We start from the raw sequence: 57671 nt of genomic DNA, 5'->3' as shown, positions 1-57671 counted from the left end.
CGGCCACATCTTCCAGCTCGGCCGCAAGTACGCCGACGCGCTCAAGCTCGACGTCCTCGGCCAGAACGGCAAGCCCGTCCGCGTCACCATGGGCTCGTACGGCGTCGGCGTCTCGCGTGCCGTCGCCGCGCTCGCCGAGCAGACCGCCGACGAGAAGGGCCTGTGCTGGTCTGCCGAGGTCGCCCCGGCCGACGTCCACGTCGTCGCCGCCGGCAAGGCGCTCCAGACCGAGCTGGCCCTGGAGGTCTCCGACAAGCTGGCCGCCGCCGGTCTGCGCGTCCTGGTCGACGACCGAGCCGGTGTCTCCCCGGGCGTCAAGTTCACCGACTCCGAGCTGATCGGCGTCCCGAAGATCCTCGTCGCCGGCCGCCGCGCGGGCGAGGGCGTCGTCGAGCTGAAGGACCGCCGCACGGGCGAGCGCGAGGAGCTGACGGTCGACGAGGCGATCGCCCGCCTGTCCGCCTGACCGAAGCCGAGCCGAAGCCGAAGCCGAGCCGAAGCGGTAGCCGGTAGAGCCGGTAGTACGGCGAAGGGGTGCGGGTTCCAAGACGGAACCCGCACCCCTTCGCCGTACGCGCCCCTCCTGGGCCCCGGTCTACCCCCGGCTCTTCCCCCGCTCCTCCTCGTCGCGTGGGGCCGGCTCCACCGACGAGCCCGTCAGGTCCTCGATGGCCTCCGCTGCGGCCGCGTGGCCCGCGAGATACGCCTCGGTCGGGAGAATCGGGGGCACCGGCGGCGGGCCCGGGGACGCGTGCGGGGCCGTGGCGGCCTTGTCGGTGGACGACGGCTCCGAGCCGCCGCGCTCCAGGAAGCGCAGCAGCTCCACCGGGATGGGCAGCACCAGCGTCGAGTTCTTCTCCGCCGACACGGCCATCACGGTCTGCAACAGCCGCAGCTGGAGCGCGGACGGGGTGTCCTCCATCTGCCGTGCGGCCTCCGCCAGCTTCTTCGATGCCTGGAGTTCCGCGTCCGCGTTGATCAGCCGCGCCCGCCGCTCACGGTCGGCCTCCGCCTGCCGGGCCATCGACCGTTTCATCGTCTCCGGCAGCGATACGTCCTTGATCTCGACCCGGTCGATCTGCACGCCCCAGCCGATCGCGGGCGAGTCCAGCATCAGCTCCAGGCCCTGGTTGAGCTGCTCCCGGTTCGACAGCAGATCGTCCAGGTCGCTCTTGCCGATGATCGACCGCAACGAGGTCTGCGCCATCTGCGAGACGGCGAACTTGTAGTCCTCCACGCGCACCAGCGCCTCGGCCGCGTCGACGACCTTGAAGTAGACCACCGCGTCCACCCGTACGGTCACGTTGTCGCGGGTGATGCCCTCCTGGGCCGGCACCGGCATCGTCACGATCTGCATGTTCACTTTGTGTATGCGGTCGACGCCCGGAAGGATCATCGTGATGCCGGGCTGGCGCACCTCGTCGACCAGCCGGCCGAAGCGGAACACCACGCCCCGCTCGTACTGCTTCACCACGCGCGCCGCCGCTCCCGCGTAGACCACGATCACGGCTCCGGCCGCGGCGGCCGCCGTCAACAGCTCCTGGATCATCACGGCCCCCTGGGGAAGGGTTACAGCAAGGGTATTCCCCTCAGGGCGCGGGATTCACAGCCAGCTCGCGAACTCCAGCAGCAACTCGGCGTCCGTCCGCCGTCCGGCCGTACGCGCGCGGGTCGCGGATTCCACCGCGCGGAACAGGGTCCAGCCGCGCAGCCGCTCCCGGTCCACCTCCAGCGAGTCGGCCAGCTTGTTCACTCGTCGGCGGGCCGCCGAGGCCCCGGCGGACGCGCCCACGAGGTCCTCCACCCGGTCGCGTACCAGCCGGGCGAGGTCGTAGGCGCGCTCGCCGACCAGCGGCTCGGGGCCGACCGCGAGCCAGGGGGAACGGTCGCCGGCCAGGACCTTGCCCTGGCGGAAGGCGCCGTGCAGCAGAAACGTCTCGCCGGAGCCGGAGCCGGAGCCGGAGCCGGAGCCGGAGCCGGAGCCGGAGCCGGAGCCGGAGCCGGTGCCTACCTCCGCCTCCGAGCCCGCCCCAGCGTCCACCGCCGCGTCCGCTCCCGTGCCGTCCGCTCCCGTGCCGTCCGCTCCCGTGCCGTCCGCTCCCGTGCCGTCCGCTCCCGTGCCGGCACTCTCCGCGACCAGCTCCGCGCGGGCGGCGAGGGCCGCCGTCACCAGCGCGCCCGCCTCCGCGTCCGCCCGAGAGGAGGCCATGGACTCCGCCTGCCGCTCCGTGCGCGCGGCGACCGTCTCGAAACCGTGCTCGGCGGGCGGGGTCACCCACAGCTTGCGGATGGTGTCGGCGGCCTCCAGGAGGGCCTTCGCCTCCGGCAGCGAGCGCAGCGACATCTCGGGGTGCAGCCGCTCCAGGAGCAGCCCGCCCTCCCCGGCCTCGCCGAGCAGCTTGACCGTGCCCCAGCCGTTCCAGTGCGCGAGCGCGTCCCGCTCCAGGTCGGGCCGGGCGGCGGCGGGCGCCAGCTTCAGGGCGGCGCCGGGCACGAGCACGACCAGGCTGGAGCGTCCGCCGGGGGCCACGACCCGCTCGGCGGTCAGCCCGGCCTGTGCCAGGGCGTCCGGGACCAGCTCCGGGAGCCGGTCGAGCCACCCGGCCGCGGCGGCCTGCCCGTACGTCTCGCCGAGAGCACGCACCAGTCGCTGCGGTGGTTCGAAACCCATGGGTGCGTGCTTCCTTCGATGTCCGGGGCGGGGTCCAAGGCGGTGTCCGGGCCGATGTCCGAGGGAGACCCCGGGAGCCACGGGAAGCTCCGGCGAGCTGCGGGGGAGCCCCGGGTCGCTCCGGGTGGTTCCAGGCGGGGCGCCGGAAACCGGGCCGTCAGGCCCGTTCGGCGAGCCCAGGAAAGGTTACGCCGCCACCGCGCCAGCGGGCGGCGCGGACCGCCGCCTCGCGCAGGGCCGCCGCCGCGTCGTGGCGCAGCGCGCCTTCGGCGGAGCGGACGAGATCGGCGTACACGCCCGCGACCCGGTCCTCCAGGACGGCGGCGAGCCGGACGGCCGAGGCCGGGTCCGGCACCGCGAACGGCAGCTCGTAGCCGGGCGCCGCGGCGACCGGCTCGCCACCGAGGTCCCGTACGGTGCGGCGCAGCGCGTCGCGGCGGGCGCGGTGGGCGGTGTGGGCGGCGGTGGCCTCGGTGCGCCGGGCCTCGCCGAGCCGGCCGCCGACGACCCCGTAGCCGTACAGGGCGGCGTGTTCGGCGGCGAGCGCGGCCTGGGCGGCGGCAAGGGCGGTCATCCGCGGTCCCCTTCGGTCTCGGTGGTGAGCAGGAAGGTCTGGGCGGCGCCCGCGGCGGCGACGGAGGCCAGCAGCCGGGCGTATTCGGGAGGCGCGGTGTCGAGTGCGGCCGTATGGATGTCGGCGGTCGCCCGGACGGCGGCGGCCAGCTCCCGCAGCGCCGCGTCCGGATCGGCCGGTACGGCGGGGCCGGTGGCAGTGGCGGTAGCCGTGGCCGTGGACTTCGCGGGGGCGGAGCCCGTCGGGGCATGCCCGGGTGAGCCCGAGGAGCCCGAGGAGCCCGGGGCGGCCGGGGGCGCCGAGGAGGGCAGGGGCGGCGCCGGGGTGGTGCCGCCCTCGCCGAGCGCCGTCGCGTGCGCCGCGACCGCCGCGCGCAGGGGTGCGAGTCGGCCGGTGAGCGCGGGATGCGCGGCGAGTACCGCGTCGTACCGGGCGAGGAGGGCCCGGCCGGCCGCCGCCGAGCGGGTGCGCAGGGCCGCCTCCGCGCGCGCCGCGCGTTCGGCGGGGCCCGGCTTCCCCGGTTCCCGCCCCCCGCCTGCGGCGCAGCCGGCCAGGGTCGCCGCCGCGCCGGCCGTGCCCGCCGCTCCCGCGGCCAGGAGCACGCGTCTGTTCACCGTCGTCACGCCCACTTCCTCACCGGCCGCCACCGCGGCGTGCCAGGGTTCGCCTGGGGAGGGTCCCGCCCGCCGGATGGTCGGATTGTCTGTGTAGTCAGCCTGGATCGCCGCAGGCGAGCGTACCCGCGGGCGAGCGGCCTGGTGGGCGGCAACACCCTCCGGAACCGGATACCCTTTGATCTGACACGCGACGAACCCACAACAGCACACGCGGCCGAGGAGTCACCCGGATGAGCACCACCCAGAACGAACGGCTGCGCGGTCTTCTGGAGCCGCTCGTGCACGCGAAGGATCTGGATCTCGAGGAGATCGAGGTGTCCCGGGCCGGCCGCCGCGGATTGCTGAGGGTCGTCGTCGACTCGGACGAGGGCGTCGAGCTGGACGTCTGCGCGGAGCTGAGCCGCGACATCTCGGAGAAGCTCGACGAGACCGACGTGATGGGCGAGGGCGAGTACGTCCTCGAAGTCAGCTCCCCGGGCGCGGACCGCCCGCTCACCGAGCACCGCCACTACGTACGTGCCACCGGCCGCCTGGTCAAGCTGCGGCTGAAGGAGGGCGGCGACCTGGTCACCCGCATCCTCGCCGTGGACGACGACGGCCTCGACACCGAGGTGCCGGGCGTCAAGGGCCGCAAGGCGACCGCCCGCCGGGTGGAGTTCGCGGACATCGACAAGGCGCGTGTCGAGATCGAGTTCAACCGCAAGGACAAGAAGGAAGAGGAGGCGTAGCCGTGGACATCGACGTGAAGCTCCTGAAGGGCTTGGCACAGGAGAAGGACATTTCCTTCGAGATGCTGGTCGAGGCGATCGAGTCGGCCCTCCTCATCGCCTACCACCACACCCCCTCCGCCCGCCGCCACGCGCGCGTGGAGGTGAACCGGGCGACCGGTCACGTGACGGTGTGGGCGAAGGAAGACCCCGCCGACCTGGAAGAGGGTCAGCAGCCCAAGGAGTTCGCGGACACCCCGTCGGACTTCGGCCGGATCGCGGCGAGCACCGCCCGTCAGGTCATCCAGCAGCGGCTGCGGGACGCGGAGAACGACGTCACGTTCGGCGAGTACGCTCGCCGTGAGGGCGACATCGTCGCGGGCCAGGTGCAGCAGGGCAAGGACCCCAAGAACGTCCTGGTCAAGCTGGACGACAAGCTCGAGGCCATCCTGCCGGTGCAGGAGCAGGTGCCGGGCGAGGAGTACACGCACGGTCTGCGGATTCGTACGTACGTCGTACGGGTGGCCAAGGGTGTGCGCGGTCCGTCCGTCACCCTGTCCCGTACGCACCCCAATCTGGTGAAGAAGCTCTTCGCTCTCGAGGTGCCGGAGATCGCCGACGGCTCGGTCGAGATCGCGGCGATCGCCCGCGAGGCCGGCCACCGCACCAAGATCGCGGTCCGTTCGACGCGTTCCGGTCTGAACGCCAAGGGCGCCTGCATCGGCCCCATGGGCAGCCGTGTCCGCAATGTGATGGCCGAGCTGCTCGGCGAGAAGATCGACATCGTCGACTGGTCGGACGACCCGGCCGAGATGGTGGCGAACGCGCTCTCCCCGGCCCGGGTGTCGAAGGTCGAGATCGTCGATCTGGCCGCCCGTTCGGCCCGGGTGACCGTGCCCGACTACCAGCTGTCGCTGGCGATCGGCAAGGAGGGGCAGAACGCCCGTCTGGCCGCTCGTCTGACCGGCTGGCGGATCGACATCCGTCCGGACACGGAGCCGTCCGGCGACGAGCGCTGAAGCATCTCCGCCACCCGGCGGAGATCGTTTTTAGCCAACGACTGTTCGATTTCTACCCCGAACGGGTGAGGTCGGAACGGGGAGGTAGACTTAAGCGTGTCTGGCCGGACGCATGCCCGCGTGTGCCCTGAGCGAACCTGTGTGGGATGCCGGGAGCGAGCGGCCAAGAGCGACCTGCTGCGGATCGTGATGAATAAGGACGAGTGCGTCCCCGATCATCGCGGTACGCTGCCCGGCCGGGGTGCCTACGTGCACCCCGCCTCGCACTGTCTCGACCTGGCGGTCCGCCGCCGGGCGTTCCCGAGGGCCTTCAAGGTCCAGGGACCGCTCGACACGGAGGCGCTGCGCCTCCAAGTCGAGCGGACGACACCGCGGTGAAGCAACCGCGGTGAATGCAGAACGGCACGGAATCCCGTGCGGTCAGGTACCTCGCGAGTCGGAAGTAGGTCGAGATTGCGATGAGCACTCGATGAGTACGCGATGAGTACGCCCATGAAGTAGCGACGGTCCGGCGGTAACCGGACCTAAAAGGAGCGATGTGGCTAAGGTCCGGGTATACGAACTCGCCAAGGAGTTCGGTGTAGAGAGCAAGGTCGTCATGGCCAAGCTCCAGGAACTCGGTGAATTCGTCCGTTCGGCGTCCTCGACGATCGAGGCGCCGGTCGTGCGCAAGCTGACTGACGCTTTGCAGGGACCCGGCTCCGCCGGCAAGTCCGCTGCCAAGCCTGGTGCGCCCCGCAAGGCGGCGCCCGCCCCCAAGCCGGGAGGCCCCGCGCCGTCTCCGGCGCAGGCCGCTCGTCCGGCCGCCCCGAAGCCCGGCGCCCCCGCGCCGTCTCCGGCGCAGGCCGCCCGTCCGGCAGCCCCCAAGCCCGCCGCCGAGAAGCCTTCGGCTCCGGCGCAGGGTTCCCGTCCGACCCCGGGTCCGAAGCCCGCGGCTCCCGCGCCCAAGCCGGCGCCCGCCGCCCCGGCTCCGACCACCCCGGAGTTCACCGCGCCTCCGTCGGCCCCGGCCGCCGGTCCGCGTCCCGGTGCGACCCCCGGCCCGCGCCCGGCCCGTCCGGGCCAGCAGACCCCGCGTGCGCAGGGTCAGGGTGGCCAGCAGGGTGGCCGTCCCGGCCAGCAGGGTCCCCGTCCGGGCGGTCGTCCGGCCGGCCCGCGTCCGGGCAACAACCCCTTCACCTCCGGTGGCTCCACCGGCATGGCGCGCCCGCAGGCGCCCCGTCCGCAGGGTGGCGCTCCGCGTCCCGGCGGCGCCCCCGGCGCCCCGCGTCCGCAGGGTCCGGGCGGCGCCCCGGGTACCCCGCGTCCGCAGGGTCAGGGCGGTGCCCGTCCGACCCCCGGTTCCATGCCGCGTCCGCAGGCGCCGCGTCCCGGTGGCGCGCCCGGTGGTAACCGTCCGAACCCGGGCATGATGCCGCAGCGTCCCGCTGCCGGCCCGCGTCCGGGCCCCGGCGGCCGTGGCCCGGGTGGCCCCGGCGGTCGTCCCGGTGGCGGCGGCGGCGGTCGTCCCGGATTCACCGGTCGTCCGGCCGGTCCCGGCGGCGGTGGCGGCGGCTTCGCCGGCCGTCCCGGTGGTCCGGGTGGCGGCGGCGGTCGTCCGGGCGGTCCCGGCGGTGGCGGCGGCTTCGGCGGTCGTCCCGGTTTCGGTGGCCGTCCCGGTGGCCCCGGTGGCCGTGGTGGCACGCAGGGCGCCTTCGGTCGTCCCGGCGGTCCCGCGCGTCGTGGTCGCAAGTCGAAGCGTCAGAGGCGCCAGGAGTACGAGGCCATGCAGGCCCCGTCCGTGGGCGGCGTGATGCTTCCCCGCGGTGGCGGCGAGGTCATTCGTCTGTCGCGCGGTGCGTCCCTCACCGACTTCGCCGAGAAGATCGGCGCCAACCCGGCGTCGCTCGTCGCGGTGATGATGAACCTCGGCGAGATGGTCACGGCGACGCAGTCCGTCTCCGACGACACGCTCGTCATGCTGGCCGAAGAGATGAACTACGTCGTTCAGATCGTCAGCCCCGAGGAGGAGGACCGCGAGCTGCTGGAGTCCTTCGACATCGAGTTCGGCGAGGACGAGGGCGGCGAAGAGGCCCTGGTCTCCCGTCCGCCGGTCGTGACCGTCATGGGTCACGTCGACCACGGTAAGACCCGACTCCTCGACGCGATCCGCAAGACCAACGTGGTCGCGGGCGAGGCCGGTGGCATCACCCAGCACATCGGTGCCTACCAGGTCTCCACCGAGGTCAACGGCGAAGAGCGCCGCATCACCTTCATCGACACCCCGGGTCACGAGGCGTTCACCGCCATGCGTGCCCGTGGTGCGAAGTCGACCGACATCGCGATCCTCGTGGTCGCGGCCAACGACGGTGTCATGCCGCAGACGGTCGAGGCGCTCAACCACGCCAAGGCCGCCGGTGTCCCGATCGTCGTCGCGGTCAACAAGATCGACGTCGAGGGTGCCGACCCGGTCAAGGTCCGCGGCCAGCTGACCGAGTTCGGTCTGGTGGCCGAGGAGTACGGCGGCGACACGATGTTCGTCGACATCTCCGCCAAGCAGGGTCTGCACATCGACTCCCTGCTGGAGGCCGTGGTCCTGACCGCGGACGCCTCGCTCGACCTGCGGGCCAACCCCGACCAGGACGCGCAGGGCATCGCGATCGAGTCCCACCTCGACCGTGGTCGCGGTGCGGTCTCGACGGTCCTGGTCCAGCGCGGAACGCTGCGCATCGGCGACACGATGGTCGTCGGCGACGCGTACGGCCGTGTCCGGGCCATGCTCGACGACAAGGGCAACAACGTCGAGGAGGCGACTCCGTCGACTCCCGTCCTCGTCCTGGGTCTCACCAACGTCCCGGGTGCCGGCGACAACTTCCTGGTCGTCGACGAGGACCGTACGGCCCGTCAGATCGCCGAGAAGCGCGCGGCGCGTGAGCGCAACGCGGCCTTCGCCAAGCGTGTCCGCCGGGTGTCCATCGAGGACCTCGACAAGGTGCTCAAGGCCGGCGAGATCCAGCAGCTCAACCTCATCATCAAGGGCGACGCGTCCGGTGCGGTCGAGGCTCTCGAGTCCTCGCTGCTCCAGCTCGACGTCGGCGAAGAGGTCGACATCCGTATCCTCCACCGCGGTGTCGGTGAGGTCACGGAGTCGGACATCAACCTGGCGATGGGCTCCGACGCGATCGTCATCGGCTACAACGTCCGCGCGGCCGGCCGCGCGGCGCAGATGGCCGAGCGCGAGGGTGTCGAGGTCCGTTACTACTCGGTCATCTACCAGGCGATCGAGGAGATCGAGGCGGCCCTGAAGGGCCTGCTGAAGCCGGAGTACGAAGAGGTCGAGCTGGGTACGGCGGAGATCCGCGAGGTCTTCCGCTCGTCCAAGCTGGGCAACATCGCCGGTGTCCTGGTCCGCTCGGGCGAGGTCAAGCGCAACAGCAAGGCGCGCCTCATCCGCGACGGCAAGGTCGTCTCGGAGAACCTCACCATCTCGGGTCTGCGTCGCTTCAAGGACGACGTCACCGAGATCCGCGAGGGCTTCGAGGGCGGTATCAACCTCGGCAACTACAACGACATCAAGATCGACGATGTCATCGCCACTTACGAGATGCGCGAGAAGCCGCGGGCGTAACCACGCACGACGTGTCCGGGGCCGGTCGGCGGGAGTATTTCCGTCGATCGGCCCCGGCCGTTGCGTGTACCGTTTTGATGTTCCCGCCGAGCGATGGCACGGCGGGCCGTCGAACCCGAACCGGCGGGACATCCGGCACCACATGTACGTGGGGACACTGTCCTTCGATCTGCTCCTCGGCGACGTCCACTCGCTGAAGGAGAAACGCTCCGTCGTCCGGCCCATCGTGGCCGAGCTCCAGCGCAAGTTCTCCGTGAGCGCCGCGGAGGTGGGCGACCAGGACCTCCATCGAAGGGCCCAGGTCGGGGTCGCGCTGGTGGCCGGGGACGCGGGGTACCTGTCGGACGTGCTGGACCGCTGCGAGCGGCTGGTGGCGGCCCGGCCCGAGGTGGAGCTGCTCTCGGTGCGACGCAGGCTCCACACTGATGAAGACTGAATGAGCAAGGCAAAGAAGGAGAAGGACCAGTGGCCGACAACGCGCGGGCGAAGAAACTGGCGGACCTCATCCGGGAGGTGGTCGCCGAGAAGCTGCAGCGCGGCATCAAGGACCCGCGCCTGGGCACGCATGTGACCATCACGGACACCCGCGTCACCGGCGACCTGCGGGAGGCCACGGTCTTCTACACGGTCTACGGCGACGAGGAGGAGCGCGCGAGCGCCGCCGCCGGCCTGGAGAGCGCCAAGGGCATCCTGCGCTCGTCGGTCGGCAAGGCCGCGGGCACCAAGTTCACCCCGACGCTGACCTTCGTGGCCGACGCCCTCCCGGAGACCGCGAAGAACATCGAGGACCTCCTGGACCAGGCGCGTGCCTCGGACGCCAAGGTGCGCGAGACGTCCTCGGGCGCCGAGTTCGCCGGCGGGGCCGACCCCTACAAGAAGCCGGGCGAGGACGAAGCCGCCGAATGAGTACCGGAAACACTCCCGACGGGCTTGTCATCGTCGACAAGCCGTCGGGCTTCACCTCGCACGACGTCGTGGCCAAGATGCGCGGGATCGCCAAGACCCGCCGGGTCGGCCACGCGGGCACGCTCGACCCCATGGCCACGGGCGTGCTCGTCCTCGGCGTGGAGCGGGCGACCAAGCTGCTCGGTCACCTCGCGCTGACCGAGAAGGAGTACCTGGGCACCATCCGCCTCGGTCAGACCACCATCACCGATGACGCCGAGGGCGAGATCACGGCGTCGGTCGACGCTTCGAAGGTCACCCGCGAGCGGATCGACGCGGGGGTGGCCGAGCTGACCGGCGCGATCATGCAGGTGCCGTCGAAGGTCTCGGCCATCAAGATCGACGGCAAGCGGTCCTACGCGCGCGTGCGCGGCGGCGAGGAGTTCGAGATCCCGGCCCGGCCGGTCACCGTCTCCTCCTTCCAGGTGTACGACGTGCGCGAGGCGACGGCCGAGGACGGCACTCCGGTCGTCGATCTGGTCGTCTCCGTCGTCTGCTCCTCCGGTACGTACATCCGGGCGCTCGCCCGGGACCTCGGCGCCGGGCTCGGGGTGGGCGGTCATCTGACCGCACTGCGCCGCACCCGCGTCGGCCCGTACAAGCTGGACCGCGCCCGCACCCTGGACCAGCTCCAGGAGGAGCTGACGGTCATGCCGGTCGCCGACGCGGCCGCGGCGGCGTTCCCGCGCTGGGACGTCGACGAGAAGCGGGCCGGGCTGCTCCTCAACGGCGTACGCCTGGAGATGCCGGAGTACCCCGCGGGCCCGGTCGGGGTCTACGGGCCGGACGGGCGGCTGCTCGCGCTGGTCGAGGCCCAGCGGGGCAAGGCCAAGAGCCTGGCCGTCTTCGGCTGAGCACCTCGTCCGCGGATCTCCGCCGGACGGTTCGATGGGGCGAGCACGTATGTGCTCGCCCCATCGGTGTTTTCCCGTGGAATTCACCCCATCGTGCAGGCGCTCGGGGCGAAAACGGAGGTGAGAGGGGGCGCGTTCGGCTTTCCCGCTTTATCCGGAGATCATCACCGGCTTACCTTCTGATCATGGGGAGCAGGACTCGGACCGCACTGGTCAGGATCGAGGATCCGGCCGGGCGGCCGCTCGGCACGGGATTTCTCGCCGACCACCACGGAACCCTGCTCACCGGCCACGAGGTCGTCGCCGGGCAGGACACCCTGTGTCTGCGTACCTTCGGCGGGCAGACCTGGCGGGCGGGCCTCACCGACATCACCCTGTTCCCGGGCTGCGGCCTCGCCCTCGTCCGCACCGTGGGTCTGACCTGCCCGCCGCTGCCGCTCGCCCGCCGGACGGAGATCGAGCCCGGCACCTACGTACGGATCGCCGCGTACGGCTGGCGCGAGGCGCGGGTGCTCGGTGCCGTCGACGGAGCGGGGCCCGGCCTCCCGCTCGCCATCGGCACGGAGGGCGCCGAAGCCCTCCTGGAGAGCGGCCCGACCACCGGCGGCCCCGTCCTCGACCCCGCCACCGGCGCGGTCCTCGCCATCCTCGGCGCCGTCCGACGAGGCGGCCGGCCCGCCGAGCCGTGCGCCCTGCCCATCCCGCCGCTCGGCCCGCTCGCCGTCCTGCTGCGCCGCAACGCCGCCACCGTGCCCGCCTACGGCCGCGACCTCAATACGGCCGGGGTGCTCGAACTCGCCGCCACCACCACGGGCCGCTCCGGCGAGACCGGGACCTGGGGCGAACGGGTCCGCGACCCCGGCGACCGGCTCGTCCTGCTGGTCGTCGGCGCCCCCGGCACCGGCCGCAGCACCGCCCTCGCCGGTCTCGCCGCCCGCCGCGCCCACGGCCCGGCGCCCGCCCCCACCGTCCGGCTACGCGGCGCGGACCTGCTGGCCGGCGACGCCTCGGTGGCCGACGCCGTCGGCCGCGTCCTGCGGCGCGCCGGGCGGATCGTCGCCGCCGGCGGCGCGCTGGGCGACCCGGCCGCCGTCACCCCGGAGCGGGCCGCCGCGCGCGGCCCGCTGCTGATCCTCCTCGACTCGCCCGAGGAGATGCCGCCGCTGCTCGCGCCCCGCCTCGGGCCCTGGGTGGCCGCCACCGAGGAGTGGCTGACCGCGCACGGCGCCCGCATGATCGTCGCGTGCCGCCCCGAGCACGCGGAGCTGACCCTCCCGCTGTACGCGTGCGCGCCGGGCGTCATCGCACTCGGCGACCTGACCGAACACGAGGCGGCCGAGGCCCGGCGGCGGCACGGGGTCCCCGACGGGGCCATCGCCGATGCGGACGCCCGGCACCCGCTCGCGCTGCGGCTCCTCGGCGAGCTGCGCACCGCCGCCCGAGGGGAGCTGCCGGGCCGGCCGGGCCGCGAGGAGATCTTCGCCGCGCATCTCGACCTGATGTGTCTGCGGGTCGCCGTACGGATCGCCGCCACCCGGCGCCCGGTCCCGCGCGGCGCGGCCGTCCGCCGGCTCGCGGCGCGGGTCGCCGGCAGCGTCCACGAAGCCGCCCGCCGATGCCTCGGCCCCGGCCAGGGCGAACTCGACCGGGCGTCCTTCGAGGAGCTGTTCCCGTGGCGTACGGGCTGGGCCTCGGCCGTGCTCACGGAAGCCCTGCTCGTCCCGGCGGGCGGCGGCTACCGCTTCGCCCACGAGGAGGTCGCCGACTGGCTTCAGGGTGCCCACCTCGACCTGGACCGCGCCCTGGAGACCCTGGTCCACCACCCGGCCGCCCTCCCGGTGCCCCGCCACCGCATCGGCCCGGTCCTCCAAGCGCTGCGCCGGCTCCACCGCGACCACGGCGCCGACGGGCTCGGGCCCCGGCTCCGCCGGCTCGCCGACACCCTCGCGGACTGCGCCGACCTCGCCGACGCCACGGGCAGCGCCGCGGAGGCGGGGCCGTGGACGCCCGGGGCGGGCGGCGCGGAAGGCGTCTGGTGGGCGTCGAGGCTGCTCGCCGGCGTGCTGGCCCCGCTGACCGACGCGCGGCCCCGGCTGCCGGTGCTGCGCCGCCTCGCGGACCACATCGGGCGCCGGCCGGAGGCCCGGGAGACCTTCGCCGGATACGCGGTCTTCGGCCCGGAGTTCTGGGCGGGGCTCGCCGTCCCGGAGGGCGAGCGGCTGGATCTGCTGCGGCGTCTCGTGGTCGCCGACCCGCCGCCCGGCCCCGTCGGCCCGGGCAGCCCGGCCAGGTTCCTGGATGTCGTGGCCACGCGTCTGAACGCCGACCCGCGCGGGGTGCAGCCGCTGCTGTGCCGCTGGTTCGCCGACGACCGCGAGCTCGCCGGGGCGCCCGGCGCCACCGTCGGCGACGCGGCGCAGGCCCTGCTGCACACCCACCGGGGCCTGGCCGTCGACGATCTGTGCGAGGCCCTCGTCGCCACCGTCCACCCGCTCGCCGAAGGGCTGCTCGCCGCGCTCGCCGAGGACGAGCCGACGGCCCTCGCCCGGGCCGTGGAACGGTGGGCGCACGACGACGGCCGCCCCGCACGGCGCCAGGCAGCCGTCACGTACGGCCGCATGGTCGCCCCGTACGCGACGGGCGAGGCCGAGCGGGCCACCCTGCGCTACGCGGCCCTCGCCCTGCTCGCCCGGCCCGGCGACCGCGCGCTGCACGGTCCCGCGCTCGGCCTGCTCGTCCAGGACCCCGGCTGCCGCGACCGGTATCTGCCGCGCGCGCTCGCCCACCCCGGCGTTCCCGCCGACGCCCTCGCGGCGGCGCTCGCCACCCACCCGGAGCCCGGGCCCGTCCTCGACGCGCTCCGCGTCCGGCTGGAGGGCCCCGATCCCGGGGCCGTGCTGCGGGCCCTCGCCGCCGTGGACACGCCCAGGATCGCCCGGCAGGCCGCCGCTCTGGTCGCCGGGTACGCCGAGCGGCATCCCGAGGGGGCGGAGCTGGTCGCCGCCTTCGTCGACCGGCGGCTGGAGGCGGGGCCGGAGGCGCGCTGCGTCCTGCACCCCCTGGTCGTCGGTCTGCTGGCGCTGCCCGCTCCGCGCGCCGCCCTCGCGCCGGTTCTCGACGCTCCTGGCACCGGGGCCTCCCGCTTTCTGCGCCTGGAACTGCGAGCCGTCAGGGATGCGGGGGACGGCGGAGGTCCGGACACCGGTCCGGTGCCGGGGCCGGGTACGGGTACGGGCGCGAGGACGGGTACGGGGAGGCACAGCCGTCCGGTCGGCGGCTCGGATCCGGCCGCCGGCAGCGGTCCCGATTCCGGCGCGGACACCGGCGTTGGAGCCGGCCGGGAGACGCGTGCGGACACCGGGCGGCGCCAGGAGGGGCCGGACGACCCGCCCCCGCGGGCCGTACCGCCCTCGCCCCGCCGCGCCCCGAGACGTACGGAACACCATGCCGATGCCGACGCGGCCGCATGCTCATGGCAGTCTTAGACCTGCGCCGGGCAGGCGCGACATGGGCAGACGCGGACGAGGAGCGGTCACAGTGCAGCGCTGGCGAGGCTTGGAGGACATCCCCCAGGACTGGGGGCGCAGCGTCGTCACCATCGGCTCCTACGACGGGGTGCACCGCGGACACCAGCTGATCATCGGACGGGCCGTCGAGAGCGCCCGTGAGCTGGGCATTCCCTCCGTCGTCGTCACCTTCGACCCGCACCCCTCCGAGGTCGTCCGGCCCGGCAGCCACCCGCCGCTGCTCGCCCCGCACCACCGGCGCGCCGAGCTGATGGCCGAGCTGGGCGTGGACGCGGTCCTCGTCCTGCCCTTCACCGCCGAGTTCTCGCAGCTGTCCCCGGCCGAGTTCATCGTGAAGGTGCTCGTCGACAAGCTGCACGCGCGGCGGGTCATCGAGGGCCCCAACTTCCGCTTCGGCCACAAGGCCGCCGGGAACGTCGCCTACCTCACCGAGCTGGGCGCCACCTACGACTACGACGTCGAGGTCATCGACCTGCGGGTGAGCGGCGAGGCCGGCGGCGGCGAGCCGTTCTCCTCCACCCTGACCCGGCGGCTGGTGGCCGCCGGTGACATGGCGGGCGCCGCCGAGATCCTGGGCCGCCCGCACCGCGTCGAGGGCATCGTGGTGCGCGGCGCGCAGCGCGGCCGCGAGCTGGGCTTCCCGACGGCCAACGTCGAGACCCTGCCGCATACCGCGATCCCGGCCGACGGCGTCTACGCGGGCTGGCTGACGGCGGACGGGGAGCGGATGCCGGCGGCGATCTCGGTGGGCACCAACCCGCAGTTCGACGCCACCGAGCGGACCGTCGAGGCGTACGCGATCGACCGCGAGGGCCTGGACCTGTACGGCCTCCACGTGACCGTGGACTTCCTCGCGTACGTTCGCGGGATGCTGAAGTTCGAGACCCTCGACGATCTGCTCGTGGCGATGGCCGACGACGTCGAGCGGTGCCGTGAGCTGACCGGGACGTACGACAGCGCGCACGCCGTGTGACCTCCCGCGCGACGTTCCCGGGGACCGGTCGCCGGATTCCCCGGTGACGGTCCATGGCGCCGGTGGCACCGGGGTACGCGCCGCCCGCACGTTCTGCCTCCCCGGGTGACGTACAGCTCCCTGGGTCCCCGAAGCAGGCCCTTGGACGGCAACGGCACGTCCTCGGGGCGGCCCGCGCGACGCGACGCGGCCCCGGGCAGCGGGTGAACAGGGGCCGAGAGCGTCGCCCCGGACCCCATCCGGGTCAGCGTCGCGCCCGGGTGGTGGTGCGGCCCGTGGCCCCCGAAGCCCACATGCGCGGTCTCCGCGCGGGCGCAGTCGACCGTGCGCGGGTCGGCGAAGACCGCCGGATCGCGGGTGGCGGCCGAATGGGACGCGTACACCGACTCCCCGGCCCAAACGTCCGCGTACCGGGTGACCAGCCAGGCCGCGTGCTCCGCGCCGATCGGGAGGCTGCTCCGGGCCGACAGTCCCCCGTTCGGAGTAATCATCGCTTTTCGAGGACGCAACGCGCGTCACCCGGGGTGGCAGAAGGGCCGCGCTCGCGGTTGCGGGCCGCCGGTGACCGGGTGAATCTGAAGGACAGTTCAACGCGAACGAGACAAAGGAGCGCGCGTCGTGGCGACTCTGTGCAAGCCCGCGGTGTCCGTGCCCGAATACGTGATCACGATGGAGGAGACCCTCGACCTCGCCCGCGAACGCCATGCCGATCACCCCCAGCTCGGCCTCGCGCTGCGACTGATCGGCAACACCGGAGTCACCCGCCGGCACATCGTGCAACCCATCGAGGAGACCCTCAAGCACCCGGGCTTCCAGCAGCGCAACGAGCTCTACGAGGCCGAGGCGAAGGCCCGTGTCCCCGCCGTCGTCGACGAGGCCCTGGCCCACGCGGGACTGCGCCCCGCCGACATCGACATGATCATCTATGTGTCCTGCACGGGCTTCATGATGCCTTCGCTCACCGCCTGGCTGATCAACACCATGGGCTTTCCCGGGCACACCCGGCAGGTCCCGATCGCACAGCTCGGCTGCGCCGCGGGCGGCGCCGCCGTGAACCGCGCGCACGACTTCTGCACCGCCTACCCGGACGCCAACGTCCTCATCGTCGCCTGCGAATTCTGCTCGCTGTGCTACCAGCCCACCGACCTCGGCGTCGGATCCCTGCTCTCCAACGGTCTGTTCGGCGACGCGGTGGCCGCCGCCGTGGTCCGCGGCCACGGCGGCACCGGCATCGCCCTGGAGCGCAACAGCGCCTATCTGGTGCCCGACACCGAGGACTGGATCGCGTACAGCGTGCGCGCCACCGGCTTCCACTTCCTCCTCGACAAGCGGGTGCCCGGGACGATGGAGCCCCTCGCGCCCGCGCTGCGCGAACTCGCGGGCGACCACGGCTGGGACGCCGGGAAGCTGGACTTCTACATCATTCACGCGGGCGGCCCGCGCATCCTCGACGACCTCAGCCACTTCCTCGAAGTCCCGCCGGAGGACTTCCGGTTCAGCCGGGCCACCCTCACGGAGTACGGCAACATCGCCAGCGCCGTCGTGCTCGACGCGGTCCGCCGGCTCTTCGAGGAGGGCGGGCTCGAAGAAGGCGCCCGGGGCATCGTGGCCGGCTTCGGGCCCGGCATCACCGCCGAGATGTGCCTGGGCCGCTGGACGACCGACGCGAACGAGGACCCCCGCGAGCTGGGCGGCGACCGCCGGGCCGTCGGCTACACGCCCCGGCAGGCCGCGCGGGCCGGTACCGGCGCCGCCTGAGCGGCGCCGGATCCGGGTACCGCGGCCCGGTGCTCGTACCGGCGGGCCCCGGCCCTCTCCCTTCTCCCGCGTGGAGGGTCCGGCGTCCGCTTTCCGGGCTCAGCCCTGCCGCACCCAGTGGCAGGCCGCCTCGGCCCGTCCCCTGCCGCCGAGGACCGGCAGGTCCTCGGTGCGGCAGCGGTCCGCCACCGTGTCCGCCGCCCCCGAGGCCAGCACCTGGCAGCGGACGTGGAAACGGCATCCCGAGGGGATCCGCGCCGGGTCCGGCGGCTCACCGGACAGCACGACCGGATCACCCTCCGATTCCGGCAGCACCGACAACAGGGCCTTGGTGTAAGGGTGTCGCGGATTCGTCAGTACGGACTCGACCGTCCCTGTCTCCACGATCCGGCCCAGATACATCACCGCCACCCGGTCCGCGATGTTCCACGCGAGCCCGAGGTCGTGCGTCACCACCAGCGCCGACAGGCCCAGTTCGTCGCGCAGACGCAGCAGCAGCGCGAGAATCTCGCCGCGCACCGAGGCGTCGAGCGAGGCCACCGGCTCGTCAGCGACGATGAGTTCGGGCTGAAGGACCAGCGCGCCCGCGATCACCACCCGCTGCCGCTGTCCGCCGGACAGCTCGTGCGGATACCGCAGGAAGAACCGCTCCGGCGGACGCAGTCCGGCCCGCGACAGCGCCTCGGCGACCGCCGCGCGCTCGTCCCCCGCGTACCCGTGGATCCGCAGCCCCTCGGCCACCGCGTCGTACACCGTGTGCCGGGGGTTCAGCGAACCGCTCGGGTCCTGGAGCACCAGCTGGGCGCGCTTGCGGTATGCCTTGAGCGCCTTGCCCGTGTACGCCAGCGGCGCGCCCGCGAAGCGCACCGTGCCCCCGGTCGGCCGGACCAGGCCGAGCAGCGAGCGGGCCAGCGTCGTCTTGCCGCAGCCGGACTCGCCGACCAGGGCGACGATCTCGCCCGCGCCGACGTCCAGGTCGACCCCGTCCACCGCCCGCGCCGGCGGCGCGCCGCGCCGCCCCGGGAACACCACCCGCAGCCCCTCGGCGGACAGCAGCGGTCCCGGCTCCGATCCTGGCCCCGGATCCCGCGCGGACCCGGTCGAAGCCGAATCCGCCGCGGACCGCGCGGTGGACTTCGCGATGGATCGGGCCGCGGACTTAGGGGAGGTCCCAGGGGACGTCTCCGGGCTCATGCCGTGCTCCCTACGTGTACGCAGGCCGCCCGGCGCCCCGCGCCCGCGTCCCGCAGCTCCTGGTCCTCCCCGGCACACCGCTCCACCGCCACCGGACAGCGCGGATGGAACGCGCAGCCGCCCGGCAGCGCCGCCGGGTCCGGCGGATCGCCCGGCAGCCCGCGCGGGGCCCGCCGCGACGCGGGGTCGCCGATCCGCGGGAACGCCGAGGACAGCGCCCGCCCGTAGGGGTGCGCGGCGGACTCGTACACCGCCTTCGCCGGCCCCTCCTCGACCACCCGCCCCGCGTACATCACGGCCAGCCGGTCACAGGTGTCGGCGAGTACCGCGAGGTCGTGGCTGATCATCAGCAGCCCGATGTCCTGCTCGGCCACCAGGCGTTCGATCAGCCGGAGGATCTGCGCCTGGATCATCACGTCGAGCGCGGTCGTCGGCTCGTCCGCCACGATCAGCCGCGGATCACAGGCCAGTGCCATGGCGATCATCACCCGCTGCCGCTGTCCGCCGGACAGTTCGTGCGGGTAGGCCGCCGCCCGCGCGGCCGGCAGCCCCACGTGTTCGAGCAGCTCACCCACCCGGGTCCGGGCCGCCGCCGGGGTGGCCCGGCCATGTACGAGCAGCGGCTCCGCGATCTGGTCGCCGATCCGCCGCACCGCGTTCAGCGAGTGCATCGCGCCCTGGAAGACGATCGACGCCCCCGCCCAGCGCACCGCCCGCAGCCGGCCCCACTTCATGGCGAGCACGTCCTCGCCGTCCAGCCGGATCTCGCCGGTCAGCCGCGCCGAGGGAGGCAGCAGCCGCAGCAGCGCGAGCGCCATCGTCGACTTCCCGCAGCCGGACTCGCCCGCGACGCCGAGCTTCTGCCCGGCGGGCAGGGTGAGGTCCACTCCGCGTACGGCGGGGACGGCGCTCGCCCCGGAGCCGTACGTCACGCTCAGATTCCGTATCTCAAGGAGCGCTTCCATGCTCAACGCCCCACCCCCAGCTTCGGGTTGAGGACGGACTCGACGGCCCGCCCGCACAGGGTGAAGGCGAGCGCGACCAGCGCGATCGCGACCCCGGGCGGGGCCAGGTACCACCAGTGCCCGGAGGAGACCGCGCCCGCCTCGCGCGCGTCCTGGAGCATGCCGCCCCAGGAGACCACGGTCGGGTCGCCGAGCCCCAGGAAGGCCAGGGTCGCCTCGGTGAGGATGGCCGAGGAGATGCCGAGCGTGGTCTGGGCGAGCACCAGCGGCAGGACGTTCGGCAGCACGTGCCGGGTCATGACGTGCGCGTCGCCGCCGCCGAGCGCGGTGGCCCGCTCGATGTACGGCCGGGACTCGACCGCGATGGTCTGCGCCCGCACCAGCCGGGCCGTGGTCGGCCAGGTCGTCACGCCGATCGCCAGGATCACCGTCCACACGGAGCGGGACATGACGGTGGCGAGCACGATGGCCAGGACGAGGGTCGGCATCACCAGGAACCAGTCGGTGATCCGCATGACGACGGTGGCGAACCAGCCGCCGTAGTGCCCGGCGACGATGCCCACCAGGGTGCCGATCGCGACCGACAGCACCGCCGCGAGCAGCCCCACGAGCAGCGAGATCCGCGATCCCCAGATCAGCAGACCGAGGAGCGAGCGGCCGAACTGGTCGGTGCCGAGCCAGAACGCGGCGCTCGGCGGTTCCAGGGCGGTGCCGGGCGCGTTCGTCACGGACTGCACCCCGGAGCCGACCAGGAGCGGCGCGGCGAGTGCCACGACCGCGATCAGGGCGAGTCCGGCCAGGCCCCACAGGCCGGCCCGCCGGCTCCGGTACTGCTGCCAGAAGCGGCCGAGGCTGTCGCGGCGCCGCTGCCAGGCCAGTGCGGAGGCGGAGGGGGCCGCTGCGGCGGAGGGTGTCGTGGAGGGGGAAGGCGTCGTGGAAGGAGAGGGAGAGGGAGAGGTCATCGGCCCACCCGGGGGTCGAGCAGCGGATAGAGCAGATCGGCGATCAGGTTCATCACGATCATCGCTCCGGCGAAGGCCACGAACAGGCCCTGTACCAGCGGCAGATCGGGCACGCTGAGCGCCTGGTAGAACAGCCCGCCCAGACCCGGCCAGGAGAACACCGTCTCCACCAGGATCGAACCGGCCGCCACATGGCCGAGGTTGATGAAGACCATCGTCACCGTCGGCAGCAGCGCGTTCGGAACGGCGTGCCGGCGGCGCACCATGTCGTCGCGCAGCCCCTTGGCCCGCGCCGTGGTCAGGTAGTCGCCGCCCATCTCGTCGAGCAGCGAGGACCGCATGACGAGCAGCGTCTGCGCGTACCCGACCGCGATCAGCGTGAGCACCGGCAGCACCATGTGGTGCGCCACGTCGAGCACGTACCCGAATCCGGTCTCGCCGGTGCCGGACTCCATGCCACCGGTCGGGAACAGCCCGGGAATCGGGCCGATGCCGACCGAGAACACGATGATCAGCAGCAGCCCGAGCCAGAACGACGGCACCGACCACAGCGTCAGCGCCACCCCGGTGTTCAGCCGGTCGCCGAGGCTGCCGTGCCGCCACGCGGAGCGGGTGCCCAGCCACAGACCGAGCGCCGAGTACAGGACCACGGCGGTGCCGGTCAGCAGCAGCGTCGCCGGCACCTTCTGCGCGATCAACTCGCCGACCGGGGCGTGGAACTGGAAGGAGGTGCCGAGGTCGCCGTGGAGCGCCTGGCCGCAATAGTCGGCGAACTGCTGCCACATCGGCTTGTCGAGCCCGAACTGATGGCGCAAGGTGGCCAGTTGCTCGGGTGTCGTCGCCTTGCCGCGGGTCATCGTCCGTACCGGGTCGCCCGGCAGGATCCGGAACAGGAAGAAGCTGGTGACGAGGACGGCGAGCAGCGACACGGCCGCACCGGCCAGCTTGCCCGCCGCGTGGCGGGCATAGCCGAGCGTCGCGCCGGAGCGCGCCCCGGAGCGTGGTGCGCCGCCCTCGGCGGCGCGGGCCAAAGAGGTGCCAGGGGTGGCACCGTCGTCCGGCCGCGCCGCCGGGGCGGGCGTGGATGCGCTGGTCACGGGCTACTCGCGGTCTTCGGCGGTGGTGCGGCGGCGCATGCCGAGGGCGATGCCGATACCGACGACGACCACGGCGGCCGCGCCGATCCCGATGATCACGCCGGTGTTCGACCCGCCGTCCGCGTCGTCGCCGGCCGCCTGTCCGGCGGGCACCGCCGACCACCAGCTCCAGTAGCCGTCCTGGCCGTAGATGTTGCCGGCCGCCTCGGGCATCGTCTTGATCGAGGCGATCTGGTCGGTGCGGTACGCCTCCAGGGCGTTGGGGTACGCGAGGACGTTCATGTACCCGGTGTCGTAGAGCCGCGACTCCATGTCCTTGACGATCCCGGCGCGCTTGGCGGGGTCGTACTCGACGGCCTGCTTCCCGTACAGCTCGTCGAACTTCGGGTCGCAGATGAAGTTGTCGGTGGCGCCGGTGTCCTTGGGCGTCGCGGGCAGCGCGCCGCAGGTGTGGATGGACAGCACGTAGTCCGGGTCGGGGTTGACCGACCAGCCGTCGAAGGCGAGGTCGTAGTCGCCCTTCAGCCACGGGTCGGAGACGTTGTCGAGGCAGTCGACCGTGAGCCCGACGCCGATCTTGCCCCACCACTCCTGGAGGTACTTGGCCGAGGCCTTGTCGTTGGGTTCGGTGGCGTGGCACAGGATGCGGAAGTCCAGCGGCTTGCCGTCCTTGCCGACCCGCTTGCCGTCACCGTTCTTCTTGTACCCCGCGGCGTCGAGGACCTGCTCCGCCTTGGCCGGGTCGTACGCGAGCTTCTGGCTGTCCGACGGCTTCCAGAAGTACGAGGCGAAGCGCGGCGGGATGTAGCCCTCGCCCTCGACGGCGTGCTTCTGGAAGACCTTGTCGACCAGGGCGCCGCGGTCCACGGCGAGGAACAGCGCCTTGCGCACCTCGGGATCGAGCAGCGCCTTGTTTCCGTCGCCGAAGGTCTTGCCGTCCTTGGCGCGGGCGCCCGGGTTGGTGGCCAGCGCGTAGAAGCGGCGCCCCGGGGCGTCGTTGACCTTGATGTTCTTCTGGGTTCCCAGCGCTGTCGCCTGAGTGGGCGTCAGATTCGGGACGAAGGACACCTCGCCCTTCTGGAGCGCCGCGACGGCCGCGTCCGTGTCCTTGTAGTACTTGAAGACCAGCTCGTCGAACTTGGGTGCCCCGCGCCAGAACTTCTTGTTCGGCTTCAGCTTGACGTACTGATCGACCTTGAAGTCCGTGATGACGAACGGCCCGTTGCCGACGATCGGGAACTGCTGGTCGTTGTTGAACTTGGAGAAGTCGCCGACCTTCTCCCATATGTGCTTGGGCACGATCGGCACGTCGAGCGCCGTCATCGTCGCCTGCGGCTTCTTCAGCTCGATGATCAGCGTCTCGGGGTCGGGCGCGGTGACCTTCTTGAAGTTGGCCGTGAAGTTCCCGTTCGCGGTGGCCGCGTTGGGGTCGCTCATCATCTTGCCGAAGGTCCAGGCCGCGTCCTCGGCGGTGGCCTGCTGCCCGTCGGACCACGTCGAATCCTTGCGGATCTTGTACGTCCAGGTCAGCTTGTCCGGCGAGGACGTCCACTCGGTCGCCAGACCCGGGACCGTGTGCGCGTCCTTCACGTCGTAGTTGGTCAGGTACTCGTACGTCAGCCGGTGGATGCTGGTCGACACCAGCTTCTGCGCGAGGAACGGCGACAGCGAGTCGACGCTCTGCGAGATGGCGACGGTGAGCGTACGGGCGGGCCGGCCGTCCTCGGCCCGTGCGGCCTGGGCCGTGCCCGGGACGACGGCCACGAGGGAGGCGGCGGTGACACCGGCGGCGAGCAGCAGCCGGACCGGTCTGCGGGCGGCGAGCGGACGGGGTGGAGCCTTCGTGACCAGGAGCATGGGACGTTACCTCGCGTAGGGAAGCGTGCGTCGGGCAATGCCGTGGATCTTGGGCTGACGATGGATGAAGCGAAGGTGTATCAGCGCTGGTCTGCCGTCGTCAACGATCCGCCAAACCCCGCGTGGTCTGCGCGAATACACAAAGGCCCCGTACCGGAACACCGATACGGGGCCTTATTGGTCTACTCCTGTGACGCCTTACTGTTGAGGGGCTGGCGGCGCCTGCGGAGGCTGCTGCGGGGGCCAGGCCTGCGGCGGCTGCTGTCCGTACGGATCCGCGTGCGGCGGCAGCGGCTGCGCCGGGGGCTGCCCGGGGGCCTGCGCCGGGGGCTGCTGCCAACCTTGCGGCATCGGGGGCCGGCCCGCTTCCTGCGCACCGTACGGCTGACCGGGCGCCGGCGGAGCCCCATAGGGCTGACCGGGCTGGGGACCGGGCTGAGGGCCGGGCTGAGGCTGCGTGCCGTAGGGCTGCCCCGGCGCCGGAGGCGTGCCGTACGGCTGACCGGGCTGCGGCGGTGCCCCGTACGGCTGGCCGGGGACCGGCTGCCGCGCGTACGGATAGGGCTGCTGACCGGGCACCCCGGGAGCGCCAGGAGCGCCGGGCGTACCAGGGGCCCCGGGGCCGGCCGGGTGCTGCTGCGGATGGCCCGGACCCGGCATCGGCGGCGCCCCGTGCGGCGGCGCGCCCTGGCCGTCGCCCGTCCACAGCCCCTGCGCCTGCTGCGCCCGTACGAAGTCCTCGGCGACCATCGCCGACAGGTTGAAGTACGCCTCGCGGGTCTTCGGCCGCATCATGTCGAGGTCGACCTCGGCGCCCGCCGCCAGATGCTCGTCGAACGGCACCACGACCACCCCGCGGCAGCGCGTCTGGAAGTGCTGCACGATGTCGTCGACCTTGATCATCTTGCCGGTCTCGCGGACCCCCGAGATGACCGTGATCGACCGCTGCACCAGCTCCGCGTACCCGTGCGCCGACAGCCAGTCGAGCGTCGTGGAGGCGCTGGAGGCACCGTCGACGGACGGCGTGGAGATGATGATGAGCTGGTCGGCGAGGTCGAGCACCCCGCGCATCGCGCTGTAGAGCAGACCGGTACCGGAGTCGGTCAGGATGACCGGGTACTGCTTGCCGAGGACCTCGATCGCCCGCCGGTAGTCCTCGTCGTTGAAGGTCGTCGAGACGGCCGGGTCCACGTCGTTGGCGAGGATCTCCAGACCGGACGGCGCCTGCGAGGTGAACCGGCGGATGTCCATGTACGAGTTGAGGTACGGGATCGCCTGCACCAGGTCGCGGATGGTCGCCCCGGTCTCGCGCCGCACCCGGCGGCCGAGCGTGCCGGCGTCCGGGTTGGCGTCGATCGCCAGGATCTTGTCCTGCCGCTCGGTCGCGAGCGTCGCACCGAGCGCGGTGGTCGTCGTGGTCTTGCCGACACCGCCCTTGAGGGAGATGACCGCGATGCGGTAGCAGGAGAGCACCGGCGTGCGGATCAGCTCCAGCTTCCGCTGCCGCTCCGCCTCCTCCTTCTTGCCGCCCAGCTTGAAGCGGGACGCGGCGCCGGGGTTCCGGCTCGACTTGGCCTTCTGCTTGGTGTTGCGCAGCAGCCGGTCGGAGGACAGCTCGACGGCCGCGGTGTAGCCGAGCGGGGCGCCCGGGACGGACCGCTCCCGCTGGTCGTGCGTCACGGGCGTCGGCCACGCGGCGCCGGTGCGCGGGTCGACGGGGCCGGGGTCGGCGGGCTGACCCGGGTGACCGGGCTGGCCGGGCTGTCCCGGGTGGGGGAAGCCGTAGCCGGCCTGGGGGGCCGGGGGTGCCTGCGGGGGCTGGGCCTGGTGCGGGAAGCCGTAGCCGGGCTGTTCGGCGGGCTGTCCGGGGTGGCCGGGCTGTCCGGGGTGCGGGAAGCCGTAGCCGGCCTGCGGCACGGGCGCGGGCTGGGGGGTCGGCGGTGCCTGCGGAGGCTGGGGGGCCTGGGGCGGCTGTGCGGGGTGGGCCTGGTGCGGGAAGCCGTAACCGGGCTGCTCGACCGGCTGACCGGGCTGGCCGGGTTGACCGGGCTGACCGGGCTGACCGGGTTGACCCGGGTACGGGAAGCCGTAACCACCCTGCGGAATCGGCTGGTTGTACGGCGGCACCGGTCCGGCCGCGGCCGGCATCGGCTGCGCGGGTGCGGGCAGCGGTGCCGCCGGCGGGACCGGCTGCTCGCCGGGCGCCCCCTGCGCGGGCCACTGCGGCGCGGGCGCCGGTCCGGCGGGCGGGAACGACGGCGGCAGCGGCGGCAGCGCCCCGCTCTGCGGCGGTACGGGACCGGGCGCGGCCGGCGGCAGAGCGGCGGGCGCCGCGTCCTGCGGCCCGGCGATGGTCGGCCCCACGGCGCCCGGGACCGCGCTCGGAGCGCCCTCGGTGGCGGGGGTCACGGGAGCCTCCGCCGCCGGGGTGGTGGTGTTCTCAGGAGTCTCGGGGGGCTCGGTGGCCTCGGGCAGCGCGTCGGCTGCGGCCGTGGTCGCGGGGGTGGGCTCCTCGGAGGTCCCGGATCCCTCGGTGTTCTCGATGTTCGCGGTGTTCTCGACGGCCTTGTCGGCCTCGCCGGCCTTCTCGTTCCCAGCGGCGTCCGCACCCGCACCCGAGTTCGCGTCCGATTCCGCTTCCGCGCTCACGCCGGCAGCGGCCTCGGACTCGTCCCGCGTCCCGGGATTCGAAGCGGCCGGGTTCTCCCCGTCCTTGCTCCCCCCGGACCCGTCCCCGGCCTCGGCCGCCAACTGCCGGTCGCGTTCCGCCATCTCGCGCTTCAGCGCGGCGGGGGAGAAGCGCATGGTCGCCCCGCTCTCCACGTCCCCGCCGCCGAACGGCGCGGGCGTGGAGGCCTGAACGGGCGCGGGGGCCGGAGCGTCCGCCGGCTCCGCCGCGGGCGCCGGAGCCGCTGGGTTCGAGGTCCAGCCGTCCGGGATGGCGAGAGGCGCACCGGTCGGTGGGGGAGGCGTGGGCACCCCGCCACCCGTTCCGCCCGACGCGTTTTGCGTGTACCAGGCCGGAGCGGTGTAGTCGATGGTGAACTCACCCGTCATCTCGGCGGGATCTGCGTCGGACTCGTCGACGGGAAGGTTCCATTCCCCGTGGATGTCGTCGCGATCGCCGTTCACTTTGCCTCCTGGTGTGGTCGAGCACCCTGTGCGGTCGTGCGTCGGGGCCACCGTTCACTGCCGATCGGCCCGGCTCACCCCGGGAACATGACGAACATGCCCGCGGGTCGACTGCCGCGCCCCGACCCACCCTAAACGTCCGCAACACCGCTGCGGCAGGCCCGTCCACCCCCGGAAGCTGTCCCCTGCGTCATGTGCCGCGCTCCGGTGACTCCCGTGCGACGGCGTTCGAAGAGCCGCGTGCGCCAAGCCCGTACACCCGTCCGGAGGCACTCATCCGATCGGACGAGTGGACGGCACGGGGTGTCAAGGAGACCGAGTCCGTGCACCCGTACCCCCGCATCTCCGTACTTCCACACCTTCGTTTGTCCATATGCCCATACGTCCGTGCGGCGCCCGCTCATGACGAACCGGCGGTCGCTCCCCGTTCGGAGAGCGACCGCCGGTCCGGCATCGGCCGCGATAGGCCGGTGCGTACGCCGTCCGGGGCGGGACTCAGCGCAGGTCGAACTCGCCGTCCCGCGCGCCGAGTACGAACGCCGTCCACTCCGCCTCGGTGTACCGCAGCACGGTGTCCGGGTCCAGCGAGGAGCGCATCGCGACCGCGCCGCCCGGCAGATGGGCGATCTCGACCCGCTCCTCGTCCGGGCTCGTGCCGGGAGCGCCGTGCCACTCGACATCCGAGATGTCGAGGGCGTACAGCTCGTCCTTTTCCTGTGCGCTGCCCATGGTGGTTCCTTTCGCTTACGACCGGAGGGTGGCCCAAGTATCCCGTGCCGCCGAGCTGTTGGAGATCGCTCTGGGTCACCGTACGGATACTAGGCGGATCGCCGGGCCCGCGTGGACCCGTTCGACCGCTCAGTCCATCCGGCGGGCCGTGCCGAGCAGCCCCGTCTCCGCGTCCATGGCCGTCGTCATCACCCAGTGCCGCTCACCGCCGCCGCACCACAGCGTCACCCCGTCCGCGAGCGTCGGCAGGGCGTCGACCTCGCTCTGGGCGAGCCCCAGGATCCGACCCGTCTGCCGCGCCTCCTGCGGCGAGACCCGCTGCACCCCGACGAGCGTCGCGGCGCGCATCAACCGCGGCGCCACCGGGCTCAGATACGGCAGCAGCGTCAGGACGGACTGCCACGGCGACGAGACGACCCGCCCGCGCGGCGGCCGCATGCCACAGTCCCGCACCACGACGACCGGACTGCCGACGGTCGCGCCCAGCGGCGGCACCCGCCCCACGTCGTGCAGCGTCATGCACTCCAGACCCGCGCCCGCCGCCTGGGCGAGACGGACCCACTCGCGCGGCCGGCCGGTCTCCACCACGACCCGGGCCCCGGTGCCGGCCGCGCGCAGCGCCAGCACCTGCGCCGTCCACAGACCGCCGATGAGCAGCACGTCGTACGGCGTCGAGCGGTGGAAGCCCACCAGCTGCGGCCGCCCCTCGGCGTCCTCCCCGATGACCACACCGTCGTCGCCGACGGGCAGGGACAGCGCCCCGAGATGGTCCGCGGGCATGCTGTGCCCCGCGTGCCGCGGGCCGATCAGACCGCGCAGTCCCTTCACCGCTCCACCCCGTCCCGTCAACCCCGGCAGCCCCATCAGCGAGCACCACCCAGCGGCATCGTCGCGAGGAGGCCGGGCAACTGCTCACGGTCCAGCCGCAGCAGACCGACCTTCGCGGTCCGCGCCGCCTGCTCCAGGGTCCGGCGCACCCGGACCAGTTCATTGTCGGAGCCGCCCGTGATCCGTACGTGGCCGGCGACCTCCATGTCCCCGTGCCGCTTGCCACGCCGGACGGTGACGCTGAACGTCGTGGCGTACGCGGGCACCGAGGTCAGCAGCGAGACGAGACGGGGCAGCGGCGTCGCGCCCCGCCCGAGCTCCGGCCAGCGGCCGACCGCGTACGTGGTGTGCCAGCGGTCGTCGCACCGCCACACCCGCGCGGTCTCGGCCGTCCGCCGCTGCGGCGCCGCGCCCGGCCGGCCCGCCCGCGCCGCGGCGTGCGGACTGGTGCACGCGGCTGTCGCGATGGTCGCGTTCAGCTCCTCCTGGTCGAGGACGACGGCCTGGAAACCGGCACCGGTGATACGGCTGGCCAGATGGTCCGCGAGCCGGACCAGACAGCGCTGCGCGCCTTCGAGGCCGCCGCCGCGGGCCGCCACCGCCTCCCGGCACAGCTCGGGGTCCAGCTTCACGGCCACCCAGGTCAGCCGCAGGGCGGGCGCCCCCGTCTTCTCCTGCAACGGCGTGTACGCGAGCCGGGCCACGGCCTCGCGGGGAAGATGCGGCGCCGGAGCCGCGTGGACCTGCTGGAGCAACTGCACCGACTCGGCCACGATGCCGTCGACTTCCAGCGCGTCACCCAGCAGCGCGAGAGGGAACGCGCGGGCGCCGAAGACCGGCCGCAGCGCCGAACCGCTCGCCTCGACACGCAGCACGGCGGTCAGGAAGGAGCCGTCGCCCAGCATGCCGACGGTGCGATGGTCACGGTCGACGTACGGCGAGGCGCCGAAGCCCCGTACGTTCTCGGTCACCGGAACGAGTGCGGGGTCCGAATCGGGCGCGGCCGGCGCGGTGTTGCGCCGGCGCGAGCGCAGCCCGGCCGCGGTCGACAGCCATTCCTGCACGGCCTGGCCCCGGCGCCGGATCACAGTCAGGACGAGAAGGACGGCCGCCACGGCGCACGCGGGCACCAACCAGAGCCCGCCCAGCGCGAATCCGACCGCCACCAGCGCGAGTGCCGCCTCCACGAGCACCAGTTGACGCAGCTGGACCGGTCCGATCCGGCTGGTACGCGACAGCGGGCGCAGCGTCGTGGTCGCGGGAACGGCCGGGGGAGCGGCCGTCGTTGCCCCCGACGCCGCCTCCGATCGGGACTCGCGGCGACGTCCGCCGCGCGTTTCATTGCTGCGTTGCCGTCGGGAAGATTCCGGCTCCCGGCCGGTGGTCCGCCGCCCGCTTCGCGCACGCGTCGTCGTACTCATCGCCGCGTTGCCCCCTCGTGTCCGTAATAGCCGATTTCCCATGGGCGTTGACCGGGCGATCACCCTACCTGAGCGGTGAGACGCAAGTGCTGCCAGGCATAGTAGGGGTCGGCGGGGCGACTGAGCGGCCTGCCCGATGTGGGAACCTGGTCGCCCGACGGGGAGAGGGACGACGAATCAGATGGCATCACGACGCGATGAACTGAACGCCTACACCTTCGCGAAGCGGAGACTGATCGCACAGTTCGTTCAGCCGAACCCGACGGGCTCGGAGGAGGGCGCCCCGCGCCCGCTGCGCGCGGTCGCTCCGGGGGCCATCGTCGGTGTGGTGATCCTGGCGGTCTTCGGTGCGTGGGGCATGTTCAAGCCCGTGGCTCCCAAGGGCTGGGACACCCCGAACGAGAACGTCATCATCGCGAGCAAGTCGACCACCCGTTATGTCGTCCTCAAGACCGGCGACAAGGTCCAGCTCCACCCCGTCCTCAACATGTCCTCCGCCAAGCTGCTCCTCGACCCGTCCAAGGGCAAGGTCATCAACGTCGACGAATCCGCCCTCGACGACGGCAGGATCCCGCACGGCGCCACCCTCGGCATCCCCTACGCCCCCGACCGTCTCCCCGACGAGAAGGAAGCCGGCGGAGCCAAGCGCTGGGCCGTGTGCGAGCGGCCGGGCGAGGGCGGCCGTGCGATCCAGAAGGCGGCGTTCGTCCTCGCCCAGCGCGAGGAGGGCAAGACCGACGGCTCCGAGCGCCTGACCGGCGGCGAACTGCTCTACGTCGAGGGCCCCGGCCCTGAGGCCCAGCGTTACGTCGTCGACGCCAAGGGCACCGCGTACCCCGTCGAGAAGGACGAACTGCTCCTGCGGCAGCTCGTCGGCCAAGGCCGCGCCGCCCAGCGCGTCTCCACCGCGTGGCTGAGCACCCTCCACAAGGGCGACGCCATCTCCTTCCCCACCCTCCCTGGCCAGGCGGGCGCCGCCGCCGACGTCGGCGGCCTGCCCGACGGAGTCGGCAAGGTCGGGATGGTGCTGTCCGCGACGGACGGCACCCGCAAGCAGATGTACGTCGTCCTGAAGGACCGGGTCGCCCCCGTCACCGACTTCACGGCCAAGCTGCTCCTCAACAGCCGCCAGCTCGTCGACCTCGGCCAGGCAGGCCAGGCGACCCCGGTCAGCGGCGGCGCCTTCCAGCCCGGCCAGGCCTTCGGCCAGGACAAGAAGTGGCCGAGCGCCGAGCCCGTACCCGTCAACGAGGCGGGCATCGGCGCGGGCCGCAGGAACACCGTCTGCAACGTGCTGCGCAAGGTGGACGGGGACAACGGGGCGACGACCCTGAGCACCTGGGCGGGCAAGGACTTCCCCGCCACCCTGCCGACCGGCTCCAGCAGCGCGTACGTCACCCCCGGATCGGGCCAGCTCTTCCGTCAGTTCAAGGGCTCCACGACCACCACCGGCTTCCTCTTCCTCGTCACCGACACCGGACTGCGCTACGCGATGCAGTCCAACGGCGACACGGCCACCGGCGACGACGCGGGCATCGGCTCCACCGGCTCGGCCGAGGAGAAGCAGCAACGGGAGCAGGAAGCCCAGCAGGCCCAGAGCCGCCTCGGGTACAAGAACGTCGACCCGACGCCCATCCCCGCCGAGTGGTCGACCTTCCTGCCCACGGGCCCGCGCCTGTCCACCGGTGCCGCGCGCCAGCCGCAGGGCTCGTGAGGGCGACGTCGGGGGCGAAGCCGGCGCCGGGTGAACGGCGAGGAAGAGAACGAGAACGAGGCCAGGGACAAGGACGAAGGCAAGGACGACGACGATGACCCGCCCCACCCGTTCTTCCCGGCGCCTGTTCGCCGTGTCCGCCGCGATTTTGCTCTGTGCCGTCGGACTGCCCCTGGCCACGGCGCCGGTGGCGACGGCCGAGGACAGCACCCAGTGCACCTTCCCCGGGAAGAAGTACGAGGGCCGCCCCTGGTCCCTGCAACGCGTGCTGCTGGACCAGCTGTGGTCGCAGTCCACCGGCAAGGGCGTCCGCGTCGCCGTCATCGACACGGGCGTCGACGTGAAGAACCCGCAGCTGACCAAGGCCGTCGACGCGGGGAGCGGGGTGAACCTCATTCCGAAGGACGCCAAGGACGCCAACGGCAACAAGCTCGAACGCGGCAAGGAGAACGGCACCACCGACACCGTCGGCCACGGCACCAAGGTCGCCGGCATCATCGCCGCCCGCCCCGCCAAGGGCAGCGGATTCGTGGGACTGGCGCCGGACGCCACGATCATCCCCATCCAGCAGAACGACGCCGAGGGCCGCGGCACGGCGGAGACGCTGGCCGCCGCGATCCAGTACGCCATCGCCAAGAACGCGAACGTCATCAACATCTCCCAGGACACGGCCAACGCCGTCAAGCCGACCCCGCTGCTCCAGCAGGCCGTCGACAAGGCCCTGGAGAAGGAAATCGTGGTCGTCGCCTCGGCGGGCAACGACGGCCTCGGCGGCAACGTCAAGCCCACGTACCCCGCCTCCTACGAGGGCGTCCTGGCCGTCGCCGCCTCCGACCGCAACAACGAACGCGCGGCGTTCTCCCAGTCCGGCGACTTCGTGGGCGTGGCCGCGCCCGGCGTCGACATGATCTCCACGGTCCCCGGCGGTGGCCACTGCGCCGACAACGGCACCAGCTTCTCCGCCCCGTACGTCGCCGGCCTCGCGGCCCTCGTCAAGGCCAAGCACCCCAAGTGGACGCAGGCCCAGATCGTCGCCCAGATCGAACAGACCGCCGAACGCTCCGTCGCGGGCCACGACAGCCGTGTGGGCTGGGGCGTGGTCGACCCGGTCCGGGCCCTGACCGAGGACGACAAGCCCATCGAGCGCCCGGTCGCCCGCGAGGGCGTCACCCACGCCGAGGCCCCGGCCCCCGCCGCCGTCCACCTGGGCGAGACCCCGGACCAGCGGTCGGCCCGGCTGGCGACCTATGTGGTGGTGGGCGGCGGAGTCCTGGTGGCGGCCATCGCGGGCTGCGCGGTGGCGATACGGGACTCCCAGCGCAGGAACCGACGCGGGGCGAAGGCGGTGTAGCGAAGATTGCGGCCGCACACGACGCATGTACGTCGAACTGTAGAAGTCTCGTGACGAAGAAGAGACTTGGGGGTGTCAGTCCCGATGATTACAGTGGTACGCGATGCAATTCGTGGATGGCGAGTCGCCACGATCGCAAAGTAGGACAGCGGTAGTGAACGGGGAGGATTGGCTCGTGTACGAGGCGAAGGGTGTGGGGGGCCGCTGTGGGGAGTGACCTGAAGGTCGGCGTCGGCGCGCTGAAGAAGTTCCGCGACCGGGTCGACGGCATCATCGCGGACCTGGAGGGCGGCAACGCCGGCGCCGGGAAAGTGGGCATGGAACGGGTGACGCGCGCGTCGTTCGGCACCGGAATCCCCTTCGCCGAGGCGGAGGGCTTTTACGCGGAGTACAACCGCGTCCACAAGTCCCTGGTCTCGCTGTCGAAGTCGCTCAGCGGGCAGATCGAACTGCTGTTGATCGGGGTTCACGCGGCTGACGTGGGCTACGACAACGTGGACAACGAGCAGCGCCGTCGGTTCTACGAGATCCGCGCCCGGCTCGACCGCGAGCGTGACGAGGCCATCGAGCGCGAGGAGCGCGCGCGGAGCAACGATCCCGCTCAGCCGGCGCCGCCTCGCCATGATGGAGCCGACACTGGCAAGACGGACCTGGGGTGATGACCAATGGGTGACACGAAGCAGCCGAAGTCCTACCCGGATCCGACGCAGCGCACGCAGGAGCAGGAACAGGCCCAGCAAGAGGACCAGGTCCTCATCAAGGGCAAGTTCGCCGCCACCGATGCGATGGAGCGGTTCAACGACGTCCTCGGCGGCGTCTTCGGGCTGGGCCACTCCGGAAGCGTCTTCGGCAAGACCGCGTTCGATCATCATCGGCTCAACGCGATGCTCGACTTCCTGGACAGCGCCAACCCGGCCGATCTGTCCGACGCCGGTGACGCGCTGAAGGAGGCGACAATCGCCCTCAACAAGGCGGCGGAGGAGCTCGATGAGTGCGTCAGAAGGACGGACTGGGACAGTGAGGCCGCCACGGAGTTCCAGCGCTACGGCTCCGAGGTCGTGAGCTACGCCTGGGCCATCGGCAGGGTCTCCAACGCGGCCGGCGCCCAGATGAAGGAGGCGGCCACCGGACTGACTTCGGTGCGCAGCGCCAAGCCTCCGCGGGACAGTCGACTGGTTCAGAAGAAGCCCGAGGACTTCCACGCGGCGGAGAAGACCCAGGACAACCCGGACTATCAAAAGGCGCTGCAGGTCGAGAAGGACCGGCAGGAAGCCATCAACCAGATGAACCGTCTGGCATCGTTCTATGCGGTGTCCCAGGGGACGTTGGCTGCGCAGGTCATGCCGAAGCCGCCGAAGACGTACGGGGCGGCGGTTCCGCCGCCGAGGGACGGAGAGGACTCGCGGGGCGATTTCAAGCCCGGGGTGTCCCATGGCTCTCTGGCAAGAGAGTCCTCCGGTCACGTCAGCGACAGCAACGTGCGCGCGTATGAGGCCGTGTCCCGAGCGGAAGGACTCGACGGGACCGATACCAACCGTGTGGTGGGTTCTGAGCGGCCCATGCCGAGCCAAGAGCATCAGATCCAAGTCCAGATCGATACGGTCGCGCCGCCTGCCCCGCCGACGGTCACGCCCAATACACCGACGCCGACCGTGCCTCAGGGCAACCCCGGGCAGACGCCTCCCGGATATCCCCCCACGGTCGGGCTTGGCACCCCTCCGCGTGCGGGAGGACCGTGGGGCACCGGTGCGCCGGGTGTTCCGCGCACTAAGGGTGGCCCGACCGTGGTGGGCCGTTCGGGAGGGCCGACGAGTTCTCCGGCCATGGGGCGCTCGGGTGGCCCGACAGGAAAGACGGGCGGGCCGTCGGCCGCCGCCCAGGGCGGGCAGGGCGGGCGTTCCACTCCCCAGATGGGCCGTGCGGGCGGGCCTATGGGACGTTCGGGTGGACCCGCGTCTCCCTCCCAAGGCACGCAGGCCGGGCGTTCGACTCCGCAGATGGGCCGTTCCGGTGGACCGGGAGCGCAGCGCCAGACACCTGGAGGGTCGCGTGGCCAGTCCCCGGTCGTCGGCCGTCCCGGTGGGCCGGGACAGCCCGCCACCGGGCGTGCGAGCGCCAGCCCTGGCAGCGGCCGCTCCAACCCCATCGTCGGCGGCACGCAGCAGAGGTCTCAGAGTGGGCACGCCGGCTCGCGCATCCCCAAGGGCACAGTCGTCGGCGGCGAGGGACCGGCCGCAGGCCGGGCATCGGCGGGGCGGCCCAGCCAGGCGGGTGTCGTGGGTGCGAACTCCGGTAACCAGTCGGCGCGTCCGACCGGGCGAGGTACTCCCAGCGCGAACGGTGTTGTCGGCACTCCCCGCAGTGGAGGCGGGACCAGTGCAACCCGTGGTTCGGGCACGCCCATGGGAGGCGGCCGGGGGAACCAGCGCCCGGCCCGGGACGAGCAGGACCGTGAGGGCTCAACGCGTCCCGACTACCTGACTGAAGACGAAGAGACATGGGCGAACCGTCGGCGCGGTGCCGTGCCGCCGGTGATCGACTAACCACTGGGAAGGCTCGGAAAGTCAGGATGACGGCAGGAATGATCGAGGGTCGCAGGCTTCGGCGAGGTTTCCTCGGCACGATGGCTGCGACGGCGGTGCTGACAGCTGGTTTCATCGGCACCGCCCCGGTGGCAGTTGCCGCCGATATTCAGTCGCAGCAGTGGTACTTGGACGCCATGCACGCCGAGGAGATCTGGAAGACCTCGACAGGTGAAGGTATCAAGATCGCCGTCATTGACTCCGGGGTCAACTCATCCACTCCAACCCTCAGAGGGCAGATTCTGAAGGGAATGGACAACTCTGAAGCAAAGGGCGACGAGACCGACGACTACGACGGTCACGGGACGACAATCGCCGAGCTCATTGTCGGTACGGGCTCCGGTGGTGGTCTCAAGGGGCTGGCACCTGGAGCCAAGGTCGTCCCCTATCGAATTGCCTATACAGAGTTGCAGAACAAGGAGAAGACCAACGCCTTTGACGTGAAGGAGGCGATCAAAGCTGCTGCGGACAGCGATGCTCAGATCATCAACGCGTCGTTCGGTAACAGTTATTACTCGACTGACGAGCGAGAGGCTATCAAGTACGCTCAGTCGAAGGGCAAGCTGTTCTTTGCATCGGCGGGTAACGATGCAAAGAAGGGGAATAGTCAGGACAGTTATCCGGCCGCTTATCCCGAGGCGATTGCTGTTGCCTCGACCGATCGCAACGGCAAGGTTTCCGGATACTCTCAGCATGGCAAATTTGTAGATCTAGCCGCCCCGGGCAGTGATATTCCGGGCTGGTGCGACGCGAAATTCACCCAGTACTGTGGCGGTGACGGTGGCACCAGCGCCGCCTCCGCCATCGCCTCTGCCTCCGCCGCCCTGATCTGGTCCGCGCACCCCGACTGGACCGGGAACCAGGTGCTCCGGGTCATGTTCGAGTCCGCCGCCCGCGGCGACGACTGGGAGCCCGGCAGCGTCAGCACCTACCTCGGCTACGGAATCGTCCGCCCCAACGCCGCCATCACCCGTGGCATCGGCAAGCCGGGCGACCCCGACGTCAGCCCCCTGACCAACACCAAGGTCGGCGGGAAGTCGGCCGGTTCCGGCGCGTCCGGCACATCCGATGCGGACGGTTCCAGCACCGCGCCCGGCTCGTCCACGGCGTCGGCCAAGCCCTCTGCACCAGGTTCGTCACAAGCACCTTCGGCCGACTCCTCCGCCGCGCCCGCTCTGGCAGGCTCGGGCGGGAGCGCGGACGAGGGCACTCCGTGGGGGCTCGTCATCGGTGGTGCCGCGGCCGTGGTGGTGGTCGGCGCCGGTGCGGCGTTCGTCGTCGCGCGCCGGCGACGAACCGCCTGACAGCAGCCGCAGAGCCACCGGCCCCAGAGCAGCCCACCCCAGCCGCCCGTCCGACCGGCCGGATCGGAATCGGGCCCCAAGACCAACCAACCCGCGTGCGCGTGAACCGTGGACGCGGTCTCAATGAGAACCGGGAAAGGGAGAACGACACATGTCCGTCTTGAAGGTTGGCGATCAGAGTCTCAAGGAATTCCAGGACCAGATCACCGAAAACTTCGACGACGTCAAGGCGCAGCTGAAGTCGCTCCAGGGCGTGATCGACAGCCTCGAGGGTCGCTGGAAGGGCATCGGCGCCGGCGCCTTCGACGTCAAGCAGAACGAGATCAACCAGGGCATGGTGCGCATCGCCAAGCTGCTGCTCAACTTCCAGGAGGCCATCCAGGTCACCCGGACGAGCTCCGGCGACAGCGACGACCAGGCCGAGGCGGCCCTGCGCGGCGTCGACGTGACCGCGGGGTTCTCCGGTGACGCCGCCGCCGAGACCAGGGCCACGTCGAACATCGCCGGTCTCTGACTTCGCGTCGAAACCCGCACCAGTCGAACCCGAACACACCACTGACACCCGGAGGGACCATGGCCGCCAACGACGGCGTCATGCTTGTCACGTACGCCTCGCTCGAAGACGCCGCGAACACGATCGACACGCAGGCGAACCGCCTCGACCAGGCGCTGGAGGCGATCCAGACCAAGATCCGCTCGGTCTCCAACACCTGGGAGGGTGAGGCGAAGGCCGCCGCCGACGCCGCGCACGCCAAGTGGGACAACGAGACCCGCGCGATCCACGCCGCGCTGCAGGGCATCTCGTCGGCCGTCCGCCAGGCCGGCCCGACCTACCAGGCCGGTGACAAGAGGGCCGCGGGCTTCTTCTAAGCCGAGGCCGGACAGCACGAGGGGTGGGCGCGCGCGGGAGGCGCCCACTCCGTCCGTTGTCCCACCCGGCCCCGCGACACGCGCGGCCGGGCAAAGCACAGGGCGGGCTCCTTCCGGCAGCCCGCCCTGTGCTTTGCCCGCCCCGTCCGCGGTCAGCGCAGGTCGCTTGGCTTCACCAGCACCTCGCCGCATCGGCCGGAGGCGCTGACGGCGGCGGCGTACGCGGTGATGAGATCCTTCATCTGCTCACCGCTTATGCCGTCCCGTGTCACCCTGACCGACGCCCACACGGTCGCTCCCGCTAGTGCTCCCGTGGTGGGAGCGGGGCAATCGACGCGGCCTACTGCTCCCTTCGTGGAATAGACGAAGCGGTGGTCCGCGCTCTGGGTGTCGCCCGGATCGACGTTCAGTGCCGTGACCGCGACATCGACGGCGGAGGTGTCCTTCTCCCACCGCTCGATGCTGGCGGAGAACACGGACTCCCCGTCGACGTGGAGCCTGCACCGCACGATGCCGACATCCTGCGCGTTCCGGGGATGGGCGCTGATCTCCTTGCCGGCGGGAAGGGCGGGTGCCAGTACCTCGGGCGCGATCTTCACCCCGCAGAGATCCGTCGGGACGGCGTACTCGCGGGCCGGCGACGCGCACGAGGTGGTGAGTACGAGCACCACTCCCAGGCCGGCGGCAACTTTCCCCGTCCTCGCGGCATGTATCGACGCGCTGGGCACGGTGTAGTCGTGATCATCGTATGGACGCATGGGCCTGGCGGTGTCGGGGCCAGGTGTTCGGCGGCTCTTCAAGGTGATCCCGTGCATTCAGATGTCCGTCAGTAGATCCGGTGCCACGCGGCCTGAGAAGGTTCCTCCCTGCTGGTAGCCCTCGCGCGCTCCCGTACGAGCCCACTCGGCGATGTCATCGGCATCCGCCAGCTTGTGCGTCCTGGCGGCCTCCGAAGCGGCGCTTTGGGAGTATTTGATGTTGCTTTCCAGGCCGTTCTCCCATTTCTCGCCCATCTTCGGCCCAGCGTCGTCCTTCGCGTGGCCTTCGGCGTCCTGGAAGAGGCCCTCGAGGATCAGGCTGCTCACCGTGGAAGCGCCCCCGCTCACGGCGGCACCGGCGACCGGACTCGCGATGAAGGAGACCCCCACACCGATTCCGAGGCCGACACCACCCGAGACCGCGTTCTTCCACTGGGCGACGGATTGCTCGTACTTCTTGTCCTCTTCCTCCGCGGGCCCGGCCACGGCCTCCTGCCGGCCCACGTTGAGCGTCCCTGACACTTCCCCCGCGGCGTGGCTGATTTCGCTGACGACCAATTGATGGTTGTCGCTGTAACGCTGGTTCGCCGGAAGATCCGGATGGAGATGGTGGTCCATGAGGTTCGCCATGTACTCCTTCTGGCGCACTTCGATCGCCGCGTAGCCCTCCGGGTCCTGGCCTACGGTGAGCAGGAAGCGGGAGACATGCCGGTGGTCCATCACTGCTTCCGTGCCGGCCACGGGGAACAGCCTCTCGATCCTCGCGCGAGCCTCTTTCTCGGATTGGGTGGAATTTTCGTCCGTGGGAGGGATGTCCGTGGTGGCCCGGTTGATGTCCGGCAGGTACTCGGAGGCGATCTGGCCGATGCTGTCCGACATGTAACCGTGCTTGGTCAGACGTTCGTTGTCGTCCGAGATCGACTCGACCAGGCTCGTCATCAACGCGGCCTGCCGGGCGTTGTGCGGGGGCGTGTCCTGCGTCGGGAGTTCGCCCGCGGGGTGGCCGGTGGTGGCTGCTTCCAAGGCCTGGGCGAGGTTGTTGCGGCCCTCGATGCTGTCCTTGCCCTTGTCGTCCATTTCCTGGGGCCAGTCGCGCTCCTCGAAGAGGTAGTCGAAGTTGGTCAGCGCTCGCTTCTCCTTCTTGCCGTTGCCGTCGGCGTCCTCTTTGAAGTCGTGGTCCTCGTCTTTCGTGACGAAGTCATCGCTGAAAAACTCGGTCGCGGCAGCGGGGCTGTTCGCCAGGGCCTTGAGATAGCCGGTCAGCGGGTCGGAGCCGGAATCCGAGCCGGAGCGGTTGAGCAGCGGATCCATGCCCATGTGCTGCCAGGCCATGGGTACGTGGCGGCCGTTGCCAGTGAGCTTCTTCTCGGTCTCGATGAGCTTGCGTCCGTAGTCCGTCAGGAAGCGGTCGTCGAAGTCCCCGGCGCGCATCAGGTTGCTCATGACCTGGAAGCCCATGGTGGGGCTGTACTTGGACAGGGGCTGGTCACCGAGGTTGACCATGTCGTACTTCCAGCGCGACATCTCGGGGGTGTCCACCTGCGTGGCCGTGGCGAGGGTCAGGCCGAGGTGCTTCTGGAGCTCGCCGTACTTGTCGACGCGCTCGTGACCCACCTTCCATGCCTGGTGGGGGTCGTTGAGGCCGGCCCAGAGGTCGAGGGTGCCCTTGGGGCCGACGGTGGTGGCGAAGCGTTCGGCGAAGAGCGGGTCGTCGGAGTATTTGCCGAGGCCCGCGTTGAGTGCGTCGAAGTCGGCGGGGGTGAGGTCCTCGGGCTTTTTCTTGGCGATGGCGGCGAGCCGGTCGGCTTCCTTGAGGGCGTCGGCGGCTTGGTCGCGGTCTTTGTACGCCTTGTCGGAGAAGCCGTAGTCGGTGAGGTCGGACAGCGCCTTGAGGGACGCGGAGCCGGACTTGTCGATCTCGGTGGCCTTGTCGAGGATGCCCTGGAGTTCGTCGCGCAGCGCGTCGACGTCCGACTGGCCGTGGGGGGCCTTCTTGTCGGGGTTCTCCCGGACGATGAATCCGCCGCCGTTCCGGCTGACCGAGAGGTTCTTTCCCTGGCCGTTGGATATGGCCTCTTTGAGGAGGCGCTGCTGTGTCTTCAGCTCGTCGCAGGTGTCGCGCATGATGTTGCGGATCGAGGTCGCCTGGATGACGGCGTCTCCGAACTCGCCCGCGGTCTTGCCGACGAACGCGCGGGAGATCACAGCGTTGTCGCCGGCCCAGTCGGCATGGAGGGCCTTCTTGTGGAGTCCGTCGTCGGCGGCGGTCTTCAGTGACTCCAGTTTGGTGATCATGCTCGTCCAGTCACCGATGGTGGTGTCGAGCTGGGAGAAGTTGGCCGAGTGAAGGGCTTCGAAGTCCATGGGTGGGTCAGTCCTTGTCCTTCTTGGGCTTCTCGCCGTAGATCGGATTCTTCTTTCCCTTTTCGGCCCAGTCCTCGTCGAATCCGGCGTCCAGGGCCTGGATGCTGCTCACATGGCGCTCGATGAAGATCTCGTCGCCCTGATGCGCCTTCTCCGTGAAGTCCATGTGGTTGGAGATGAGCGCGCAGGCATCCATCAGCGAACCCAGCTGCTTGTCCCAACGGGTCGAGACGTGCGACAGAGCGGAGCCGAGGTCGAAGCCCTGGCCGGTGAGGCTGGAACCGGCAGAGTCGGTGCTGGTGACACGCGCTTCCGTCCACAGCCGGTTGTAGAGCTTGAACGCCTCGTCGCCGATCGCCGCCAGATCCTGCTGCGTGACCTTGAGGAATCCCCCCGAAGCACTGCCGGCGTTGGGCCGGTCCTCCGGCGGCAGCCCGTTCAGTTGCATGCGAGCCGATTCCTTCTCGGCCGCCGAGTTCTTCAGTTGCTCCCACTCGTCCCAGGCCATCCGGGGACCTCCATCCCGCTGTCGTCGCGTCGTCGGTGTACCCGCGCCGGCCGTGACGCCGGCGCGCGGACTTCCTGCTCTCTCGCTTCCCCCGCCCCAGGAGCCCCCTCCACGGCTCGCCACGGGTCGCCATAGCTCGCCACGGGGCGCCGCGAGGCGCTACTGGTCGGCCGGCATCAGACCCGTCTGCACCAGCGGGTTGCCACGCTGGCGCGACACGTAGATGCCCCGGCCCGGCGGCATCGGCCGCATGCGGACGCCGCCGAGGACGTCGCCCTCCTGCGGGTCGCCGGAGAGCAGGACACCCTGGGCGCCCAGCTCCATCATTCGCTGCATGAAGGACTCGTACGAGGCCCGGCTCGCCCCCGCCGCGCTGCGCGCGATGATGAAGCGGACACCGACGTCCCGCGCGAACGGCAGCAGTTCCGTCAGCTTCGACAGCGGGTTGCCGCTGGAGGTGGAGACCAGGTCGTAGTCGTCGACGACCACGAACAGGTTGGGCCCCTGCCACCAGCTGCGATCGCGCAGCTGCTGCGCCGTGACGTCCGCCGACGGGGTACGGCGCCGCATCAGGTCGGCGAGCGCGTCGACGTGGTGCTCCATGTTGTTCGACATGGGCACGTACTCCGCGAGATGGCTCGCCGGGGTGACGTCGAGCAGCGCGCGGCGGTTGTCGATGACGAAGAACTTCGCCGTGCTGCCGTCGTACCGCTCCGTGATCTGCTTGATGAGCAGCCGCAGCATGTTCGACTTGCCCGACTCGCTGTCGCCGAACACCAGGAAGAAGGGATCGCGCTCGAAGTTGACGAAGACCGGTTCCAGGTTGTTCTCGTCGATGGCGAACGCGACGCCGCGCCGCGGCTCCGCGTGCCCCGCGGGCAGCTCGTGCGCGGGCAGTTCGCGCGGCAGCAGCCGGACCTCGGGGGCCCCGGGCGCCGTCCAGTGACGGGTGACCTCCTGTGTCATGGCCGCGGTCGCCTCGGACAGGTCGCTGTCGGAGGTGATGCCGTCGATCCGCGGGACGGCCGCCATGAAGTGCAGCTTCTCGGGGGTCAGACCGCGGCCGGGGACGCCGGTCGGCACGTTGACGGCGATCTTGCGGTCCAGCTCGGAGTCCATGGTGTCGCCGAGCCGCAGCTCCAGCCGGTTCATCAGGTGGTCCTTGAGATTGGCACGCACCTCCATGGAGCGGGAGGCCGTGATGACCACATGGATGCCGTAGCCGAGACCGCGGGCGGCGATGTCGACGACGGCCGCCTCCAGCCCCTCGTACTCGGTACGGAAGTTGCCCCAGCCGTCGAGCATCAGGAAGACGTCGCCCCACGGCTGGTCCTGGACCGAGATGTCGCCGCGGGCGCGCAGCCTGCGGAAGGTCGCGATGGAGTCGATGCCCGCGCTGCGGAAGTACTCCTCGCGCCGCGACAGGATGCCGTAGACCTCGGCGACCGTACGGCGCACCCGCTCGGGGTCCAGCCGGGACGCGACACCGCCGACGTGCGGCAGCCCCGCGAGCGAGGCCATGCCGCCACCGCCGAAGTCGAGACCGTAGAACTGCACCTCGTGCGGGGTGTGCGTGAGCGCGAACGCCGAGATGATGGTCCGCATCAGCGTGGACTTGCCGGACTGCGGACCGCCGATGATCTGCATATGACCCGCGGCTCCGGAGAAATCGCGGAAGAGCGTGTCACGGCGCTGCTCGAACGGCTTGTCCACGACACCCAGCGGGACGACCAGCCGGCCGGCCCCCTCGTACCCGGGCTGGGTCAGGCCCCGGCCCTCCACCCCGGCGAGGCCGGGCAGGATCGCGTCGAGCGGCGGCGGGTTGTCCAGCGGCGGCAGCCACACCTGGTGTGCCTCCACGCCCCGCCCTTCGAGCCGGCGCACGATCACGTCGAGCACCGAGTCGGCCAGCGCGTCGTCCTCGGCGCGCGGCTCGGGGATCTCGGACCGCGCGTCCGGCTCCAGGTAGCGCACGGGCACGGGCGCCGCGGTGAACACCACCGGCCGGCGGTCCACCGGCTGCGGCCCGTCCGGGACGGCCGTGTGCCGGTTGCCGCGGTACACCCCGGAGACGTACGCGGCCTTGAAGCGCACCATCTCGTCGGTGCCGTACTTCAGGTACCCCGAACCGGGGACGTTCGGCAGCGAGTACGCGTCGGGGACGCCGATCGCCGCGCGGGACTCGGCGGCCGAGAAGGTCCGCAGACCGACCCGGTAGGAGAGGTACGTCTCCAGTCCGCGCAGCCGGCCCTCCTCCAGGCGCTGCGAGGCCAGCAGCAGATGGACGCCGAGCGAGCGGCCGATACGGCCGATCTGCACGAACATCTCGATGAAGTCCGGTTTGGCGGTGAGGAGTTCGCTGAACTCGTCGATGACGAGGACGAGCGACGGGATGGGCTGGAGCGCGGCGCCGGCCGCGCGCGCCTTCTCGTAGTCGGTGATGTTCGCGTAGTTGCCCGCGTCGCGCAGCATCTCCTGGCGGCGGTTCAGCTCGCCGCGGATGGAGTCGCCCATGCGGTCGACGAGGGTGAGGTCGTCCGCGAGGTTGGTGATGACGGCGGCGACGTGCGGCATCTGGGACATGCCCGCGAACGTCGCGCCGCCCTTGAAGTCGGCGAGGACGAAGTTCAGGGTCTCCGAGGAATGGGTGACCGCGAGACCGAGGACGAGCGTGCGCAGCAGCTCCGACTTGCCGGAACCGGTCGCGCCGACGCACAGACCGTGCGGGCCCATGCCCTCCTGCGCCGCCTCCTTGAGGTCCAGCATCACGGGGACGCCGTCCTCGCCCACGCCGATCGGCACGCGCAGCCGCTCCGACCGGGACCGGGGCCGCCAGGTGCGCTTGACGTCGACGGACGCCGCGTCGCCGAGGTTCAGCAGATCGGTGAAGTCGAGGTTGGCGAGCAGCGGTTCGTCCTCGTCCGAGCCGTCCGCGGCCCGCAGCGGCGCGAGCTGGCGGCCGAGCGCCTCGGCGGCGTCCAGGCTCAGGCTGTCGGGGCTGCCGTCGTACACATGCCCGTGGCCGGACTCCAGACGCAGCGAGTCGGCGTCCACGATCACCGACAGATCGCCGCGCGGCCCGGACGTCCGGCCGCCCACGACCTCGATGACCGTGACGCCCTGGATGCCCTCCGGCGAGGCGAGGGGCGAGGCCGGCGGGATCGACTGGCCGTCGAGGACCACGACGAGATGGGGGTGATCGAGCAGCGGATGGTTGACGCCCTGGAACCGGGGGCGCCCCTCCAGCCTGCCGTCGATCATGTCCTGGAGTTCGCGCGCGTCCGTGGTGATCAGCCGCCGGCTGCCCGCGCCGTCGCCGGGGCCGGACGCCTGGACGTGCGGCAGCCACTTCGCCCAGTCCCACGAGGCGGCCGCGGCGTCGTCCGTCGCGATGGCGATGACCATGTCCTCGGGGGAGTGCAGGGCGGCGAGCCCGCCGACCATGGCGCGGGTCGTCGCGCGAGCGGCGTCCGGGTCGCCGCTCACGGTGAGGTGGTAGAAGGCGCGCAGGGACACGGCCATCGGCAGACCGTCGAGGGTGCCGTGCGCGGTGAGGAACTGCTGCATGGCGCCCGCCGTCAGCGGCTCCAGCTCGTCCACGGGCGCGGTCTCGGGGGCGATGAGCGCAGTGGCGAGCTGCTGGCTGCCGAGACCGACCCGAACCTGGGCGAAGTCGGCGTCGCCGATGCGCCGTTCCCAGATCCGGCTGCCCTCGGCGACCAGCGCCCACAGCTGTTCGGGGGAGGGATGCAGATAGAACTGCGCGTCACGCTGGAGATGAGCGGTCTTCAAGACCGTACGGCGGGTCTGCGCCAGGTACTTCAGATAGTCGCGCCGCATGTCGGCGAGCTGCCCCTGGGTGCCGCGCCGGTAGCGGACCAGCATCGAGATGGCCATCGCGACCGTCGACGCGATCATCACCATGCCCATGATGCGCATGATCGGGTTCGGCGTCATGAAGAAGAAGACGACCGAACCGCCCATTCCGAGCATCGGCAGAAGCTGCATCAGGGCGCCCTCCTGCTGTCCGCGGGGCAGCTCCGGAGGGGGTTGCAACTGCACCTGCTCGTCGGGTACTTCGGACGGCAGGGCCCGGGGTGGGCGCTTGACGACGATCTGGCTCACAGCTCACCAATTCCCGTTGCCGGACGGAAAGTTCCTGGAGACGCCCCCGTGGCGACGGCATCCATCCGTGGTGAGGGATCCTACTTTGGTACGGCGCCGGGAGCGGGCGGTAGGGTGAGCGGGCATGTTTGCGCGCTCATGAACTATCGCAAAAAATCGGGCCTTTCGGAACGCATTGTCCACAGTGCCCGAGCGCGGTTTGCCGGGGCGCGGGTCAGGCCCGCCGGCCAGGAATCACCACGAGGGGAAGCAGCAGGTGAGTATGACGGCCCCAGCCACGGCCAGCAGAGCAGGTCAGTCGGCTCCCGCGCCCGTGTTCCAAGGCGGTACCGGCTTCTGCCGGGTGACCGTCGTCGCGCCCGACGGCCGCGTCGACGTGGCACTGCCCGAGGACATCGCGCTCGCCGATCTCTACCCGGAGATCCTCCGACTGTCCGGCCAGACCCCCGTGCCCGGCGCCCCGGTCGGCTACCACCTGGTACGCCGCGACGGCACCGTCCTCGACGGCGGCCGGTCGCTGGCCTCCCAGCGCATCCTCGACGGCGAACTGCTGTCGCTGCGCCCGTTCGCCGAGTCGCTGCCCCCGGCCGTCTTCGACGACGTCTCCGACGCCGTCGCCTCCGCCGTCTCGCGCGACCGCACCCTGTGGTCCGACGCCCTGATGCGCGGCGCCGGCCTCTTCGGCGGCTCGGTCCTGCTGATCCTGCTCGCCTTCGTCCTGTGGACGGCTGCGCCCCGGCACGACATGCACGGCCTGTCCGGCATCCTGGCCGGCGTCACCGCCGTCCTCCTGCTGGCCCTCGCCGCCGTACGCGCGCGGGTCTACGACGACCGCGACTCCTCCGTCGCCCTCGGCATGGGCGCCCTGGCGAACTCCGCCGTCGCGGGCGCCGGACTGCTCCCGCTGGCCGACGGGCAGGGCATCGGCAAGCTCCAGTTCCTGCTCGCCTGCGCCGCCGTCCTCGTCTGCGCCGTGATCCTCACCGTGGTCTCCCCGCGCGGCGACGGCCCCTTCGTCGCGTTCGTCTTCGCCGCCGCCGTCGGCATGATCGTCGGCTTCGCGGCCATCCTCACCCGGCTGACCACGGCCGAGTCCGCCGCGGTCTGCGCCCCCTTCGCGATCGGGGCGCTCGCCTTCCTGCCCGGCCTGTCCACCCGCTTCGCGCGCCTCCCGATCGGCTTCGAACCGCCCCGCAGCAGCGTCGGCGGCAGCGGATACGGCGCCGAGACCGAGCCGCAGGGACCGGTCGACGCCGCCCGGATCGCCGCCCAGGCCCGCCGCGGCCACGAACTCCTGGTCGGTCTCGTCGGCGGCTGCGCGCTCGTCGCCGTCGCCTCGGCCGCCGTACTCGGCTTCTCCGACAACGTCTGGGGCCAGCTCCTCGCCCTCGCGACCGGCGTGGCCATGCTGATGCGCGCCCACCTGTTCCGCTATACCGCGCAGGTCGGCTGCGCCCTCGCGGCCGGCCTCGGCGCGCTGGTCCTGCTCGGCCTCGGCCTGTGCCTGAACCCGCCCACGGACCTCCTGATCGCCGCGCTCAAGGGCGACGGGACGGCGCTCGACATCCGTACGGTCTGGCTCTCCGCCGCGATCGCGGGCGTCGCCGCCCTCCTCACCGCCATCGGCCTCATCGTGCCGCGCAAGGGCGTCACCCCGTTCTGGGGCCGTTTCCTGGAGGTCGCGGAGACGTTCGTCCTGCTCACGCTGCTGCCGCTGTGCCTGGCGGTCTTCGACGTCTACCACTCCATCCGGGCGCTCACGTCCTGATCGATCCGAGCGCGCGCCCCCGGGGCCTGCCCTTACGGATCCCGCCGGGCTCGCGGGCCCCGGCACGCACTCCCCCGTGGCCCTTCGGGCACGGGAGGTGCCCCCACCGCGTTGTCTCCCTCCTCCGCCTTGCGATCGCCGCTCGGCATCCGAAGGATGAATCAATGCGCCGAGACGGAGCGAGCGAAGCGAGTGCAGTGCACCGGACCCCGCTCCCTGATCCGGCCTGACCCGGAAGGCAGCCCCTAACCCCCTGGTAGACTCGGCGGCAGCCGTTCGTGTACGCGCTTTTGGAGGCCCCGGGCCTCGGGAAGCAGCGCTCATCGGCCTTTCGCCCACGAGTCATGGAAGTCCCCCTGAGGTTCAGACCAGGGGCACTCGCGGGCGCACGAACACAACGAGGAGAACCGCGTGGCTCTCGACACCGCTGTCAAGAAGCAGATCATGGCCGAGTTCGGCACCAAGGAGGGCGACACCGGCTCCCCCGAGGTCCAGGTCGCGATGCTGTCCCGCCGCATCTCTGACCTGACCGAGCACCTCAAGGCTCACAAGCACGACCACCACTCCCGTCGTGGTCTGCTGATCCTGGTCGGCCAGCGTCGCCGCCTGCTGCAGTACCTGGCCAAGAAGGACATCCAGCGCTTCCGTACGCTGGTCGACCGCCTCGGCATCCGCCGTGGTGCGGCCGGCGGCGCCAAGTAAGTCGCCGTGAAGGGAGCGGTTCCCACTTTCAGGGGGCCGCTCCCTTTGCTGTACGTGCGCGAGGGTGGCACCGGCGCATAGTCTGGTGACCGACACACCCCGCCGTACCCACCGCGCGAGAAGCAGCCGGGCCGCCGCCGGTCCTCGGTAGTGGCCCCCGGACACCGATCCGGGAGCTTCGATCGAAGACCGGCCCGCCGATTCAGCTTCTCCCGCACCGTCCGCGCGCCACACGGGCCCGCGGACGCAAAGACGAAACGTAGGAGAAACCGCTAGTGGAGAACGAGACCCACTACGCCGAGGCCGTCATCGACAACGGCTCCTTCGGCACCCGCACCATCCGCTTCGAGACGGGCCGTCTGGCCCGCCAGGCCGCCGGCTCCGCCGTCGCGTACCTGGACGACGACACCATGGTCCTTTCCGCGACCAGCGCGTCGAAGAAGCCCAAGGACCAGCTCGACTTCTTCCCCCTGACGGTGGACGTCGAGGAGCGGATGTACGCCGCCGGCAAGATCCCCGGCTCCTTCTTCCGCCGTGAGGGCCGGCCCTCCGAGGACGCCGTCCTCACCTGCCGCCTGATCGACCGCCCGCTGCGCCCGTCCTTCAAGAAGGGCCTGCGCAACGAGATCCAGGTCGTCGCCACGATCATGGCGCTCAACCCCGACCACCTGTACGACGTCGTCGCGATCAACGCCGCGTCCGCGTCCACCCAGCTGGCCGGTCTGCCCTTCTCCGGTCCGATCGGCGGCGTCCGCGTCGCGCTGATCAAGGGCCAGTGGGTCGCCTTCCCGACGCACACCGAGCTCGAGGACGCCGTCTTCGACATGGTCGTCGCGGGCCGCGTCCTGGAGGACGGCGACGTCGCGATCATGATGGTCGAGGCCGAGGCCACCGAGCAGACCATCCAGCTCGTCAAGGGCGGCGCCGAGGCGCCGACCGAGGAGATCGTCGCCGCCGGTCTCGAGGCCGCGAAGCCGTTCATCAAGGCCCTGTGCAAGGCGCAGTCGGACCTCGCCGCCAAGGCCGCCAAGCCCGAGGCCGAGTTCCCGATCTTCCTGGACTACCAGGACGACGTGTACGCCGCGCTCTCCGACGCCGTGCGCTCCGAGCTGTCCCAGGCGCTCACCATCGCCGGCAAGCAGGACCGCGAGGCCGAGCTGGACCGCGTCAAGGAGCTGGCCGCCGAGAAGCTCCTCCCGGCCTTCGAGGGCCGCGAGAAGGAGATCTCCGCCGCGTACCGCTCCCTGACCAAGGCCCTGGTCCGCGAGCGCGTCATCAAGGACAAGGTCCGCATCGACGGCCGCGGCGTCACGGACATCCGTACGCTCGCCGCCGAGGTCGAGGCCATCCCGCGCGTGCACGGCTCCGCCCTGTTCGAGCGTGGCGAGACCCAGATCCTGGGCGTCACCACCCTCAACATGCTCCGCATGGAGCAGCAGCTGGACACCCTCTCCCCGGTGACCCGCAAGCGCTACATGCACAACTACAACTTCCCGCCGTACTCCGTCGGCGAGACCGGCCGCGTCGGCTCCCCGAAGCGCCGCGAGATCGGCCACGGCGCGCTCGCCGAGCGCGCGATCGTGCCGGTTCTGCCGACGCGCGAGGAGTTCCCCTACGCGATCCGTCAGGTGTCCGAGGCCCTCGGCTCCAACGGCTCGACGTCCATGGGCTCGGTCTGCGCCTCCACCATGTCGCTGCTGAACGCCGGTGTGCCGCTCAAGGCCCCCGTCGCCGGTATCGCCATGGGCCTGATCTCCCAGGAGATCAAGGGCGAGACGCACTACGTCGCCCTCACCGACATCCTCGGTGCGGAGGACGCCTTCGGCGACATGGACTTCAAGGTCGCCGGTACGAAGGAGTTCGTCACCGCCCTCCAGCTCGACACCAAGCTGGACGGCATCCCGGCCTCCGTCCTGGCCGCGGCCCTCAAGCAGGCCCGCGACGCCCGCCTCCACATCCTCGACGTGATGATGGAAGCGATCGACACGCCGGACGAGATGTCCCCGAACGCCCCGCGGATCATCACCGTCAAGATCCCCGTGGACAAGATCGGCGAGGTCATCGGCCCCAAGGGCAAGATGATCAACCAGATCCAGGAGGACACCGGCGCCGAGATCACGATCGAGGACGACGGCACCATCTACATCGGTGCCGCCGACGGCCCGGCCGCCGAGGCCGCCCGCGCCACGATCAACGGCATCGCCAACCCGACCATGCCGGAGGTCGGCGAGCGCTACCTGGGTACGGTCGTCAAGACCACCACCTTCGGTGCCTTCGTCTCCCTGCTCCCGGGCAAGGACGGCCTGCTGCACATCTCGCAGATCCGCAAGCTCGCCGGTGGCAAGCGCGTGGAGAACGTCGAGGACGTGCTCGCGATCGGCTCCAAGGTCCAGGTCGAGATCGCCGAGATCGACCAGCGCGGCAAGCTCTCCCTGATCCCCGTGATCGAGGGCGAGGACGCTGACAAGGACGCCACCGACCAGTGACGTCCCGTAGTTCCGTGACGACGGCCCGCCCCTCCACCGAGGGGCGGGCCGTCGCCCGTACCCAAACGCTTCTGCCGGGCAAGGACGGCGTCGGCACGGTCCGTCGCACCACCCTCCCCGGCGGTCTCCGCATCGTCACCGAGACCCTGCCCTCGGTGCGCTCCGCCACCTTCGGCATCTGGGCGCACGTCGGCTCCCGGGACGAGACCCCGACCCTCAACGGCGCCACCCACTACCTGGAGCACCTCCTCTTCAAGGGCACCGCCAAGCGTTCCGCCCTCGACATCTCCTCCGCGATCGACGCGGTCGGCGGCGAGATGAACGCCTTCACGGCGAAGGAGTACACCTGCTACTACGCCCGGGTCCTCGACACCGATCTGCCGCTGGCGATCGACGTCGTCTGCGACATGCTGACGGGCTCGCTCATCCTCGACTCCGACGTGGACGCCGAACGCGGCGTCATCCTGGAGGAGATCGCGATGACCGAGGACGACCCCGGTGACGTGGTGCACGACCTGTTCGCGCAGACCATGTTCGGCGACACCCCGCTGGGCCGCCCGGTCCTCGGCACCGTCGACACGATCAACGCGCTCAGCCGTGAGCAGATCGCCCGCTTCTACAAGAAGCACTACGACCCGACCCACCTGGTCGTCGCCGCCGCCGGCAACGTCGACCACGCCACCGTGGTACGCCAGGTCCGCCGCGCCTTCGAGCGCGCCGGCGCCCTGACCCGTACCGCCGGCCCCATCGCCCCGCGCGAGGGCCGGCGCACCATCCGCACGGCCGGCCGGGTCGAGCTGCTCGGCCGCAAGACCGAGCAGGCGCACGTGGTCCTCGGCATGCCGGGCCTGGCCCGTACCGACGATCGCCGCTGGGCCCTCGGCGTGCTGAACACCGCCCTCGGCGGCGGCATGTCCTCCCGCCTCTTCCAGGAGGTACGGGAGAAGCGCGGCCTCGCCTACAGCGTGTACTCGTACACCTCGGGCTTCGCCGACTGCGGCCTGTTCGGCGTGTACGCGGGCTGCCGCCCCAGCCAGGTCCACGACGTGCTGCGGATCTGCCGCGACGAGCTGGACAAGGTGGCCCAGGACGGGCTCACCGACGAGGAGATCGGCCGCGCGATAGGCCAGCTCTCCGGGTCCACCGTGCTCGGCCTGGAGGACACCGGCGCGCTGATGAACCGCATCGGCAAGAGCGAGCTGTGCTGGGGCACCCAGATGTCGGTCGACGACATGCTGGGACGGATCGCCGCCGTCACCCCCGACGAGGTGCGCGCGGTCGCCCGTGACGTCCTGGAGCAGCGGCCCTCGCTGTCGGTGATAGGCCCGCTGAAGGACAAGCAGGCCGACCGCCTCCACAGCGTGGTCGGCTGACCTTCTCCTCCGCACAGATCCGCACCAGAAGGAAGCATCAGATGAGCAAGCTGCGCGTGGCGGTCCTCGGGGCCAAGGGCCGTATCGGCTCCGAGGCGGTCAGGGCCGTCCGGGCCGCCGAGGACATGGAACTGGTCGCGGCCCTCGGCCGCGGCGACTCGCTGGAGTCGCTGGTCGAGGCGGACGCCCAGGTCGTCGTCGAGCTGACCACCCCCGACTCGGTCATGGACAACCTCGACTTCTGCGTACGCCACGGCATCCACGCGGTCGTCGGGACCACCGGCTGGACCGAGGAGCGCCTCGCGCGGCTGACCGGGTGGCTGGAGAAGTCCCCGGCCACCGGTGTCCTGATCGCTCCGAACTTCTCCATCGGCGCGGTCCTCACCATGAAGTTCGCGCAGCTCGCCGCCCCGTACTTCGAGTCCGTCGAGGTCGTCGAGCTGCACCACCCGAACAAGGTGGACGCCCCGTCCGGCACCGCTGCCCGGACGGCCCAGCTGATCGCCGCGGCCCGTGCCGAGGCCGGCCTCGGCACCCAGCCGGACGCCACCGCGACCGCCCTGGACGGCGCGCGCGGCGCGGACGTGGACGGGGTCCGGGTGCACTCCGTACGCCTGCGGGGCCTCCTGGCCCACCAGGAGGTGCTGCTCGGCGGTGAGGGCGAGACCCTCACTGTGCGGCACGACTCGCTGCACCACTCCAGCTTCATGCCGGGCATCCTCCTGGGCGCCCGCCGCGTGAGCGCCGTCCCGGGCCTGACCTTCGGTCTGGAACACTTCCTGGACCTGGGCTGACGGCCATGGGCGGAAAGATCACGTACGTCTTCCTGGCCACCGTCCTCGTCCTCGTCTTCGGCGTGGTCGGGATGGAAGGGGTCCTGCTCCTGCTGACCGGGGAGCCCGCGGCCATGGGCATGGGCGCCATAGCGTTCGTGCTGCCGGTGGTCGGGGCCTGGTTCCTGTGGAAGAACACCGTCTTCGCGCGCCGGGCGAACCGGCTGGCCGCGGAGCTGGAGGCCGAGGGCGGCCTGCCCGTCGACGAACTGCGGCGCACCGAGGGCGGCCGGATCGACCGTGACTCGGCCGACGAGGTCTTCGCCCGGCGCAAGGCCGAGACCGAGGACACGCCGGACGACTGGCGCTGCTGGTTCCGGCTCGCGGTGGCCTACCACGACGCCCGCGACACGCCGCGGGCGCGCAAGGCGATGCAGCGCGCGATCACCCTGCGCGACGCGGCGGTGTAGGCGGTTCCGCGGACACGTAAGAGCGCATGCGAAGGGGGCCCGGCGTCACCGCCGGGCCCCCTTCGCATGTCCGTGGCTTTCTACTGCCTCGTCACGGCCTTTTCACGGCTCTCAGCGGGGGCCGGGGCCAAGGCCGGAGCGGTCGCGTACTCCGTGTACCAGGCCTCGACCGTGTCGGCGGCGCGGTCGAAGGCCTCGACCCGGGAGAGGAAGTCCGCGTTGTGGTCCGTGAGCAGCGCGGCCGGCGCGCCGCCGTCGCGGACGAGGACCAGGGCCTGGCCCTGGACCGTACGCGGCAGGCCCAGCCAGCGCACCGGCTGCTGCGCGGTGCGGACGGCGCCGGTCTGCCGCCAGGACGTGGTCCTGGTGGAGAAGAACGAGACATGCCGCAGACCGGCCCGGCTCACCCAGACGCCCATCCGCAGCGTGCGCAGCGCGGCGGCGATGACCAGGGCGGCGACACCGAAGGTGAGCAGCGCTCCGCCGGTCGCTCCGGCGGCGGCGATGACCACGGCCGCGAGCAGCACGAACGAGGCGAGCAGCAGCGCGAGCGCGGCGATCCCCACCCGCCACGGGCCGGGCCGGTACGGTCTGCGCCACTGATCGTGGTCGTCGAAGGGCAGCGCGATGTCGTCCGCATCGAAAGCACGGTCGGCCGTCAGGAAGGGCAGGGGCACGACAGGTCCTCACTCACAAGCACGTTCGGTGGCTGTGCCCGGTGAGGCTACCTCAGCGGCTATCGGAAGCCTCGGACTGCTGCTGGTGCCCGTTCGCGTCCCCCGGCTGGAGGGACGGCATGCCGAAGACGAGGGCTCCGACGAGCCCCGCGGCAAGGGTCAGCCCGAGCAGCGTACGGCCCAGGACCTGGGAAACCGTGGGCCGTTCCCGGGGCGGGGGAGTGACGTTACTGCGGAATTCGTCGGCCTCCGCGACGAACGCGAACGGTACGGCCTCTCGCCGGGGCGACATCAGGGCACTCTCCTTGGTCCAGGTCGTCTTCTTCGTCGTCTCGACTGCTTCTCGGGTCGTGGTCGACGGGCCTTCACCTGTACAGACGAACGAATCGACGAAGAGGTGCCGTTTTTCACCAAACCGGCCGAATCTCCTTCTTGGGTATGACGTCGATACAGTGGACGACCGCAGCCCCCTACTGCGCGAGCCGACGGAAGGACCCCAGGTGACCGACACACCCCCAGAGGACATGAAGATCGAGTTCCGGAGCGACGTCACTGTTGAGCTGGTCAAGAGCGCCGCGGCCGACTCCGACGTCCTGTGGGCGGCGCGGGTGTCCACCGCGGGCGAGCAGTCCCTCGAAGAACTCCAGAAGGACCCGGAGCGCTCCAAGGGCCTGATCAACTACCTGATGCGGGACCGGCACGGCAGCCCGTTCGAGCACAACTCGATGACGTTCTTCATCAGCGCCCCGATCTTCGTGTTCCGCGAGTTCATGCGGCACCGGGTCGGCTGGTCCTACAACGAGGAATCGGGCCGCTACAGGGAGCTGCAGCCGGTCTTCTACGTGCCGGGCGCCGACCGCAAGCTGGTCCAGGAGGGCCGCCCGGGCAAGTACGTCTTCGTCGAGGGCACCGAGGCCCAGTTCGACCTGGCCGGCCGGGCCATGGAGGACTCGTACCGCCAGGCGTACGCGACCTACCAGGAGATGCTGGAGGCCGGCATCGCCCGCGAGGTGGCCCGCTCGGTGCTCCCGGTGGGTCTGTTCTCCTCGATGTACGCCACCTGCAACGCCCGCTCGCTGATGCACTTCCTCGGCCTGCGCACCCAGCACGAGCTGGCCGCGGTGCCGTCCTTCCCGCAGCGGGAGATCGAGATGGTCGGCGAGAAGATGGAGGAGCACTGGGCCCGGCTGATGCCGCTGACCCACGCTGCCTTCAACAAGAACGGCCGTGTGGCCCCGTAAGGGACGCACAGACGACCCCGGCCGACGAGGTGTCCGTATTGCGGCGTTTCGTGAAGTTCATCTAGGCTGATCAAACGGACCCGGCACTGCTTGAACCCCCGAGCAGGCAGTGCCGGGCTCCTTTTGTGTCAGCCCCTAAGGGGCATCCGGCCCTGAGCAGCGAGTAGCGTGTTACCCATGGCTCCGATCTCCACTCCGCAGACCCCCTTCGGGCGGGTCCTCACCGCCATGATCACGCCCTTCACGGCGGACGGCGCACTCGACCTCGACGGCGCCCAGCGACTGGCCGCCCATCTCGTGGACGCCGGCAACGACGGTCTGATCGTCAACGGCACCACCGGTGAGTCTCCGACCACCACCGACGCGGAGAAATCGCAGCTCATCGAGGCCGTCCTGGCGGCCGTGGGCGATCGCGCCCATGTCGTCGCCGGCATCGGGACCAATGACACCCGGCACACCCTGGAGCTGGCCCGCGCCGCGGAGCGCGCCGGAGCGCACGGCCTGCTCGCCGTCACGCCGTACTACAACAAGCCCCCTCAGGAGGGGCTGTACCGGCACTTCTCGGCCATCGCCGACGCCACCGAGCTTCCGGTGATGCTCTACGACATCCCCGGCCGCAGCGGCGTCCCGATCGACACCGAGACGATCGTGCGCCTCGCCGAGCACCCGCGGATCGTCGCCAACAAGGACGCCAAGGGCGACCTCGGCCGCGCGAGCTGGGCCATCGCCCGCAGCGATCTCGCCTGGTACTCCGGTGACGACATGCTCAACCTGCCGCTGCTCTCCGTGGGCGCCTGCGGCTTCGTCTCGGTCGTCGGCCATGTCGTCGCCCCGGAGCTGCGCGCGATGCTCGACGCCTTCCTGGCCGGCGACGTCCACAAGGCCACCGAGATCCACCAGCGGCTGCTGCCGGTCTTCACCGGCATGTTCCGCACCCAGGGCGTCATGACCACCAAGGCCGCCCTCGGCCTCCAAGGCCTTCCGGCCGGGCCGCTGCGGCTGCCCCTCGTCGAGCTGACCGCCGAGGAGACCGCCCAGCTCAGGGTCGATCTCGCCGCCGGCGGGGTACAGCTCTGACTACCGACTTCATAAAAGAAGACCCGTAACTGAATACGACAAGTAAGTGCACGATTGTCATGCGCGCCACGTGCCGAGCCGGTACGTGGCGCGCATGGTGAGGAGAGTCTTTTGAGCCATCCGCATCCTGAACTCGGCGCCCCGCCGAAGCTCGCCAAGGGAGCCCTGCGCGTCACCCCGCTCGGCGGCCTCGGCGAGATCGGCCGGAACATGACGGTCTTCGAGTACGACGGCCGTCTTCTGATCGTCGACTGCGGCGTCCTCTTCCCCGAAGAGGAGCAGCCGGGCGTCGACCTGATCCTTCCCGACTTCACCACCCTCCAGGACCGTCTCGACGACATCGTCGGCATCGTCCTGACCCACGGCCACGAGGACCACATCGGTGGCGTGCCGTTCCTGCTGCGCATGCGGCAGGACATCCCGCTCATCGGCTCCAAGCTGACCCTCGCGCTCATCGAGGCGAAGCTCCAGGAGCACCGCATCCGCCCCTACACCCTCGAGGTGACCGAGGGGCAGCGCGAGCGGTTCGGCGACTTCGACTGCGAGTTCATCGCCGTCAACCACTCCATCCCGGACGCCCTGGCCGTCGCGATCCGCACCCCCGCGGGCATGGTCGTGCACACCGGTGACTTCAAGATGGACCAGCTCCCGCTGGACCACCGCCTCACCGACCTGCACGCCTTCGCGCGGCTGAGTGAGGAGGGCATGGACCTCCTGCTCACCGACTCGACGAACGCCGAAGTCCCGGGCTTCACGCCGCACGAGCGCGACATCTCCAATGTGCTGCGCAACGTGTTCGCGAACGCCCAGAAGCGCATCATCGTGGCCAGCTTCGCCAGCCACGTGCACCGCATCCAGCAGATTCTCGACGCCGCCCACGAGTACGGCCGCCGGGTCGCCTTCGTCGGCCGCTCGATGGTCCGCAACATGGGCATCGCCCGCGACCTGGGCTATCTGCGCGTCCCGGCCGGTCTCGTCGTCGACGTGAAGACGCTCGACGACCTTCCGGACGACGAGGTCGTGCTGGTCTGCACCGGCTCCCAGGGCGAGCCGATGGCCGCGCTGTCCCGGATGGCCAACCGCGATCACCAGATCCGGATCGTCCCCGGCGACACCGTGATCCTCGCGTCCTCGCTCATCCCGGGCAACGAGAACGCGGTCTACCGCGTGATCAACGGCCTGACCCGCTGGGGCGCCCACGTCGTCCACAAGGGCAACGCCAAGGTCCACGTCTCGGGCCACGCCTCGGCCGGCGAGCTGCTGTACTTCTACAACATCTGCAAGCCGAAGAACCTCATGCCGGTCCACGGTGAGTGGCGCCACCTGCGCGCCAACGCCGAACTCGGTGCGATGACGGGTATCCCCAAGGACCACATCGTCATCGCCGAGGACGGCGTCGTCGTCGACCTGATCGACGGCCGCGCCCGCATCACCGGCAAGGTCCAGGCCGGCTACGTGTACGTGGACGGCCTCTCGGTCGGCGACGTCACCGAGTCCTCCCTCAAGGACCGCCGCATCCTCGGCGAGGAGGGCATCATCTCGGTGTACCTGGTCGTCGACTCGACCACGGGCAAGATCGTGGGCGGCCCGCACGTCCACGCCCGGGGCTCCGGCATCGAGGACAGCGCGTTCGACGCGGTGCTCCCGAAGATCGACCAGGTCCTGAACAAGTCCGCCCAGGACGGCGTGGTCGAGCCGCACCAGCTCCAGCAGCTGATCCGGCGCACGGTCGGCAAGTGGGTCTCCGACACCTACCGCCGCCGCCCGATGATCCTCCCGGTGGTCGTCGAGGTCTGATCGGCCGGCCCGCCCGCGGGCCCGCCACTGGAGCGGGGCGCCTCGATTTGCATCGGGGCGCCCCGCTCCAGTACGTTTACGGCTCCGCCAGCGGGGAACCCCCGGACACCAGCGTGTGACCGGACGGGAGAAACCGGGAAGCGGAAATCCGACTCGGAACTTCTGATAAAGTCGGAAAGCGCCGAAAGGGCCCGAGGGCGAAAGCCTGAAGGAACGGAAAGCGCGGAGCGGATCGGATCGAAAAGGTCTGATAAGCTCGAAACGCCGGAAGGGAACGGAAGCGAAAGCGACCGG

Annotated in this window: 46 protein-coding genes (1 of these 46 running past the window's edge); 27 read left to right on the top strand and 19 right to left on the bottom strand. The window is 71.2% G+C overall.

Features of this window, described 5'->3' with window-relative positions:
• Positions 1–466: the final stretch of a proline--tRNA ligase gene (locus ACGFRB_RS31215; RefSeq protein ID WP_363012691.1), read on the top strand. Its footprint begins 1235 nt before the window's first position; only the last 466 of its 1701 coding nucleotides appear in the window; its start codon lies off the left edge, out of view; its stop codon occupies positions 464–466.
• Between the two features lie 129 nt (positions 467–595).
• Here the strand turns inward: ACGFRB_RS31215 and ACGFRB_RS31210 are convergent, their stop codons facing one another.
• The 4 genes from ACGFRB_RS31210 to ACGFRB_RS31195 all read right to left on the bottom strand — a co-directional run bounded on the left by ACGFRB_RS31210 (position 596) and on the right by ACGFRB_RS31195 (position 3868).
• Positions 596–1549, bottom strand: coding sequence for a slipin family protein (locus ACGFRB_RS31210; RefSeq protein WP_393247832.1), 954 nt, complete (start codon positions 1547–1549; stop codon positions 596–598).
• Positions 1550–1603: 54 nt separating this feature from the next.
• A complete protein-coding gene (locus ACGFRB_RS31205; protein WP_393247830.1) occupies positions 1604–2671 on the bottom strand; it encodes an aminoglycoside phosphotransferase family protein in 1068 nt (355 codons plus the stop codon).
• Between the two features lie 157 nt (positions 2672–2828).
• On the bottom strand, positions 2829–3245 hold the full coding sequence (locus ACGFRB_RS31200; RefSeq protein WP_361224523.1) for a ferritin-like domain-containing protein: 417 nt from the start codon (positions 3243–3245) through the stop codon (positions 2829–2831).
• A complete protein-coding gene (locus tag ACGFRB_RS31195) occupies positions 3242–3868 on the bottom strand; it encodes a hypothetical protein (RefSeq protein WP_393247828.1) in 627 nt (208 codons plus the stop codon). Before ACGFRB_RS31195 ends, ACGFRB_RS31200 begins: the two co-directional genes overlap by 4 nt.
• Positions 3869–4092: 224 nt before the next feature.
• On the opposite strand from ACGFRB_RS31195, the gene rimP reads away from it, so the two are divergent.
• From rimP to ACGFRB_RS31145, 10 genes are all read left to right on the top strand, one after another.
• Entirely contained in the window at positions 4093–4590 is a 498-nt protein-coding gene (gene rimP / locus ACGFRB_RS31190; RefSeq protein WP_361224517.1) for a ribosome maturation factor RimP, read from the top strand.
• Positions 4591–4592: 2 nt separating this feature from the next.
• Positions 4593–5588 (top strand): transcription termination factor NusA, encoded by a 996-nt coding sequence (gene nusA, locus ACGFRB_RS31185; protein ID WP_363011967.1) that lies wholly within the window; start codon positions 4593–4595, stop codon positions 5586–5588.
• Between the two features lie 96 nt (positions 5589–5684).
• The gene (locus tag ACGFRB_RS31180; protein WP_393247826.1) at positions 5685–5966 is read left to right on the top strand and encodes a YlxR family protein; all 282 of its coding nucleotides are present in this window, start codon (positions 5685–5687) and stop codon (positions 5964–5966) included.
• 160 nt (positions 5967–6126) lie between these two features.
• Positions 6127–9195 carry a translation initiation factor IF-2 gene (gene infB, locus ACGFRB_RS31175; protein ID WP_393247824.1) on the top strand — a complete coding sequence of 1023 codons (3069 nt, stop codon included), beginning with the start codon at positions 6127–6129 and terminating at the stop codon, positions 9193–9195.
• A gap of 142 nt (positions 9196–9337) precedes the next feature.
• Positions 9338–9631 carry a DUF503 domain-containing protein gene (locus ACGFRB_RS31170; protein ID WP_361224505.1) on the top strand — a complete coding sequence of 98 codons (294 nt, stop codon included), beginning with the start codon at positions 9338–9340 and terminating at the stop codon, positions 9629–9631.
• A 29-nt stretch (positions 9632–9660) separates the two neighbouring features.
• Positions 9661–10101, top strand: coding sequence for a 30S ribosome-binding factor RbfA (gene rbfA / locus ACGFRB_RS31165; protein WP_363011963.1), 441 nt, complete (start codon positions 9661–9663; stop codon positions 10099–10101).
• Positions 10098–10994 carry a tRNA pseudouridine(55) synthase TruB gene (gene truB / locus ACGFRB_RS31160; RefSeq protein ID WP_363011962.1) on the top strand — a complete coding sequence of 299 codons (897 nt, stop codon included), beginning with the start codon at positions 10098–10100 and terminating at the stop codon, positions 10992–10994. Before rbfA ends, truB begins: the two co-directional genes overlap by 4 nt.
• 185 nt (positions 10995–11179) lie before the next feature.
• Positions 11180–14479, top strand: coding sequence for a trypsin-like peptidase domain-containing protein (locus tag ACGFRB_RS31155; RefSeq protein WP_393247822.1), 3300 nt, complete (start codon positions 11180–11182; stop codon positions 14477–14479).
• 52 nt (positions 14480–14531) lie between these two features.
• Complete coding sequence (locus ACGFRB_RS31150; protein WP_363011960.1) at positions 14532–15494, top strand: bifunctional riboflavin kinase/FAD synthetase; 963 nt, start codon at positions 14532–14534, stop codon at positions 15492–15494.
• A 618-nt stretch (positions 15495–16112) separates the two neighbouring features.
• On the top strand, positions 16113–17252 hold the full coding sequence (locus ACGFRB_RS31145) for a type III polyketide synthase (protein ID WP_393247820.1): 1140 nt from the start codon (positions 16113–16115) through the stop codon (positions 17250–17252).
• Positions 17253–17351: 99 nt separating this feature from the next.
• On the opposite strand, the gene ACGFRB_RS31140 is transcribed toward ACGFRB_RS31145, so the two are convergent.
• The 9 genes from ACGFRB_RS31140 to eccE all read right to left on the bottom strand — a co-directional run bounded on the left by ACGFRB_RS31140 (position 17352) and on the right by eccE (position 29236).
• On the bottom strand, positions 17352–18446 hold the full coding sequence (locus ACGFRB_RS31140) for an ABC transporter ATP-binding protein (RefSeq protein ID WP_393247818.1): 1095 nt from the start codon (positions 18444–18446) through the stop codon (positions 17352–17354).
• Positions 18443–19411 carry an ABC transporter ATP-binding protein gene (locus tag ACGFRB_RS31135; protein ID WP_393247817.1) on the bottom strand — a complete coding sequence of 323 codons (969 nt, stop codon included), beginning with the start codon at positions 19409–19411 and terminating at the stop codon, positions 18443–18445. The genes ACGFRB_RS31140 and ACGFRB_RS31135 overlap by 4 nt, the downstream gene beginning before the upstream one ends.
• 2 nt (positions 19412–19413) lie before the next feature.
• A complete protein-coding gene (locus tag ACGFRB_RS31130) occupies positions 19414–20373 on the bottom strand; it encodes an ABC transporter permease (RefSeq protein ID WP_393247815.1) in 960 nt (319 codons plus the stop codon).
• Positions 20370–21470 (bottom strand): ABC transporter permease, encoded by a 1101-nt coding sequence (locus ACGFRB_RS31125; protein ID WP_393247813.1) that lies wholly within the window; start codon positions 21468–21470, stop codon positions 20370–20372. Before ACGFRB_RS31125 ends, ACGFRB_RS31130 begins: the two co-directional genes overlap by 4 nt.
• 3 nt (positions 21471–21473) lie before the next feature.
• Positions 21474–23327, bottom strand: coding sequence for an ABC transporter substrate-binding protein (locus ACGFRB_RS31120; protein WP_393247811.1), 1854 nt, complete (start codon positions 23325–23327; stop codon positions 21474–21476).
• Between the two features lie 198 nt (positions 23328–23525).
• Positions 23526–26459, bottom strand: coding sequence for an SCO5717 family growth-regulating ATPase (locus ACGFRB_RS31115; RefSeq protein WP_393247809.1), 2934 nt, complete (start codon positions 26457–26459; stop codon positions 23526–23528).
• A 495-nt stretch (positions 26460–26954) separates the two neighbouring features.
• Entirely contained in the window at positions 26955–27188 is a 234-nt protein-coding gene (locus tag ACGFRB_RS31110) for a DUF397 domain-containing protein (RefSeq protein ID WP_363011953.1), read from the bottom strand.
• A 129-nt stretch (positions 27189–27317) separates the two neighbouring features.
• Entirely contained in the window at positions 27318–28052 is a 735-nt protein-coding gene (locus ACGFRB_RS31105) for a hypothetical protein (protein ID WP_363011952.1), read from the bottom strand.
• Complete coding sequence (eccE, locus tag ACGFRB_RS31100) at positions 28052–29236, bottom strand: type VII secretion protein EccE (protein ID WP_393247846.1); 1185 nt, start codon at positions 29234–29236, stop codon at positions 28052–28054. The genes ACGFRB_RS31105 and eccE overlap by 1 nt, the downstream gene beginning before the upstream one ends.
• Positions 29237–29618: 382 nt before the next feature.
• On the opposite strand from eccE, the gene eccB reads away from it, so the two are divergent.
• From eccB to ACGFRB_RS31065, 7 genes are all read left to right on the top strand, one after another.
• Positions 29619–31151, top strand: coding sequence for a type VII secretion protein EccB (eccB, locus tag ACGFRB_RS31095; RefSeq protein ID WP_363011950.1), 1533 nt, complete (start codon positions 29619–29621; stop codon positions 31149–31151).
• 94 nt (positions 31152–31245) lie between these two features.
• Entirely contained in the window at positions 31246–32502 is a 1257-nt protein-coding gene (gene mycP, locus ACGFRB_RS31090) for a type VII secretion-associated serine protease mycosin (protein ID WP_393247807.1), read from the top strand.
• Between the two features lie 206 nt (positions 32503–32708).
• The gene (locus tag ACGFRB_RS31085; RefSeq protein ID WP_393247805.1) at positions 32709–33161 is read left to right on the top strand and encodes a hypothetical protein; all 453 of its coding nucleotides are present in this window, start codon (positions 32709–32711) and stop codon (positions 33159–33161) included.
• Between the two features lie 6 nt (positions 33162–33167).
• Positions 33168–35045: a hypothetical protein gene (locus tag ACGFRB_RS31080; protein ID WP_393247804.1), complete on the top strand. Its 1878-nt coding sequence runs from the start codon at positions 33168–33170 to the stop codon at positions 35043–35045.
• Between the two features lie 38 nt (positions 35046–35083).
• Positions 35084–36388, top strand: a complete 1305-nt coding sequence (locus ACGFRB_RS31075) for a S8 family serine peptidase (protein WP_393247802.1) — start codon at positions 35084–35086, stop codon at positions 36386–36388.
• Between the two features lie 151 nt (positions 36389–36539).
• A complete protein-coding gene (locus ACGFRB_RS31070) occupies positions 36540–36902 on the top strand; it encodes a WXG100 family type VII secretion target (protein ID WP_361237395.1) in 363 nt (120 codons plus the stop codon).
• 59 nt (positions 36903–36961) lie between these two features.
• Positions 36962–37258, top strand: a complete 297-nt coding sequence (locus ACGFRB_RS31065) for a WXG100 family type VII secretion target (RefSeq protein WP_363011945.1) — start codon at positions 36962–36964, stop codon at positions 37256–37258.
• A 152-nt stretch (positions 37259–37410) separates the two neighbouring features.
• Here ACGFRB_RS31065 and ACGFRB_RS31060 read toward each other — a convergent pair whose 3' ends face one another.
• The 4 genes from ACGFRB_RS31060 to eccCa all read right to left on the bottom strand — a co-directional run bounded on the left by ACGFRB_RS31060 (position 37411) and on the right by eccCa (position 45013).
• Complete coding sequence (locus ACGFRB_RS31060; protein ID WP_393247799.1) at positions 37411–38073, bottom strand: hypothetical protein; 663 nt, start codon at positions 38071–38073, stop codon at positions 37411–37413.
• Entirely contained in the window at positions 38074–40380 is a 2307-nt protein-coding gene (locus ACGFRB_RS31055; protein ID WP_363011943.1) for a DUF6571 family protein, read from the bottom strand.
• Positions 40381–40387: 7 nt separating this feature from the next.
• Entirely contained in the window at positions 40388–40888 is a 501-nt protein-coding gene (locus ACGFRB_RS31050) for a hypothetical protein (RefSeq protein ID WP_363011942.1), read from the bottom strand.
• 159 nt (positions 40889–41047) lie between these two features.
• Positions 41048–45013, bottom strand: a complete 3966-nt coding sequence (gene eccCa, locus ACGFRB_RS31045) for a type VII secretion protein EccCa (protein ID WP_393247797.1) — start codon at positions 45011–45013, stop codon at positions 41048–41050.
• 262 nt (positions 45014–45275) lie between these two features.
• Here eccCa and eccD point away from each other — a divergent pair, with 262 nt between their 5' ends.
• The 6 genes from eccD to ACGFRB_RS31015 all read left to right on the top strand — a co-directional run bounded on the left by eccD (position 45276) and on the right by ACGFRB_RS31015 (position 52585).
• Positions 45276–46781, top strand: coding sequence for a type VII secretion integral membrane protein EccD (gene eccD, locus ACGFRB_RS31040; protein WP_393247795.1), 1506 nt, complete (start codon positions 45276–45278; stop codon positions 46779–46781).
• A 411-nt stretch (positions 46782–47192) separates the two neighbouring features.
• Positions 47193–47483, top strand: a complete 291-nt coding sequence (gene rpsO / locus ACGFRB_RS31035) for a 30S ribosomal protein S15 (protein WP_359884726.1) — start codon at positions 47193–47195, stop codon at positions 47481–47483.
• Between the two features lie 275 nt (positions 47484–47758).
• Positions 47759–49969, top strand: a complete 2211-nt coding sequence (locus ACGFRB_RS31030; protein WP_363011939.1) for a polyribonucleotide nucleotidyltransferase — start codon at positions 47759–47761, stop codon at positions 49967–49969.
• Positions 49966–51342 carry a pitrilysin family protein gene (locus tag ACGFRB_RS31025; protein WP_363011938.1) on the top strand — a complete coding sequence of 459 codons (1377 nt, stop codon included), beginning with the start codon at positions 49966–49968 and terminating at the stop codon, positions 51340–51342. Before ACGFRB_RS31030 ends, ACGFRB_RS31025 begins: the two co-directional genes overlap by 4 nt.
• A 41-nt stretch (positions 51343–51383) precedes the next feature.
• A complete protein-coding gene (gene dapB, locus ACGFRB_RS31020; protein ID WP_393247793.1) occupies positions 51384–52136 on the top strand; it encodes a 4-hydroxy-tetrahydrodipicolinate reductase in 753 nt (250 codons plus the stop codon).
• A 5-nt stretch (positions 52137–52141) separates the two neighbouring features.
• Positions 52142–52585: a hypothetical protein gene (locus ACGFRB_RS31015; protein WP_393247791.1), complete on the top strand. Its 444-nt coding sequence runs from the start codon at positions 52142–52144 to the stop codon at positions 52583–52585.
• Between the two features lie 80 nt (positions 52586–52665).
• Here the strand turns inward: ACGFRB_RS31015 and ACGFRB_RS31010 are convergent, their stop codons facing one another.
• Positions 52666–53262 (bottom strand): hypothetical protein, encoded by a 597-nt coding sequence (locus tag ACGFRB_RS31010; RefSeq protein WP_393247789.1) that lies wholly within the window; start codon positions 53260–53262, stop codon positions 52666–52668.
• Positions 53263–53314: 52 nt separating this feature from the next.
• Entirely contained in the window at positions 53315–53554 is a 240-nt protein-coding gene (locus tag ACGFRB_RS31005; RefSeq protein WP_393247787.1) for a hypothetical protein, read from the bottom strand.
• A gap of 208 nt (positions 53555–53762) precedes the next feature.
• Here ACGFRB_RS31005 and thyX point away from each other — a divergent pair, with 208 nt between their 5' ends.
• From thyX to ACGFRB_RS30990, 3 genes are all read left to right on the top strand, one after another.
• On the top strand, positions 53763–54503 hold the full coding sequence (gene thyX / locus ACGFRB_RS31000; RefSeq protein ID WP_363011934.1) for an FAD-dependent thymidylate synthase: 741 nt from the start codon (positions 53763–53765) through the stop codon (positions 54501–54503).
• 177 nt (positions 54504–54680) lie between these two features.
• Entirely contained in the window at positions 54681–55580 is a 900-nt protein-coding gene (dapA, locus tag ACGFRB_RS30995; RefSeq protein ID WP_393247785.1) for a 4-hydroxy-tetrahydrodipicolinate synthase, read from the top strand.
• Between the two features lie 111 nt (positions 55581–55691).
• Positions 55692–57377 carry a ribonuclease J gene (locus tag ACGFRB_RS30990; RefSeq protein WP_393247783.1) on the top strand — a complete coding sequence of 562 codons (1686 nt, stop codon included), beginning with the start codon at positions 55692–55694 and terminating at the stop codon, positions 57375–57377.
• The last annotated feature ends 294 nt before the right edge of the window (positions 57378–57671 follow it).

This window comes from Streptomyces sp. NPDC048718, from assembly GCF_043198875.1.
GTDB lineage: Bacteria > Actinomycetota > Actinomycetes > Streptomycetales > Streptomycetaceae > Streptomyces.
Note: the sequence above shows the minus strand (reverse complement) of the source record. Positions and strands in the feature narration are given on the sequence as shown.

Excerpts from the sequence above, each read along its gene's own strand:
- ACGFRB_RS31105 (WP_363011952.1), bottom strand. The coding sequence starts at position 28,052 with ATGGGGCTGCCGGGGTTGACGGGACGGGGTGGAGCGGTGAAGGGACTG.
- ACGFRB_RS31205 (WP_393247830.1), bottom strand. The coding sequence starts at position 2,671 with ATGGGTTTCGAACCACCGCAGCGACTGGTGCGTGCTCTCGGCGAGACG.
- dapA (WP_393247785.1), top strand. The coding sequence starts at position 54,681 with ATGGCTCCGATCTCCACTCCGCAGACCCCCTTCGGGCGGGTCCTCACC.
- ACGFRB_RS31110 (WP_363011953.1), bottom strand. The coding sequence starts at position 27,188 with ATGGGCAGCGCACAGGAAAAGGACGAGCTGTACGCCCTCGACATCTCG.
- ACGFRB_RS31130 (WP_393247815.1), bottom strand. The coding sequence starts at position 20,373 with ATGACCTCTCCCTCTCCCTCTCCTTCCACGACGCCTTCCCCCTCCACG.
- ACGFRB_RS31080 (WP_393247804.1), top strand. The coding sequence starts at position 33,168 with ATGGGTGACACGAAGCAGCCGAAGTCCTACCCGGATCCGACGCAGCGC.
- ACGFRB_RS31120 (WP_393247811.1), bottom strand. The coding sequence starts at position 23,327 with ATGCTCCTGGTCACGAAGGCTCCACCCCGTCCGCTCGCCGCCCGCAGA.
- dapB (WP_393247793.1), top strand. The coding sequence starts at position 51,384 with ATGAGCAAGCTGCGCGTGGCGGTCCTCGGGGCCAAGGGCCGTATCGGC.
- ACGFRB_RS31055 (WP_363011943.1), bottom strand. The coding sequence starts at position 40,380 with ATGGACTTCGAAGCCCTTCACTCGGCCAACTTCTCCCAGCTCGACACC.
- ACGFRB_RS31200 (WP_361224523.1), bottom strand. The coding sequence starts at position 3,245 with ATGACCGCCCTTGCCGCCGCCCAGGCCGCGCTCGCCGCCGAACACGCC.
- ACGFRB_RS31015 (WP_393247791.1), top strand. The coding sequence starts at position 52,142 with ATGGGCGGAAAGATCACGTACGTCTTCCTGGCCACCGTCCTCGTCCTC.
- mycP (WP_393247807.1), top strand. The coding sequence starts at position 31,246 with ATGACCCGCCCCACCCGTTCTTCCCGGCGCCTGTTCGCCGTGTCCGCC.
- ACGFRB_RS31060 (WP_393247799.1), bottom strand. The coding sequence starts at position 38,073 with ATGCACGGGATCACCTTGAAGAGCCGCCGAACACCTGGCCCCGACACC.
- ACGFRB_RS31065 (WP_363011945.1), top strand. The coding sequence starts at position 36,962 with ATGGCCGCCAACGACGGCGTCATGCTTGTCACGTACGCCTCGCTCGAA.
- ACGFRB_RS31155 (WP_393247822.1), top strand. The coding sequence starts at position 11,180 with ATGGGGAGCAGGACTCGGACCGCACTGGTCAGGATCGAGGATCCGGCC.
- ACGFRB_RS31070 (WP_361237395.1), top strand. The coding sequence starts at position 36,540 with ATGTCCGTCTTGAAGGTTGGCGATCAGAGTCTCAAGGAATTCCAGGAC.
- ACGFRB_RS31075 (WP_393247802.1), top strand. The coding sequence starts at position 35,084 with ATGATCGAGGGTCGCAGGCTTCGGCGAGGTTTCCTCGGCACGATGGCT.
- ACGFRB_RS31135 (WP_393247817.1), bottom strand. The coding sequence starts at position 19,411 with ATGGAAGCGCTCCTTGAGATACGGAATCTGAGCGTGACGTACGGCTCC.
- ACGFRB_RS31140 (WP_393247818.1), bottom strand. The coding sequence starts at position 18,446 with ATGAGCCCGGAGACGTCCCCTGGGACCTCCCCTAAGTCCGCGGCCCGA.
- ACGFRB_RS31210 (WP_393247832.1), bottom strand. The coding sequence starts at position 1,549 with ATGATCCAGGAGCTGTTGACGGCGGCCGCCGCGGCCGGAGCCGTGATC.
- eccB (WP_363011950.1), top strand. The coding sequence starts at position 29,619 with ATGGCATCACGACGCGATGAACTGAACGCCTACACCTTCGCGAAGCGG.
- truB (WP_363011962.1), top strand. The coding sequence starts at position 10,098 with ATGAGTACCGGAAACACTCCCGACGGGCTTGTCATCGTCGACAAGCCG.
- rimP (WP_361224517.1), top strand. The coding sequence starts at position 4,093 with ATGAGCACCACCCAGAACGAACGGCTGCGCGGTCTTCTGGAGCCGCTC.
- ACGFRB_RS31170 (WP_361224505.1), top strand. The coding sequence starts at position 9,338 with ATGTACGTGGGGACACTGTCCTTCGATCTGCTCCTCGGCGACGTCCAC.
- eccD (WP_393247795.1), top strand. The coding sequence starts at position 45,276 with ATGACGGCCCCAGCCACGGCCAGCAGAGCAGGTCAGTCGGCTCCCGCG.
- ACGFRB_RS31050 (WP_363011942.1), bottom strand. The coding sequence starts at position 40,888 with ATGGCCTGGGACGAGTGGGAGCAACTGAAGAACTCGGCGGCCGAGAAG.
- ACGFRB_RS31005 (WP_393247787.1), bottom strand. The coding sequence starts at position 53,554 with ATGTCGCCCCGGCGAGAGGCCGTACCGTTCGCGTTCGTCGCGGAGGCC.